The organism is Seleniivibrio woodruffii, assembly GCF_029267515.1.
GTDB classification, from domain to species: domain Bacteria; phylum Chrysiogenota; class Deferribacteres; order Deferribacterales; family Geovibrionaceae; genus Seleniivibrio; species Seleniivibrio woodruffii_A.
In genome coordinates, this window is sequence record NZ_JAJUIS010000015.1 from 1 (window position 1) to 40630 (window position 40630).

The following is a 40630-nucleotide window of genomic DNA, read 5'->3' on the forward strand; positions in this document are numbered from 1 at the left end:
AAACGAATACAGGGTTATCGTACCCAGTCCCTTAACAAAGTATCTTCTGTTCATGGTTTAGCTCCTTTAGAATTATTTTTTTACAAATCCGGGAGCTTTGGGGATGTTTTTGCCGTGGCAGTCCGCGCAGTTGTACTGGGCAGGCATAAGGGCTTTCTGCGGTCCGAACCATGTAACTTCTTCATGATAGTTGCCGTCAACCCAGTCGTTAAGGGTCATAACCAGCTTATAAGCGACGGAAGCCGAGACCCTTGCGCACCTGTCCTTGCGTTCGGGGCTGCTTGTTGCAAATTTTGACGCTTTCTCCCACCTTCCCACAGAAACATGGCAGAGGGTCGAATCGCTCACCGTATGCACAATGCTGTCCTTGTTGGCTTTGGGTTCTTTGGGAACGTAGATGGGCATATTTGCGTGACTGTACCAGTCCATAGTATTGATAGCCATAAGAACTGACGTTTCATCCTTAGTAGGAGGACCTATTATGAGACTGCATACCATAGCAGCGCCGTTGAGCGAACCGCAGAGTGTTCCCCACCCGCCGAGACCGCCTTCAAATATCACGAACGTTTCATCGGGAAAAGATTTATAAGGCTCCCCCACCTTTTCAGCAAGCTGGCTGAAAATGGACATTACGACTGTTCCGCCGCAGCCCAGTTCATACCATCCGTTGTATGCGAGTTCAGCCGTTGCAACCGGATCGAGTTTGACATAAGGCCACGGCCACTGTCTCATCAACGGTTCTTCACCGCTTTGGGTCTCCTCTTTTTTACTTCCGGGTTCTGTGGGGCAGGGTTCGGCAGTATCTGCGGATGCGATGCGTGTTCCCGCACTGCCGACGGCTATACCGACACTCAAAACGGCTGCCTTTGCCAGAATGTCTCTGCGAGTAATCTTCTCTTCCATACTAGACCTCCGAATAATACGTTATATATTTTTTTATATAACGATAGGCGCGTAAAAAAAAGTACGGCTCTGTAAGACGGATAATGCCGCACCGATACGCACCGTTATCAGATTTATATATACGTTTAAATTCTTCGTCAACTCTATCTAATGCACTCCTAACTAAACGAAAACCGATTTTTTTCATAGTTTGCCGCAACATTATGTGCCATTTCATTTTTATCTTTTGTTAATAATTTTTAAAATAACGAATGAATAACAGTTCTTACATGAAACAATAGCGGGCATATGATATTTACAGTCTTCTGCGATAATGTATAATTATTTATATGAATACTTGAATATATTATAAACAACTGTCAGCACGTAATAAGATAAAATATGTCGTTATTTATTCGAAAAGAAACAGACAAACCTGCATGGCGGGCTTTTGCCATAAAAAGAAAAGGAAGATCAGTTGAGAGGAATACGGACGGTAAACTCTGTGCCCACTCCTTCGGTGCTTTTGAACTCTATTGTGCCCTTATACCTGTTGACGGCTATGTCGTATACCAGTGCCAGACCGTGCCCCGTTCCTCTGCCTATAGCCTTTGTAGTGAATCCTGGGTCGAATACCCTTTTATAGTCCTGCTTTTTGATACCTATCCCTGTGTCAGCAACTTTCAGTTCGAAAAACTCTCTGGTGTATCTTGTTGACACGGTTATCCTGCCCTTCGTGCCGTCCGCTTCACTTTTTTTCCTCACGGCATAGGCTGCATTCACCAGCAGGTTGAGCACCATCTGTCCTATCTCATCCGCATAGCAACGCAGAACTCCGTGCTGTTTTGCGAGGTTAAGCTCCATCTCGCAGTATGGTTCCCATTTGTCGCTGGTGAGAAGTACGCAGTTTTTCACAAGAGTGTCTATGAAAACGTGCTCCTTCTCTATGTTGTCCTTCTGGGTTATGGATGCAAGCGCATTAAGAATGGCGGTGAGTTCGTTCAGATATTTCTCCGCCTCAATGACGTGAGGAAGAAGCTCGTTCGCCGCGATTGAACCGCAGCGGTTCGGGCACTCCTTCAACGCCTGAATTGCAGATTTCAGAGTTGCGGTTATGTCTGCGGAGGCGGCACCCATTCTTATCGGCAGCCCCAGCGCTATCTCGCCTATGGACTCAAGATGCTGAACGTGTCCCAGCCTTCTCTCAAGCATTTTTTCACGTGTTATATCGAACATAATGACAAATCTGTGCCGCTGACTCTGGAGCCATACCTCAATGCTGAAAACCCTTATGGGCATTGTGCCGCCGGAGGTTTCCATGAGTTTTTCCTCGTTGCTTCCGGCCTTTTCGGCAAGTTCGAACAGTCCCATGGGGTTGATACCTGTGTCATCATAAAATACAGGTTCCTGAGCACCCTCATCACCGCTGATAAACGGCAGCATCTCTCTTGCCTTCCTGTTGAACTCTTCAACGGTGCCTGTTTCCATGTTAAGTACCAGAGCGGCTCCCGCTATACCTTCCAGAAGGGTGCTGCGGAATGATTCGCTCTCAGCAAGCCTTATCCCGGCAGCCTGTCCGGCACTTTCGCCGCTGAAAGTACGGAAACCTTTCACCGCGTACTCTTTATACTCGCTCATGAATCCAAGCTCGATGTGATCGAAATAGCGCTTCATAAACGAGCGGCAAAGACGACAGTCCTCCTCGCATGAGGTATTAAGCTGGATAAGATCCTCGTATGACTGGCGGATATATTTAAAGATACCGAAAAATATCACAACGTCGAGATTTCGTCGCAGAAACAGCCTTGCCTGCGTTATGCCGAAAAGCGCATATGGGTCGCTGCTGAAATCTGCGTGGGGATGCAGCTCCGGCACACCGAAATATGCCACGGGAGTATCCGCCACAGGGCGGTTGAGCTGGCGCAGAGCATTAACCAGCCATTTATCCGTGTCAGGCAGATAAACGTCATAACCCTGTTCTTTCAGATAGGACATGACCCGCTTTACAAGCCACGATTCTCCGGTCTGCACCATCTTTTTCAGCATTTGCGCCATGTCTGGATTCAAAGGTTGTCTCATACAGAACTTATACCACGTTTAGACTTCTTTTTCATGTATATAGCAGAAAAAAAGATATCACAGGAATGTCACACTTATTGCATTTGTAAAATAAAACAGACTGATTTATAATATGCGCCGCATACGGAGAAAATATGAAAACAGAAAAATTCATTACGTCTTTTTTCATGCTCAATATTATTTTAGCCGTCATTCTGGTATATTCCATGAAATCCGACGGCATCATCTCAGTTTTTGAGGATATCTTTTATTCGAAAAAGGTCTCAGCAGGATACATGACATTTTCGCCCGAACTTCTCGGCAGTTCTTTTAAAAGGGACTCGGAAACGGACAGAAATGAAGGCTATAACCGCATTTTCACCGAAACTAACATTCAAAGACGCTATCTTACCGGAATATCCGCCGTTCCGCCTGTTGAACGCGCCGGACTGATCGTTAAGATAATGGGAAAATCAGGCGACGGCATGTGTCTCGACGGCAAGGATATAGTTGAAAAAATAGATATGACTGAGCACCGCAAGGGATGCTCCAAGGATTTTGCAGAAGTTTTTTCCGTTCTGGCAAACTACACCGGACTCGAAACCCGCATGGTTAAAAACGACAGGCACTACGGCGTTGAGATTTTCGACGGTAAAAAATGGTTTTTCATCGACCCCTATTACGCAATAATCCCGTTTGACGATAATTCCCACCCGCTGTCATTCACAAATATGGCGGACAGGATATCAAAAAAAAGGCACGTCAGGCTTGAATGTGTGGGCGGAAACGACCACTGTTTTGCCGGAAAACCGACGGAAAGCCACCCTTATTTCGCGGAAAGATCCGACTTCGCATCAGTATATGTGCTAATGGGCAACAACATCTTCGGTATTCTGAAAAAAGAGACTATCACACCTTTAAAGCCTAAATTCGTATACACCTTCGCACCCTATCGCGAGGTGAAACCCCACTGGGCACATCTCATAACCGATACGGAAAACACGACCCATCTGCGCAAGATAGTGGTCAGCTTTATGATGCTCTGGATATGCCTGTTTCTGGCAACTGACATAGTTTTTCCTGTATATTTCATCTACTCGAAACTGAACCAGAGAAAGAAGTAGAACGGGAAACACTGATGACGTAAAAATAGCGTCACTGCAAACTGATGTGAAGCAGTCTCCCAAGTCAATTAAATGATGGCACCACTGTATCTTTGCGCGGAAGTTCGCTTCGTAGTGTTACTCCTCGCGAAGACGTGGAATATGCGTAGGCTGTTACGGGATACGCTCAGGTAATAGCGCGCACCTCAAAGTTATTTCCCTGTGCACGAAGTCTATTTAAACTCCGCCCACACAGGCGCATGGTCGGAAGGTTTTTCCATGCCTCTGACATCGTAATCTATTCCGGCGGCAACACATCTTGATGCAAGCCCTTCTGTTGCAAGAATATGATCTATGCGCAGTCCGCGTTTCGGTTCCGCCTCGAAACCTTTGCTTCTGTAATCAAACCAGCTGAAAAATTCTTTGCTATCAGGGTAAAGCCCTCTGTAAACGTCTTTCAGACCGCAACCGCACATCTTTTCGAACCATTCCCGCTCCTCCGGCAGAAAGCTGGTCTTGCCCTCTTTCAGCCATCTTTTCGCGTTCTGCTCGCCTATGCCTATATCAAAATCCGTTGGAGCCACGTTCATGTCGCCCACGAGAACGACATCAGCACCTTGGGCGCAGCAGCTCTTCAGATAGTTTGACATATCAGTGTAAAACTTTGCTTTTGCAGGAAATTTTACCGCATGGTCTCGGCTCTCCCCCTGCGGGAAATAGCCGTTTACGAAGATAAGATTATCATATGCACACATGAGCATACGTTTCTGCGCGTCGTCCCCATCCGACGGAAAGTTCTTCTGTACCTTTACAGGCTTAACTTTCGACATAACGGCAACACCGTAATGGGTCTTCTGTCCGGTGAACTCGACGTGGTACCCCATGGCGTTTATCTCCGCCACGGGAAATTCATGGTCCTGAACCTTGGTTTCCTGTAAACCTATTATATCAGGGGAATGTCTGTCGATTAGTTTCTGAATTTGATGAAGTCTTGTCCGTATACTATTGACATTAAAGCTAACTATTTTCATGATTACTTTTTCAGCTCCATTATTTTTACTCTTCTTCCGTTGACTGTTTTCTCTGAAATGTCAGCAAAACCATACTTTACATAAAGTTTGTGCGCACGCTCGTTATCTGCGAAAACTTCCGAGGTCACAGTATCCACCCGCAGGCAGTCAAAGGCGTATAATAAAAGTACATCCATCAGAATTTTTCCCGCCCCTTTCACGTCAGGCGCTGCATAAATACCCATCACAGCATTTTTCTCTTTTATATCAGTGAAATATATACAGCCCAAAGGTTCTCCGTCCTGCCTGACAAGAAAATACACCCTGTCGGTTGCATTCCTAAGAGATTCAATGAAGGCAAGATGAGAGGATTCTTCTATGATATCAGTAGAATACATATTAAATCTTATCCTGTCATCGTTACGCCACGCAAGTACGGTCATCTTGTCCGCATGGGTGAGCTCCGTAAAATTTATCAGTTCTGTCATTACTTTATAACTCTGACAGTTTTAAATACCTCGGCGTATGCAAGCCCTGTGCGCATACCATGCCAACGTGCGTTAAGCTCTATACCCTCAACACTTCTGGGATGCGGAAAATCCCTTATTTCAGATCCATAAAGCGCCATTGCCTCTTTCTTTTTGGATATTGAGCCGGATATGTCAAAATATATGTCCGGCGAAAAGGTCAGCGGGTAGTTCCACTCGGTTGAGGAAAGAACCTCGAAAGAGTATATCTCTTTCACGGTCTCATTCTCCATAGGTCTGCAAGCCGTCAGTACTGCGTTGTAGGTCACTCTGTGGTCTATGTTCAGGTCGTTTGCATAGTGGGTGAACACTATATCCGGCTTAATTTCCTCTTTAACTGTCAGAACAGCTTTAACAACATCAAGAAGATCAACACTGTCGAACCTGTTGTCCGGCAGCCCTGCCGTAAAGACTTTATTAATACCTATAAGGTTGTTAGCCAGCTTCATCTCGTTATTGAGAGCTGCGATCTCATCCCCTCTGGCGGAAACGTCCCTGCTGTCGCCGCGGCTGGTCTTGCCCTCTCCGAGAATAAGCGTGTAGGCCTCGCACCCCTCTTCTATCATGCGCGCCACTGTACCGAAACAGCCCAGAACCTCGTCGTCGGGATGGGCGGCAACTATCAGTATTTTCTTTGTCATTATGCATCTCCGTACCTGTACGGTTCTTTTCTTGGAATAGACGGGCACGTTTTCACGTCTTCCGGTCGGTAAAGCGCGCCTGCACTGTCTATGAAAAAGCCTTCGTCCGTGCAGAAAGCAGTCAGCGGATTCTCTCTGATATACACGGCGGAGGTGTCCAGTCCTATCTTAGCATCATCCACATAAACATGGAAGAATCCCGTATGCCCGAATATTATCTTTTTTCCTCTTATTCTGTTCATATTGCTCAGGAAATCGTATCTGTTGTGAATGTATTTTTCCGTGGGAATATTTTCCGGTGCAGTATCGTAACAGTCCGCAGGAAGCCCGCTGTGGCTTATGAAATACTTTCCGGTCTCATAAAAGTTCATCAGGTTGTCAAAATATGCCCTGTAAGGCTGATATAATAGCTCGTTTACGGTATCCAACGTCATTTTAAGGTCAATAAACGTGCTTTTTAAACCGTATTTCAGCAGTTTATCGGCGCATGAGCCGTCTTTCAGATAGGAAAGATAGTAATATTCGTGATTCCCCATGAGAAACACTGAGTTTTTCATAGTCACGAGCATATCAAGCACAGCCTTAGAGTCTTCGCCCTTGTTTATGCAGTCTCCTATGAAAACATACTGCGGGCTTTTATCAATAACGGCAATATTTCTCAGCAGAGATTCCAGTTTTGATATCTCGCCGTGGACGTCGCCGATAACAAATATCATACTATCTCTCTGATATATTTTGAAAGTCTGTCGTAATACCTCATAAGAGGTCGGCATCCGGAATCCAGCCTGCTGCTGGTGAGATAGAACTTTGAATAACTGCCGATATGTCTTATTTCAGATTCCGATTTCAGAAACTTTTTAATGAAAACGGCAGTCGCTAAAGGGTCTGTATCCTCTCCGTAGGAAAGATTAAATATCTCAAAACGCTTTTCAAAGGTGTATGAATGAATGAAAGCTATCAGCATATGCAGAAGGTCGTCGATGTGTATCGTGCACCAATAGCCCATGTCTGTGAAATCCGGTTCAAACGTTTCACCCTTGGCTATCTTTCTGACAGCGTTATGGATATAACCGTCCATCCTTTCGCCGCCGTAAACTCCCGGTATTCGCAGAACAGCGGTCGGCAGATTATGAAAACACAGCATATGCTCCGCGTACAGCTTTGAAAGCCCGTATCCGTGCATAGGGGCTATAAGCCCGTTCTCGTCCGTTGCACCAGAATTTTCCGGAGAATATACTGTCATACTGCTGAAATATATTATTCTTACGTCACGTTTTTTAAGCTCTGAAAGGAGGATGTCAAGCCCGGCTACGTTTGTAAGGAACGGTTCCTTAGTGATATCAGCCGTTCTGTCGTAACTCTTTACCGCAGCGAGGATTATACATAAACTGACGTCTCTGCCGTTCAGATATTCAGCCACAGATATCCGGCTGAGGATATTCATATCTCCGCTTGAAAGATATATGAACTCCGGCAGCACCTTACGCATATGGCGACCGATGTATCCGCTTCCGCCCACCACAAGGGTTTCACCCATAAAAAACGTTCTCCCAGCGCCTAATCAGTTCAACGCTTTTGAATTCATCAAGATACGGAGCATTATTATCATCATAGTGCTCAATGTTGAGGTCTATCTCGTTTATTCCGGCGGCTGTGCTTAGAACCAGAGTAGTTGAATATCTGGGGTTTATCTCGAATATATGCAGTTTTCCGCCGTCCTCTTTGAGTTGTACGTTGAAAGAACCGCATGGGGTGAAGTTCTCAACGACTTTTCTGCAAAGCGTCTCTATGCCTTTATGATGTGCACAGGCGGCGTGCTTCGTTACGCCCTGTTTCAGATAAACTATTTTAGGCACGACGGAAATCAGTCTGTTAACGCTATTGGTCACCACGCTCACGGTGTATTCCTGCCCGTCGATGTAAGGCTGCACAAGCACCTCTTCTTTAGTGTAGTTTTCCAGCACGAAATAGGCATCGAACGCCTCCCGACTGCATATTCTCATGGCTCCTCGGCTGCCTCTGCCCGTTTTCGGTTTCAGAAACAGGGGGAAACCATATGAACCGTCGTATCTGTCTGCGGTTTCCGTTGGGATAACTGAAATTCCGCACTCAGCAAGTGCTTTCATCAACGCCAGCTTGTCGAGGCACAGGCTCACGAACTCAGGAGAAGGCGAAAGCACCCTTACTCCACATTCTGCGGCTACCCTGTGCGCAATAAGAATCTCCTCATCTATCAGAGGTATATAATAATCCACGCCTTCATTTTTTATAATGTCCGTCATGGTCTTCTCAAATGACGGGTCAACAACTTTCGGAACTATGCGGATATCACTTTCGGGATAGAGTTTTTTCACCAGCTCACTGCTGTCCGTCAGGATAACGTCATATTTTTCAGACAGCACGTCCGTAAGATATGGAAAAAGCGAGCCGCCCGCGCCGGAGATAAGCAGTTTTTTTCTCATACCATCTCCCACGTTATCCATTCGTCCGCTTTTATGTCCCTTTTCGCCCTTCTGCCTGTCACAATATCCTTAAACTGCGGCAGAATACCGTATCCTGGGCGCTTTATCACTATATCGTCTCCGGTGATGACACTTCCTTCGGCAATGTCCTTTGCGGCTATTATACTGCGGCGGAGGCTGAAATTTTCCTTCTCCTCGTCACGCGCGCCGTTCTTCATGCCGTCGCCGAAAGCCTGTTCAACGTCCCGTATCTTCTCCACCATGGCTTTCAGTTCGTCCGGTTCCATGGCAAACGGATGATCCGGACCCTGCATAACGCGGCTCAGGGTGAAATGCTTCTCTATTATCTTCGCGCCCATTGCAACCGCAGCGACTGGGATATGATCGCCCATGGTGTGATCGGAATAGCCCGTTACACAGCCGAAGGAACGAGCCATGGTGTCCATTGCGCGCAGGTTAGAAAGATGCGCAGGTGCCGGATACAGCGACGTGCACTGGAGCAGTGCAAAGTTACCGTTTCCAGCTTTCCGGCAGGCGTTTACAGCGTTCTCTATGTCGCCCATGGTCGCAAGTCCTGTGGAGAGTATCACTCCCAGTCCGGTCTTCGCCATATAATCGACAAGGGTAACGTCCGTCATATCGAAGGAGGCAACCTTTAAAACTCCGCAGCCCAGAGCCTTCATCTCGTCCACCGATTCCCTGTCACACGGGGAGGTGAAGAAATCGATTCCCTTGCTGTCGCAGTATCTTTTCAGCTTCGAGTGCCAGCTCCGGTCTATCTCAAGTTCCTTTATAAGCTCGTGGATATTTTTGTCATATTTCAAGTGGAGGGGGGTATACACGGAATAGTGGTCTTTCGCGCGGAAGGTCTGGAACTTCACAGCGTCGCATCCGGCCTCTTTCGCTCTGTCTATCATCTCAAGGGCGATGCTGTAGTCGCCGTTGTGGTTGCTACCTATCTCCGCGATCACATACACGGGGAAGCCTTCGCCTATCTTTCTTCCGTTTATCTCAAAAACGTTCATATTCAGCTCTCCGCAACGTTTCGGGTTATTTTTTCGTATCTGTTTCTGTGTGCTGAAAGACGCCTTACAAGGTCGGGCAGGATATCCATCTCCTCTTTTTCAACACATAAAAAATCTTTGTTCCTCAGATAATTATATATCTCATGCTGATTCTCCGCAACTTTTACGGCGATGAACGGCAGTCCCATAAAAACAGCCTCGTTCGCGGTCACACTGGCGGTTATCACGCCGAAATCAGCCGCAGCCATCAGTTTGCCTACGCTTTCCGAATCGACGTGGAGACTTATGCCTCTCTTTCCCGCAGCATATTCCAGCAGATCATTAAGCCTGCCGTTTGCAGTCGTTGTAACCACGTCGGCGGTGAGTTCCGGCACCTTCAATATCTGCTCCAGCACAGGGATATTCATATTGTACGAGTCCGCGCCGCCCATGGCGACGAAAACCCTGCCTTTTATACGCTTATAGCCCGCCGACCGCGCCTCTCTCAGCTCGCGGCGCACCAGAACATGCTTCATGCCGCATCTCAGTTCGCAGCCGTCCGGCACAAGCCCTTTATACCTTTCAGGGTCGGCGGACATGTTCGGGCTTAAAAGCACGTCGCAGAAATGTTTTTCATAGTAATCGTCCAGACAGATAAGTCTTACGTCCGTAAGTTCCTTTATCCGCTTTTCGTAATCGTAACCGATGTCGTAATTATCTATGACAAGGGTCTCTGCGCCATGTTTTTTTATGAGCTGTGCAAGCTCCTCCGCACTGCCGTCTGACAGCAGCTCGAAAGGATAACCCGATTCAGCTATCTTATGGTTTATGCTGCCTTCCAGTTCCCGCACGGCAAACAGCACGTCGCCGAACTGCTCCGCCAGCACAAGGTCGCGCATGATATGCCCGATACCCTTTTTATAAGACGAATCCGCCCTTATGACAACCTTAGCCATCGGCTCTCTTTATAGCCTCGAACATGAGTTCAGCCCGCTTCCAGTCCTCCGGCGTGTCGATGTCCTGCACCAGATAGCGGGGTATCACAACGGGAATGCTGACTTTGCTGAACATAACGGCAGCAGGATACTGTTTCTGTCTGCTTCTGCATGTCCAGTAAAACTGCCCCGCGTCCTGATACGCCTCCTCCAGATCCTGACTGCGCACGGCGTAGCACTCAGGAAAAAACATCTCTGCCCTGCCACTTCCGTCAATCTTAAAGGTTCTCTGCACTGGAAACGGCATGGTGGCGCATGAAAAGGCGTTCACAGCATCGCTGTCTTTCAGCAGTTCATAGCCTTTTCGGATGTATTCAGCGCGGACAAAGGGCGCTGTGGCGTATATCGTGCAGATGAAATCGTAATTTTCGCCCTGCTTTTCAAAATATTCAGCGGCGTGCTCAACAACGGCGGCGGTTCCGGTGAAATCGTCCGCAAGCTCTTTCGGGCGGACAAACGGCACCTCAGCACCGTACTGGCGCGCAACGGATGCAATCTCTTCATCGTCTGTGGACACAACAACGCGGGCAAAAAGTCCGCTGTCGACAGCAGCCTGAATTGAATAGGCTATCAGCGGCTTTCCGTAAAAGTCCCTGATATTTTTACGGGGTATGCGTTTGCTGCCTCCCCGTGCGGGTATCACCGCAAGCGCTCTATCCACAGATAAGCTCCTTTAAGGATTCGATAACCATATCCTGCTCTGCATCTGTCAGCGACGGGTACATGGGAAGCGAGAAACATTTTTCATAATATTCATCCATAACCGGAGTATACTCTTCACCGTATCCAAGTGCTTTGTAATACGGCTGTTTATTTATAGGTATATAGTGAAGCTGGAGTCCTATGCCCCGCTCGCGCATTTTCATAAAAAACTCCGCTCTGGTCAGTGCGCATTTTTCAAAATCTGCCATAGCGACGTAAAGGTGATAGGACGAGCTTCCGTTATATGTATACAAAGGGCGAACCGAACCGTCTGCGAAAGCTGCATCATACCGCTGTGCAAGCTCCCTGCGCCTTTTTAAGAAACCGCCGAGTCTCTTGATTTGTGATATGCCAAGAGCACATTGTATGTCTGTTATGCGGTAGTTGTATCCGAGTTCCTGCATCTCGTAATACCATGGGTTTCTGTTGCCCCTGATATCGTAAGCCATGCCGTCGTTGACGAACCCGTCGCGAACGATGCCGTGGGTGCGCAGCATGGAAACTTTATCGGATATCTCTTTCGAATTGGTGGTCACAGCCCCGCCTTCGCCAGTGGTAAAATGTTTGACAGGATGGAACGAAAGTATTGAGCAGTCGGAGCCGGCGCAGCTTCCGGCTTTGGATCCACCGTCAGAAGCGCCTATCGAGTGGGCGCAGTCTTCCAATATTTTGATATTATAAGTTTCTCTTAGATATCGCAGTTTCGACTGGCTGACTGGATTGCCTGAAAAGTGCACAGCATATAATGCTTTGATACTTCCGTCTTTCTTTATCATCTCTTCGCAAAGGTCAAGGTCTATATTTCCGTACGGTGTTATGTCGCAGAATACAGGCTCGCCGCCAGCATAAAGAATTGAATTTGCCGTTGCAGCGAATGAGTTCGGCGTGGTGATAACCCTGTCCTTTTCGGACAGAAGCGCAAGGGACGCAAGGTGCAGGGCAGCCGTGCCGCTGCTCACGACAACAGAATACGCCGCTCCGGTGAGAGAGCACAGAACCTTTTCAAATTCAGCTATCTTGGGTCCCGTTGTGAGCCAGTCCGAGCGCAGAACCTCTGCAACGGACTCTATATCGTCATTGTCAACGCTTTGCCTTCCGTATGGTATGAATGACATCTACACCTCTTTAAGAAGCTCCCTGAACTGACCGTGGGAGAGCCATTCGGTATTTTTTTCCGAGCTGTATTCAAAACCCTGCGGTACTTTGTGTCCTGTTTCGCCCAGCAGGTTTTTTGAAAAATCCACCCGAAAGGCGAACTGTATCGTTGGGGTTATGACATAATGGTCGTCAAATTCGTATGTAAGATGGGAATCGTCCGCCGGACACATTGTCTCGTGGAGTTTTTCGCCGGGGCGGATGCCTATAATCTTCTGTGGAAGCTCAGGCGCCATAGCGCTTGCCAGTTCCGTCATATACATGGACGGTATCTTGGGCACGAAAATCTCGCCTCCCTGCATCCTCTGAAAGTTTTTCAGAACGAAGCCGACACCCTGTGCAAGTGTAATCAGAAACCGCGTCATTTTGACGTCGGTGATGGGCAGTTCCTTTACCCCGTCGTTTATCATTTTCTGAAAAACGGGAACAACCGAACCGCGGCTGCCGATAACGTTGCCGTAACGCACTACGGAAAAACGGCTTCTGCGTTTGCCAACAATGTTGTTTGCAGCTATGAAAAGTTTATCGGACGCCAGCTTTGTCGCTCCGTAAAGATTAACCGGGTTTGCCGCCTTATCAGTTGAAAGGGCGATGACCTTATCCACATGGTTGTAAAGAGCCGCCTGAATGACGTTCTCCGCACCGTGGATGTTTGTCTTTATACACTCCATAGGGTTATATTCCGCAGCGGGCACCTGTTTCAGCGCCGCCGCATGGACAACGTAGTCCACGCCCTGCATCGCCTCTTTAAGCCTTTCGCCGTCCCGCACGTCGCCTATGAAATATCTCATGCACGGCTGGTTGAACACCATTGACATCTCGAACTGTTTCAGCTCGTCGCGGCTGTATATTATAACCCTGTTGGGCTGAAATTTTTTGAGCAGGATTTCAGTGAATTTCTTTCCGAAGCTGCCTGTGCCTCCGGTGATGAGGATATTTTTACCGTTAAACATCTTGTACTCCCTATTCTTTTAAAATAGTAGCCCATGGAACCCGAATATACAATTGAATTGTCTGACCCTTTAAACAACAAAGGGCGGTCACTGCCATGACCGCCCTTTCGGGTAACTCTTCCCTGTTTATTTTACAGTTTTACGGATTCCGTTTTGCGGATGATGGTTACCCTTCCCGCTTCGAATTTCACTTCAACGGAACCGTAGAAATTTGTCTGAAACATCTCTTTAAGCATATCGTTAAGCTGTTCCATCTGCGATTTATTGTTATTATTGTCTTTTTTCTGTACAGTCATTGCAGCCATAGTATTTTCCTCCAAAAACTACATTTTATAAGGCGCCCCAGCTTATTGAAGAAGCTGCATTGCCATCTGAGGTACCTGATTTGCCTGAGCAAGCATTGAAACGCCCGCCTGAGCCAGCATCTGATACCTTGTAAATGTAGACATCTCTTCAGCCATATCGAGGTCGCGAATTCTTGATTCGGCAGTTGTCATGTTCTCTTCCGCCGTGTCAAGGTTTGCGATTGTGTGTTCAAGTCTGTTGACCTGCGCACCGATTGTGGCTCTTACGCTTACTACCTGAGCGATAGCGGCGTCGATATCCGGAATCGCAGCCTGTGCGAGATCCTGAGATACCATAGTGATGTTGTCCAGACCGAGACCTGTGACATCGAGCTGAGGAATACTTACGGCAAGTGTCTGTCCTGCGTTTGCACCTATCTGAAGGTCTGTGGAGTTATCCACTATGTGCAGATAGAAGTTTTCTTTCGCAGCAGCGGCGTTTGTTGTGAAGTCAACCTGTTCCTTTGTGGTATTCCATGATTCGTCAACACCCGCTCTGGAATCGAGAACTATCTCAACACCGTCTATTATGCCGTATACTCTGTCGTTTCCTGTTTCGTCCGTACCGACAAGCTCACCTGTGTGTGCGTTATAAACTGTCACTTTGGTGGTGTTGTTGGTAGCTGCCTGTATCTGGTTGAGACCGAGACCGTTGATAAGGTCTTCGTCACCGGAGAATGCAAGCTGTCCCTGTTCGCCTGTAAGTGCTGTCTGGATGATGAAAGTACCTTCAACCGCTTTGATGCCGCCCTTCTGGTTTGCCAGAGAAACATAGTCTACAAGGTGGCTGTTAACGTTGTTGTTGTCGGAACCCATACCCAGACCGCTTACGATTGCATCTGAGAGCTTCTGCTCAAAGTCGGCGATGGTGTCGTCCGCTTCCAGATAAATTGTTGCGGATGTGCCGTTACCCCAGATTGTAAGCTCCTGTTTGTTTGAAAACAGGTTGTTTCCGTCGGAATCAGTGAACACTGAAAGATCTTTGAGCTTGGTGGTTGTGGCTGCCGCTTCACCTGCTCCGTTAACTTTCAGGCTGAGATCGCCGGTAGTGGTTTTACCTGTGGGGTCGGGAGTACCTTCGTTGCTGTCTTCCTTGAAGTTGATTGTCATGTTTCCAAGGTCGATGTTGCCTGTCTCTGTGTTTATGCTCGCATAGTAAACTGTCACGCCGTTTGTATCGACAAAGTTGTCTTCGTTGTTATGAACGGTGAGAGATTCAGGGTCAAGGAACTTCAGGGTGGGACCTGTCTGCCCCTGAGGACCGCCTGAAACTGTTATCGTACCGCCGCCTGATGTTGCAACGCTGCCTGCGGGGGCAGTGTGCTCTCCTGTGAAGCTGAGCAGAACTTTATCGCCGTCCTGTATGGAACCGCTGACGCCGAGATCCAGAGTAAGATTGAAAGCAAGCGTTCCGTTAGCAGAATCCAGAAGACCTGTAGTGTTGCTCGCAGTGATGGTTACAACTGAACCTGTGGCACTGATGTTGATTGTTTCCCACTCGCTGACAGTACCTGTCAGGGCGTTGATATATCTTATCTGCGCTTTATAGCTTGCTGTGGTTCCTGTGGCGATATCGTCTTCGAACATCACTTCGATATAGCCGGAGGATGTTGCTGTAGATGCTGCGTCGGAGCCTACGGACGATATGGAAAATCCGGAACCTGTCTGCATGTATGCACCTGTCAGAGACACTGATGCACTTGTTGTTGTTGCTGCGTCAATATCGCCGACTGAAACGGTGTAATAGCTTGTTCCTGTTGATGCAAGCTGGCTTGCATTGGTTACGGAGGCTATGTTTGTGTCGTTTGTTCCGTCAACAACCTCAGTTGCGATCGCGTCTGAGTTCAGGGTCATGATGTCTGTTTTGAAAATCTGGTTTGTCCCGGGTTTGGTCTCAAGGTTGATTTTGTAGTTGCCTTCAGCAACTTCGTCTCTGATGATAGCTTCGATATTGCTGGAGCTTGATGACCAAAGTGCCGTTCCGTCGCCGTTCAGAAGTTTTTTGGTGTTGAACTCTGTTGCTGTGGAGATTCTGTCGATCTCGTCTTTAAGCTGTTCAACCTCTTTCTGAATTTCGATACGGTCGTTTGATGTGTACACACCGTTGGACGCCTGCACCGCCAGCTCACGCATCCTTTGGAGCATGGAGCTGACTTCTTCAAGTGCGCCTTCAGCCGTCTGCAACATAGAGATACCGTCCTGTGCGTTCATAGATGCACGCTGAAGTCCGGTGATTTGACCTCTTAATTTCTCAGATATTGCAAGACCTGATGCGTCGTCTGCTGCGTGGTTGATACGAAGACCTGATGAGAGTCTTTCGATTGATGTTGCCAGAGCTGTCTGGTTTCCGCTCAAGTGTCTTTGTGAGTTCAAAGACATGATGTTTTGATAGACTGTAAGTGCCATTCTATCCTCCTTGATTGTTTCAATAGAGGTCATGCGCATCCTTGCGCATTTTTCTCATCGGCACAATTTGATGAGTTCTTTAGAGGAAAAATAAAAAAAAATTTAAATTATTTCATAACACACTGAATTTAAAGAATAAAAAATTTACAAAAAAAGCCCCTCCAAATACGGAGAGGCTTTGTTATATATGATAAAGCGGCTTATTTATTACTTAAAGAGCCGCATTATGTCGTTGTAAAACGCAAAAAACATAACGAACATCAGAAGCGCCATACCCGCAAGGTTGGCAACCTCGCGCACGCGTATACTCACCGCACGTCTGGTTATCGCCTCGATAAGCAGGAAAAATATGTGCCCGCCGTCAAGCACGGGTATCGGCAGGAGGTTAAGTATGCCAAGGTTTATGCTGATAAGAGCCATAAAGCCGAAAAATGCAACCAGCCCCGTCTCTGCCGACTCCTTAGCCATCTGCACTATCATTATGGGTCCGCCCAGTGAATCCGCAGGCACGACCTTCTGAAACAGCTTAACCACACCTGTAACCATGAGCACGCTTACATTATATGTCTGGGTCACGCCCTGAGAAACTGCCTTTGGGAATGAAAGACTCACAACCTCGCTCTTTTCCCCTCGCATAACACCTATGCGCCCCACCTTGATCTCTTCACCGAATAGATTCTTATCTGTAACAGTTTTCGGTGTTACGGAGACTTCAAAGGTGCGCCCGCCTCTCTCTATACCGAGGACAACAGGCTTTCCTCCCTTTTCCTGAACGTATCCGCTCATTTCGTCCCAGTATTTCATGCTGCGCCCGTCAACAGAGATTATCATATCACCCTTCGCAAGCCCGGCCTGCTCAGCCGCAGAACCGTCCGAAACGCCGCCGACCTCTGCAAGAAATCTTGGGGTGCCGTGCATGAAGATTGCAGAATATATGATTATCGCAAGTACGAAGTTGAAGAAAGGTCCGGCAAATACTATCAGAAAGCGCTGAAAAACGGTCTTGTTGTTAAACGCTCTGTGTGCCTTTTCTGGGTCAACCTCAGAGTCCGGCTGTTCGCCGTACATCTTGACATATCCGCCGAGGGGTATTGCAGAGAGCGCATACTCTGTTTCGCCCTTCTGCCATTTGAAAAGCACAGGACCGAAACCTATTGAAAAACGCTCAACAAGCACTCCGGTATATTTTGCCAGAATGAAGTGACCAAGCTCATGTATGAAGATTAGAACACCCAGAAGGATGATCGCTGAAATTATACCCATTATCTGTAAAACCTCTTAATAATCTTTTCCGACGCCTCCCTCGCCATCATATCGGCGGCGAGAACGTCCGCTATTTCGGCAGGTTCGGCAGGCACGCATACATCCAGCACAGCCGAAATTACTTTTGCAATGTCGCTGTACTCAATCTGTCCGCCGATGAACTCCGCCACTGCAACTTCGTTAGCAGCATTCATTACTATCATAGGAGCATTACTGTCCTTTTTCAAGACCTCCACTGCTATTCCGAGACATGGATATTTACCCATATCCGGTTCCAGAAAGGTCAGACAGCCCACCGATGCCAGATTCAGAGGTTTCACCCCCGACTCCATCCTTTCAGGATATGCCATTGCATAGGCAATGGGCGTGCGCATGTCCGGTTCCCCCATCTGGGCTATGATGCTCCCGTCGCGGAATGACACAAAAGAGTGAACAACCGACTGGGGATGTATCACAACACTGAGCATGGAAGGGTCTATATCAAAGAGGTATCTCGCCTCAATAAGTTCAAGTCCTTTATTCATCATTGTGGCACTGTCCACTGTTATCTTGCTGCCCATGGACCAGTTCGGGTGCCTGAGCGCCTGCTCTACGGTTACATATTCCAGAGCATCCGCAGGAGTATTGCGAAACGCGCCGCCGCTTGCTGTCAGCGTCACGCGCTCAAGAAATCTTTTGTCCTGCCCCTCAAGACACTGAAAAATTGCAGAGTGTTCGGAATCAACAGGCAGTATTCTTGCTCCGGTCTTTTTCGCCGTATCGAACAGTATCCTGCCGGACGCCACGATAGATTCTTTGTTTGCAAGAGCAAGGGTTATGCCCCTTTTAACCGTTTCATATGCGTAAACTGTGCCCGCAGCGCCTACGGCAGCCAGAAGCACCATGTCAAGCCCTTCGCTGTCCATGATTTTCAGTATCTCGCTTTCTCCGCACAGAACGCCTTCGCAGGAAAGCCCTGTGGAGCAGAGATACTTCGCGCCGCAAAGCTCGCCCTGCTGTTTCAGAAGCTCAAGGTTGCCGTTGCAGCTCAGAAAAACAACGTCAAATCTGCCTGGGTTGCGGCCGATAACATCTAAAGCCTGCCTTCCGATGGAACCTGTGGAGCCGATTATGCCGATTCTTTTCATGGATTACACTAGATATATAAGATAAAGATACAGGACTGGCGCGCCGAACAGAAGTGAATCAACCCTGTCCAGTATGCCGCCGTGTCCGGGGATAAGACTACCCGAATCTTTTACGTTCGCTTTCCGCTTGAACATTGACTCAGCCAGATCTCCTATGATGCCCGCAGTAACCACCAGAATGCTGACGATAACACCGTGCACCGGTTTGAAATCCAGCAGAAGCCAGCTATAAGCAACGCCGAGAGCAACACCGCCGATATACGCGGCTATGACGCCCTCGATACTCTTTTTAGGGCTTATCTTTTCATAGAGTTTGCGCCTGCCGAATCGGCATCCCACAAAATACGCGCTGGTGTCGCTCATCCAGATGAGAACTATCAGAAAGAAGATATATGCCCCGTGGGCGTCCATCTTCCTTAACAATATTATGAAAGAAAACATCAGGGGCGCATACAGAACCGTGGTCAGCGTTCCGCCGATGCTGTCGAAGGTATCCTTGAGCGCGTCCTCGGAAAACAGCTTCATGGTCATTGCAAGGAGAGCCGTAATAAGCAGCGCACCGGAAAAGAAGCGCACGTCCGCCGTATATATGCCGTAGGGCAGTGAAACAGCACCGATATACGCAGGTATACGCAGCACTTTAACGTTCCCTGCCTCAAGAATGTCGATGAACTCGCGTGTGGAAAGGAGTATTATAACAAGTACTGCGAGAAAGAAGACTATGTTGTCAAACTGATAGATAAATGCAACTATAGGCGGTATGGCAACCAGTGATGTCAGTATTCTTTTTTGTCTGTCGCTCACTCAGTTACCCACCTGTTCATCAGTCATACCGAACCGCCTCACCCTGCCGGAAAAATCGGCGATGGCGCGGTCAAGCTCTGCTTTGTCAAAGTCCGGCCACAGACATTCCGTAAAGAAAAATTCGCTGTATGCCGCGCGCCAAAGCATAAAGTTGCTTATGCGCTTTTCGCCGCTGGTGCGGATAACAAGGTCAACGTCCGGTATATCCGCGTTATAGAGACAGGAAGCCATAAGCTCCTGTGTGATGTCTTCCGGTTTTATCTTCCCTTCCGCAACCATCTGCGCCATCATCTTTGCAGCGTCCACAAGCTCGTTGCGTCCGCCGTAGCTGAGGGCGATGTTCAGCACCATCCCTGTGTTTTCACCAAGGATGGAAGCGGCGCTCTGGGTTATCTCCTTGGTTTTCGGAGGCAGAAGGTCAAGCCTGCCGGAGAATACAAGTTTGATGTTGTTCTCCTGCATCTTGTCCAGTTCCTTTTCCAGATATTTCTGCAAAAGATCCATGAGAAAGCCCACCTCCTCTTTGGGTCGGAGCCAGTTCTCCATGGAAAACGTATAGAGCGTGAGATAAGAAACGCCGATATCTGAACAATACCTTACGATATCTGTGACAACCTCCGCGCCGCGCTTATGTCCGAAAACTCTTGGCAGCCCTCTGGACTTTGCCCAGCGCCCGTTTCCGTCCATGATTATGGCAAGGTGTCTCGGTATTATTATATCAGCCACTAGATCTCCATGATCTCTTTTTCTTTCTCGCCTGTGATAACGTCTATTTTTTTTATGAAATCATCTGTAGCAACCTGAATCTGCTCGATAAATTTCTTGCCGTCGTCTTCGGATATTTCCTTATCTTTTTCCATCTTTTTGATTCTGTCGTTTGCGTCGCGTCTAAGGTTGCGAACGGCGACCTTAGTATCCTCTGCAACCTTCTTAACGTGTTTAACGAGGTCTTTTCTGCGCTCCTCAGTAAGCTGAGGAACGGGTATGCGGATTATCTTGCCGTCGTTTGAAGGGTTAAAGCCCATGTTTGCGTTCTGGATAGCCTTTTCGATGGGGCTTATCATTGAAGTGTCCCAGGGGGAAACGGTTATCATTCTGGGTTCCGGTGCGCTCAGTGTCGCAACGCCGGAAAGGGGCGTGGGAGAACCGTAATAGTCGATTTTTATGTTGTCGAACATCGAGATTGAAGCTCTGCCCGTGCGTATCGTTTTCAGTTCATCTTTATAATGCTGGATGGTCTTGTCCATCTTGTCTTTCATATCTTTTACAACTGCTGCACCCATTGAATTATCCCTCCACGATTGTTCCGATTTTCTCGCCCGTGACAACCTTTTTCATGTTGCCCTTGCCGTAGATATCGAAAACTATTATCGGTATTTTATTGTCCATACACATTGTTATAGCTGTTGAATCCATAACCTGAAGTCCTTTGTTGAGAACGTCCATATAAGGAATGGTGTCGAATTTTACGGCATTTTTATCCTTTTTTGGATCCGCGGTATAAACGCCGTCAACCTTTGTGGCTTTCAGAATAACCTGCGCGTTTATCTCCGTTCCTCTCAGAGTCGCCGCCGTGTCCGTTGTGAAATAGGGGTTTCCTGTTCCAGCAGCGAAAATCACTACTCTGCTCTTTTCAAGGTGCCGCATTGCGCGCCTTCTGATGAAGGGCTCCGCTATCTGGCGCATTTCTATAGCCGTCTGAACGCGGGTGGGAACACCCACTTTTTCCAGTCCGTCCTGAAGAGCAAGAGAGTTTATAACGGTTGCAAGCATACCCATATAGTCAGCCGTAACCCTGTCCATATTGCGGGCTGTGCCCTGTATGCCCCTGAAAATATTTCCGCCGCCGACAACAACGCCCACGCTGACGCCCATATCGACAACCTCTTTGATCTCGTTAACGATGAAATTAGCGGTTTTAAAGTCGATGCCGTACTCTCCGTCACCCATGAGAGCCTCGCCGCTAAGTTTCAAAAGAATAGTTTTGTACTTGACTTGCACGGTTTCCACCTTGTTCTGTATTCCTTAATTATTACATATTATAACGTTTTAATCAATTCCTGTATTGCCCGCCGCACTATTTGATGGGTTTGAAGAATCTGTCGAATCTATCGTATGCAGGGTTCATAAAACGGAACATACTCAGCGGGAATTTTGACCAGACTGAACTGTATTCAGGATCTTTCAGCGACCAGTAGATAAGTACCGCATGACCTTTTATGGAGCTTTCGTCAACGAAGCCCCAGAAACGGCTGTCATAGCTGTTGTCTCTGTTGTCGCCCATCATGAAGTATTTGCCCTGAGGCACCGTGAACTGAGGAAAGTTATCCTTTGCGGAAAGCTCTCCCGGCATAGACACTATGCCGTTAACCTGTTTGTAAGGTTCGGGCTGTGCAACGCCGTTCACATATATTGTTTTGTCTTTCAGTTCAATCTTATCACCGGGAGTGCCTATGACCCGTTTGATGAAATCCTTTGAAGGGTCGAGCGGGTACTCGAACACCACGACGTCGCCCCTTTCAGGCGCGGAAAAAATGTATGCCAGCCTGTTCAGAAGGATGAAATCGCCTTTCAGAAGAGTTCCCACCATCGATTCGGAAGGTATCTGATATGTCTGGAGCAGAAGTCCCTTGATGACCATGGCGATGACCACAGCCACCACAAGGGAGTCGAAGAAAGTGTCTTTTTTGGCTTGCGGTTCAGTTGATTTATCTGTCTCTGTCGCAGGATTTTTTGTATCGTTCATATCGTTTTTACTCATTTCCCGTCACCTAATTTAAGCACTGCAAGAAACGCCTCCTGCGGAATCTCCACATTTCCGACGTTCTTCATGCGCTTTTTACCCGCTTTCTGTTTTTCAAGCAGTTTTCTTTTTCTTGTTATGTCGCCGCCGTAGCATTTTGCCGTAACGTTCTTGCGGAACGCCTTAACTGTAGTCCTCGCCAGAATTTTGTTACCGACAGCCGCCTGAATGGCGATATCGAACATCTGTCTGTGGATAACGTCTTTCAGCTTGTCCGCAAGGTCTCTGCCTTTATAAAACGCCTGATCCTTATGCACTATAATTGAGAGGGCATCCACCTTGTCTTTGTTCAGAAGAATATCAAGTTTTACAAGCTCGCCTCTGGCGTAACCATCCATCTCATAGTCGAAGGACGCGTAGCCCCTTGAAACTGATTTCAGCTTGTCGTAAAAATCCATCACAACCTCAGCCAGCGGCAGGGTGTATTCAAGAATAGCTCTCGTCTTACTGATGAATTTTATGTTCCTCTGGGTGCCGCGCCGTGATATCAGAAGCTGAATCACGCCGCCGATGTACTCTTCGGGAAGAATTACTGTCGCCGCTATTACTGGTTCCTCTATGAAATCTATCTCAGTGGGGTCGGGCATACCAGCCGGATTGTCAATTTCAATGACTTCACCGTTTCTCTTGGTGATCCGGTAAACCACTGTAGGTGCAGTACTTACAAGATCAAGGTCGAACTCTCTTTCCAGACGCTCCTGAATTATCTCCATATGCAGGAGACCGAGGAAACCGATACGGAATCCAAAGCCGAGTGCCGCGGATGATTCCGCCTCGTACGTTATGGAGCTGTCGTTCAGAGAGAGTTTTTCCAGTGCGTCCCGCAGGTCTTCATAGTCGCCCGATTCAACGGGATACATACCGCAGAAAACGACAGGTTTCACCTTTTTGAAACCGGGGAACGGAATTTCCGTGGGTTTTCTGGGGTTTGTAACTGTATCGCCGATATCTATCTCGCGTATATCCTTGATTGAGGCGGTCATAAAGCCCACCTCGCCCGCACGGATAACGTCGCTTTTCGCAGGCTTAGGAGTGAAATAGCCAACAGCGTCAACAATGCGTTCCGCCTTGCTGGACATAAACTGTATCTTGTCGCCCGCTTTCAGCTCGCCGTCTATAACGCGCAGCAGAACCACAACACCGAGATACGAATCGTACCATGAATCAACTATCATCGCCTTGAGAGGCTTTGCAACGTCACCCACCGGAGCGGGTATCTTTTTAACGATTGCCTCCAGTATCTCTTTGGTGCCGATGTTCTCCTTAGCGCTGGCAAGCACTGCATCTGCGGCGTCGATACCTATGATATCCTCAATTTCGGCTTTCACCTTGTCAGGATCGGCGCTGGGGAGGTCGATTTTATTCAGAACGGGGATAAGGTCGAGTTCCTGATCCACCGCCATATATGCGTTCGCTATGGTCTGCGCCTCAACACCCTGTGCGGCATCCACAACAAGCAGCGCGCCTTCACAGGCGGCAAGGCTTCTGGACACCTCATAGGTGAAGTCAACGTGACCGGGTGTGTCGATAAGATTAAGGACATAGCTGTTTCCGTCATCCGCTTTATAGTTCAGTCGGATTGTCTGCGCCTTAACGGTGATTCCGCGCTCCCTCTCTATGTCCATGCTGTCCAGTATCTGATCGCGCATCTGGCGTTTGTCCACTGCGGCGGTAAATTCGATAAGCCTGTCCGCAATGGTGGACTTTCCGTGGTCAATGTGAGCTATGATACTGAAATTTCTGATATTTTCGTTTCCCATGTAACCTCTTGAATAAGTGCGGCGCGGATATATCCGCCGTTTGAAAACATACGGGTTAAAAATACCTTATCCCCAGTATAAAAGACAAGCAAAAAAATAAGAAAAAGGATTAATAGGTGAAACGGCTGTATTAAGCGGTCTCCCTCTATTTCACGAGTGAGTTGACGGAGAACAGGGGTTCCATGATAGAAATTACGATGAAACCGACGATCAGACCGATGAACATGATGAAGACAGGTTCTATGACTGAAACAAATTTTGTGGTGAACTGCTCAGTTTTTCTGCTGTAATAAATATTTACGCGCTCAAGGAGGTCGGGGAGATTACCGCTCTTCTCACCTGTTGCGGCGGCGGCAACAAACAGCTCTGTAAAGAGTCCGCTCTGGCTGACACTGTCTGAAAATTTCTTACCCGCGGCAACGCTCTCTGCGATATCCATGACAGCCTGACCCACATAGATGTTGGCTATACCGGGCGCAGTATTACGCAGAGCCTCCACAAGGGGCAGACCTTCGCGAAGCTGGAAACTCAGAACGTGGGACAGCCTTGAGGCTGTGACGTCCTTAACTATGTTCAGCCTGTAAAGCCTTTGGTCTATATACATGCGGAATTTTCCCTTTATAGCATAAAATCTTGTGAACACAGAAACGCATACCATAAAAAACAGGAATATCAGCAGTCCGTAATGCTGTAAAAGGTTGGACATGAACAGAAGGAACTTGGTTGACGCGGGGATGTCCGCACCTGCGCTTTCGAAGATGCTCTGGAGCTTAGGCACAACGAACGCCAGCATGAAACCAACGACGCCAAGACCCATAGTAAGAACAACTGTGGGGTATATCATTGCGCCCGTGAGTTTTTCTCCGGCCTTTTTCCTGTCCTCCTCAAACCTGGAAATGTCCATGAGGACGGAAGCCAGCCTGCCCACTTTTTCAGACGTTCTGACAAGGTGGACGTAAAGCTCGCCGAACATTTTTTTGTGCGCGTCCATTGCATCGGAAAATTTCTTTCCGCCGGACACCTTTTCGCACATATCCGTCAGCGCCGCCTTCATTTTTCTGTCGTTAACTGACTGCGCCGTTACAGACAATGCTTTTGTAAGCTGTATGCCGCTTGAAAGAAGTATGGAAAGCTGGAAAAACACGTCCGCCAGCGGTTTCTTTCTGAAAGATATGGAGAATTTTGATTGTTTGTCAGTGGCTTCCTTAATGCCTGAGATGAGAAGACCTTCGCCCATGAGCTTTGACAGAGCAGTATTTTTGCCCGAAGCCTCAAGCCTGCCTTTAACCTTTTTTCCCTGTTTGTCTATCCCTTCGTAAGAGAAAACAGGCATTACTTGGCACCTATAACGGCGATTATCTCACCCGCACAGGTGACGCCTTCTGAAACAAGATCATAACCATGGAATACGAACGGTTTATATCCGCTCTTAACCGCCTCTTTTGCTATTTCCGAAGCGTCCGCTTTGGCGTTTATAAGTCTGCGGATGCCATCGCTGATGGTTACCATCTCGAAAACACCAACCCTGCCTGCAAAACCTGTGTGCATACACTCGTCGCAGCCGACGGGTTCGTATATGTGCTTGGGCAGTTTCCCTGCCGGTTCAAAGAACTCTTTAACGTATTTTTCAGGCTCCACCTCTTTTTTGCAGTGGGGGCAGAGCTTTCTCACCAGACGCTGACCGATTACCGTAACCAGCGCGGAGGAGAGAAGGAAAGGTTCAACGTCCATGTCCAGCATACGCGCAACAGCTGTTGGCGCGTTGTTGGTGTGCAGAGTTGAAAGCACAAGGTGACCTGTCAGAGCCGCCTGAACGGCTGCGGACGCAGTTTCCTTGTCCCTGATCTCACCGATGAGGATAACGTCGGGATCCTGTCTGAGAAACGCTCTTACAGCCGATGCAAAGGTGATGTCCACAGTACGGTTCACCTGCACCTGCGTAATCTTCTCCATATGGTATTCCACCGGATCCTCTATGGTCATAATGTTTGTGTCGTCGCTTATCATCTCCGACAGTGCAGAGTAAAGGGTTGTGGTCTTACCTGAACCCGTGGGACCAGTAACCAGAATGATTCCGTTCGGTCTCTTAATGGCTTTTCTGAAATCCGGCAGCATAGATTCCGGCATACCCGTTTTTTCCAGAGTTACCATCGTTTTTGATTTTTCCAGAATCCTCAGTACGGCTTTTTCGCCCGTAACGGAGGGAACGGTTGAAACCCTTATATCCACATCTCGGTTACCGATGCGGATGTTGATACGTCCGTCCTGCGCCTTTCTGGTTTCGGCAACGTCAAGGTCGGACATAACTTTTATACGCGCGATGACAGATTCCTGAAGGTTTTTGGGAAATTCGCGGATGGTGGCAAGTTTTCCGTCGATGCGGAAACGCACTGCGAATCTGCCTGTAAGTCCCTCAAAGTGAATATCACTCGCGCCGGATTTAACGGCTTTGATAACCGTGCTGTTCACAAGTCTTATGATTGGCGCATCATCGTATGAAGCGGCAAGGATGTCGTCAGCCCCTTCAATATCCTGAATATCCCCCTGAAACTCGTCGGTGCGGGAAGATTCCAGCGCCTCAAGAACGGCAAATATCCTTTGTTTGTCTGCTTCTTCCGTTTCCAGTTTCTCGCCTGTGACAAACAGCAGATGCCTTGCCTTGGCAAGTCCCGCCGCGCCGCTGTAAAGCATTACGGCGCTGTCGCCCAGCCGCTCCGGCGCAAAATCAGTGCGGTCAGGATATTTCAGATAAAATTCAACCAGTTTTGCGTAATCCATTACTTGAACTCGTTCCTGATTTTTTCATCGATCTGCTTTTTAAAGTCCAGCGATTCCTGATGCTTGCTCTCGGTGAGTTTTTCCGCCTCTTCATGAGTGTTTATGATATGAGCGGATATGAACACCATCATATTTGTTTTTTCGTAGTTTGTGCTTCTGTTTTTAAACAGCCATCCGATAACGGGAATCTTGGACAAACCGGGTATGGCGGAGTCGCTTCTGTCGCTGTCGTCTTTCAGCAAACCAGAAATGACAACCATAGAACCGTTTCTCAGCTTGATTCTTGTTTTGGTGGAGCGCGTAAGAGTTGTGGGAGAGGTAGAGTCTGCGGAGCCTTCCGCAACCTTCTTGACTTCCTGCTCTATTTTCAGCGTAACCGAGTCGTCGGAGCTTATCTGGGGAACTATTTTCAGCTTAACGCCCACGTCGTTGTATTCATATGACTGAACGGGGTTGTTGTTCGAGTCGTATTTTGTGCTTGTAAGGAAGGGTCTGTTCTCACCAACAAAAACTTCCGCCTCTTCGTTGTCCAGAGTAAGTATCTGGGGGTTTGAAAGGATGTTGATGCCGCTTGCGGTCTTGACGAAGTTAACGAGAAGTCCGATGCTGGGGAAGTTAAGCCCTTCGTATGAAACCACGTCGCCCAGCACGCCGAGGTTGAAGCCTGTGCTCAGTGAAGAGGCGTTGCCGTTTGCGAAGTTCATAAGGTTATTGTCGCTGCCGACATAGCCGATTGTTCCGGCGGTATTGCCGTTACCAACCGTACCCTGCCATTCCACGCCGAATTTGTTTCCGTTGTCCAGAGTGGTCTCAAGGATAAGCGCTTCAACGTATACCTGACGTCTGGGCACATCCAGTTTCTTGATGAGTTCGTCTATCTTGCCGTAAAGCTCCTGATCACCGAAAACGATGATGGAGTTTGTAGCCTTGTCAAAAGATACGGATGATTTCACCTTTGCGGCGGTCTTGCCGTCCGTTCCCGCCTGCGCTATGGTGCCCGTAAGGGTGTTGAGTACTTTGTCAACGTCCTCCGCGTTGGCGTTTTTAAGATAGAAAACTCTGGGTGCATTGAAGCTGCCCGGGCTTTTGGTATCAAGCTGGGCAACGATAGTATTTATTCTTTCGAAATCGCCGTCAAGCGAGGCGACGAGTATTATATTGGCATAATCGTCCGCAACAATAACCGGATCTGTTGCGATAAGGCTCTTTTTCTCCATATCTGCAAAGAGCTTGGTCATTTTATCCGCAACGTTGCTTGCGGAAGCGTTCTCAATTTTTATGGAGCGGATGGTGAAGTTTTGCGCTCTCTGATCGAGCTTATCCACAAAGGAGCGTATTTTAACTATTCTGGAAACGCGGTCTCTTACGACGATTGCGTTGATGCTTTTAATAACTTCCGCATATCCGCCTTTGGACTTCATTTTGTTCAGTGCGTTTACAAGCACTCTCGCGTCAAAGTTTTTCGGGTGGATAACGGTTGTTATGAGCGCGTTCGCTTCGCCCGTGCCGGATGAGTCGTCGGCATCCATGAAATCAGCCTGTTTGACGATCTCATAGTAGTTGCCCCTGTCCACAAGCTCAAATCCGTTAGCGCGCAGAGTGGAGGCAAAAATGTCTATAACGTCGGATGAACGTATCTGCGTGGCGGAATCGATGCTGACCTTTCCTTTAAGAGCGTTTTTGTCATAGACAAAATTCTTCTTGGTGAATTCCGAAACGAACGTAACAAAGTCCGTAAGCTCCATATCACTGAAATTCACATTAAATCCCGCATTCGCCGTACCAACGGCAAAAAGCAGTATAATCAATACAAACTTTCTGATCAGGTTCATCCTTTTATCTCCACATATATGGTCTTTTTCTGCTGTGCTCTTTCTATATCAAGCGTAAGGGCGCTCAGATTTTCTGCATTTGCGAGGGTGTCGAAGAAAATGGTGGGGTTTTTAAGATCTTTTCCGTTAAGCCTTATGATAACGTCGCCGGAGATAAGCCCCATCTCAACCAAAGCCGAATCCGGCTTCATTCTTGAAAGGCGGTAGCCGACAAATTTTCCGTCACGGTCGTATGGGTTTATAGCCACAGACTTCATGACGGAGTTTATATTTGAAAGTTTTTCTATAACTGTTCGTCTGGGCATTGTCTTTCTGTCCACGCCTCCGGGAACAGAGGAGGCTGCGGCGGAAGGACCGTTCTGATTCTGTCCCGCCATGGGGTCTTTTATGTCGAGGGAGAGCTTGCTGCGCGCTCCGTTCTGTTCAATCTCAACCTCTGTTTCTCCGGCGGAGACCAGAAGAATACCCTCTTTTTCAAACCCCTGTCTGAGAACAAGGTTTTTGCCGTCCGGTTTTTTAAGGATGGCAAAGGATTCACCTGTGCCTTTCAGAACGCCTACAAGTTTAAGACCTCCGGCGTCCTGTGCCGGAGCAGCCTGCGGTGTTCCGTCAGGGTTAAAGGAGGGTTCGAAGCCAACAGCGTCAAGTGTACCTTTAACAGACAGGGTTTCCGCTTTAAAGATGTTCTTCTGCACTATAAACTCTGTGCTGGGTTCGCTGCTGACGTTCAGACGCGCGCCTCTGCCCTCTGCGCCGAGGGAGATGTTCGCAGTGGAGCGGTACTGTAAAAAGCCTGTTACTGCCCAGGCAATAAATACTCCTGCCGCGACAGGATAAGCAATGTAGTTATAATTAATTTTCATCATTCCGCTTTTTTCCGCATAGGTTCATGTGTCAGACAACCGCTGCATTGAGATTATATATACTATGGAGCAAGATTGCAAAGGAAACTCTTCCGGTTCTGTCATATAAAAAGCCTATTACAAGCGATGGTGCGAAAACCATAAGCCCGTGTTCAACTCCCCAGCCGGCAATGTGAACGCCCGCAAACAACGCCGAGGCAAGAACGTTAGCCCCAGACACACCAAAAACAATTGATGTTACTCGTCTTTTCAACCAATTCTGAACAAGCCCCCGAAAGAATAACTCTTCTGCAACCGGTGCAAAAATAAAAAAAACCAGCAGCATATACGGCGACGGCATGACAAATCTGCCGCCTGTTATCAGACGCAGACCGATCCAGAAAAAACCTAAAAAAATAAAAAACAAAAGCAGGGCAACGTCTGTCCTTGTTAAAGGGGGAACCGGAACAATACCGGCATCAGCCCCGCCGTCTTTAATATATGTCATGACAAATCATCTATTGAATCTGGGTGGTTTGTCAAATATAATAACACCGAAGATAAAACCGATTTGATTGAGGTGCAGAATGAAAAACAGCAAGGGCTTTACTATCATTGAGATACTGGTGGTGCTTGTCATCCTCGGTATTCTGGGGACGCTTCTGGTGCCGAAACTGCTCGACAAACCCGATGAAGCAAGAATCACAAAAGCCAAACTCGACATGAAAGCCATCGAGGCGGCGCTCAAAATATACAAGCTGGAAAACAGCATCTATCCCTCCACTGAGCAGGGGATTGAGGCTCTGGTGAAAGAGACCACAATCGATCCGGTGCCCACCAGCTTTAAAAAAGGCGGATATATCGAAGAGGTTCCGAAAGATCCGTGGGGCGGTGACTACGTTTACAGAAGCCCCGGCGACGAAGACCGCGACTATGAAATAATCTGCTACGGAGCAGACAGGAAAGAGGGCGGCGAAGGCGTTAACGCGGACATAAAGAGCTTTAATGACAAACAGGAATAACACCCGCGGCTTCACTCTGGTGGAGCTTCTGGTTGTAATGGTTATAATGGGACTCGGATTCATCTCCCTGTCGCCCTCTCTGGCGGAAAAGACCGTTAAGGGCGGCGGGGACGAATCCTTTTTCAACGAACTGATTCAGTCGCAGTTGAAGGCTGCGAAAGACCTTAACCGACAAGTGTTCATAAAAGGCACCGTAGGCACCGAAGACCTGCTGCTCTCGGACGGTAAAACGATCACAATTCCCCTCGGCAAAGTTGACAGCGTTAAAATCAACGACAAAGACGTAAATGGTGTTGAATACTACATATATTTCTATCCGGACGGAATCTTCGATGATTTTGAAATGGAAATTTCCGACGGAAAAGTTGTTCAGTCATACCCCATGCTTGCAACGGTGGTGGTTAAATGAACGGCAAAGGTTTTACCCTGATAGAGATTCTGATAGCTCTTGCCATACTTTCGCTGAGTATGCTTGGCATATACCGACTGACCTTCGTCTCTCTGAACGCTTCGGAATACTCCGTGCGCAAAGCGTATGTCAACGAAGCCGGATATCTGCGCGTTCTGGAGCAGATGAACTATCCGGGCAGAAATTTCAACGAAACCAAAAACATGCCTGACGGCACAAAAATAAAATTCACAACCGAAACAGGCGCGGCACTTTATTCCGGAGTGGATGAGATAAAACTCACCTGCGAGGCGAAGGACGCAAAATCGGTGTACTACTACTATGAAGCGCAGTAAGAGCGGTTTCACGCTGATAGAAATGCTTATCGCCCTTGTAATCTCCTCATTCGTGGTGATGGGGGTCTATTCGCTGTTCAACTCAGTTCTGGCATCTAAAGAGGCTGCGGAAAAGAGCAACAGGGCAAACACCCTTCTTATATCATCGCGAAAGCTCTTTAAACCGGACCTGCTCCAGCTTTATCAGGATTCGCTCACTATAAATAATGCCGGAAAGAATGCAGTTCTGAAATTCACCAGCCTGAACACTATAAAACTAGACCGTGCAATGCCGGTTGACATAACATATTATGTTGACGATGACGGATGGCTCATCCGCAAAGAGGAACAGACCGATATCGGGTATGAATGGGAGCTGAGACTTCTGCCGGAAGTCACTGAATTTACAGTTTATTCCCACAACGGTTACCGTTTCACCGAGGACTATGACAGCACCGACACAATAATTCAGGTGTCGTTCAAATATAAGGACATTCCCGTTGAGTTTGTTGCGGGCTGCGGCTTTACATCAAAAGGACTTACAGAAGCTGCACAGTCGGCATCAGACGGCACCTCGACAACCGATTCGTCCTCATCATCAACGGACACCCCGGCTGATATGGCGGAAAACTAATGAGAAACAATAAAGGTTCCGTACTTATCTTCGTGCTGATATTCATAGCCTTCGGAGCATCCGCAGCTATTTACGTCTATGAAAAAAGCATGGAGAACTTTACGAACGTTTCCGACGACTTTTACGAAAACCAGTCCCATATCTATGCCATGTCCGCTGTGACAGCCGTAAAACAGCTTCTTGAGGATGACGACAACTCATACGACTCACGCGAGGAGGACTGGGCAATTATACCGCTGACAGAGGTACCCTACGGAACGGTATCAATCTCTGTTACACCGGTTAACGCAAAAATTCCTCTTAACGATCTGATTGAAAGCAAGGCATACGACGCCGAAAGGTTCCGCACGGCCTGCGAAGAAGTTGTGGACGAGGAACAGATTGAAGGGCTGGACTGCGCGGAGATACTCGACTATATCGATGCGGACAGCGATACATCTGTCAGCGGAAATGAAAACGGCGGATATGAATACTCCGGTATGGAGTTCAAAACCAAAAACGGACCTCTTGAAACCATAAGCGAACTGAGGATACTTTCGAAAGATCCCGACAACTATAACAAGCTGGTAAAATATTTTACATCTCAGGACGACGGCAACGCAATTAATCTCAACTTCGCATCGGAAGGCACCATAAAAATGTTCCTTCCGGAGCTGGAAGACTACGCAGAGCAGATCGCAGACTATACAAAGACCGACGAACTGAAAGACGTTTCGAACATACAGAAAGAATTCGGCGTTCCCTCGGACGTATATATGAAGGTGCTGCCCTACATCACCGTAAAAAGCACTTTATTTTATGTCAGGGTTGAGATAACCTTAAACGACGTTCCCCGTTTCTATCACGCTCTGGTGAGCAAAGAGGGCACCAACACAGCGGTGATAAGATTTATGGCAGGTTTAGATGGAGACTACTACTAACACAATCCTTCTGACGGGCGGTTCCGATTTTTTTATTCTGACAGACGCCGCGAAAACTCCTGTGGATCAGGCGGCTGTACTCTCTATGAAATCAGGGTACAACCTGATAATTGACGACACCTCCTTTTTTTATACGGGAATGGAGTTTCCTCAGGCGCCAAAGAGAAAAACGGATATGTTTATCCGCAACTATCTGGCGTCACAGTTTCCCGCAGAGCTGACGTCCGTCTTCGCATACATGAAAAAGGGGGACAACTTCCTTATATGTATGCTGAAACCCGACCTTACGGAGAACAGGAACATGATGTCCGTTCTGAACAAAGCGGGCAGGGTCACAAGCCCTATGGCAATACGCTACGGCACAACCGACACATTCGTGCACACCTATGCCGACACATCCATCCAGTCCGAGGACGGCATAATAACCCATATCGAAAAACAGGGGCAGAATTCACCGAAACCCACTCAGGTTCCGGCATCCTCCGCCCTTACGATACCGTTCGTTAAAGCGCCGAAAGCGGCTCTCGGCGAATATAAATTCCACATAATAGCTCTGGCGGCAATCTACGCCCTGTTTGTTCTGGGTCTCTGGTTCAGATACGCGTATCAGGACAACAAGGTACAGCGTGCGGAAGGGATGCTTAACCGCATCTATCAGCAGGCGCATGTTGCCGACACTTCCGCCCCATACGGTCAGCTTAAATTCAAAGCTGAAAAAGCGGGCGGCGGAGCATCTTTTGAAACGCTCGCCATACTGGAACAGATAAGCCGTGCACAATCCGAAAGGATAACGGCAAACTCCATAGACATTAAAAACAGAAGCGTGGTGTATGAAGGCGTCACATCTGACTACGCCTTTATTGAAGACTTCCGTAAACAGCTTAAAAAAGAGACAGGCAAGGAGATTAACCTCCTCGACACCAAAAAGCAGGACGGAAACATTACCTTCACATTGAGGTTTCAGCAGTGAACAGAGATAAATTAACCATCACGGCACTGGTATGCGGGGTGCTTTTCCTCGTATTCTACTGGACATATTCGGGGTTCAGCTCCGCTACGGCAAAGGCTGAAACCGCATACTCAGACACAATCGAAAAAACCGGAAAGGCTCTGGACTACTACATGCAGACGCTTAAAGCGCCTGTTCAGAGTCCGAAAGTTGAGGAAGGACTGCTGAGTTTTATTGAAACCAGCGCAGAGGCTCTGGGACTTTCAAACCGTCTGGGCGATATGAAGCCCATAAACGTTCAGGGGGGCGAATCGGTCTCTTTCCGCGTTGACAGCGTCACTGGTGACGAGGCTGTCAGCTTCATACGCATACTTGAAGGAAGATCCAACATAAAACTGAACAGCGTTAAGATAAGTAAAAGATTTGATAACGAAAAACGCCTTAATCTTGTGATACAGGCCGAGAAATCATGAACAAAATCCTGATATCGTTCGGCATTTTTATTCTGGCATTTACAGCGGCACTCTGGGCTTTTTTTCCTTTCGGGTCATATATCGAAAATACGGCGTCTAAGTCCGCTAAAAACATGGGATTTCGTCTAAAATATGCCGGTGTTGAATCGGGCATGTTCTCCACCGAGCTGACAGGTGTGACAATCAACGAGAACGAGATAGGCGATTTCACTTTTCACCATACCCCTCTGACACTTTTCACCGGCAATATGAGCATTGACGTTAAGGGTATCTATACGGCACAGGCTAAGATTTCCGACTCGGATATGGAATTTGACGTTACAACCAGCGGCAGTGCTCTGGACTTCATCAAAGAACCGGTCAGCCTGCACGGCAACGTAAATGTTAAAGGCAATATAGACATCAAATCCGACACTTCGAAAATAAGCGTAAATGCCGACAAAATGCTTATGAAAACACCGCTGGGGGAGATGCCTTTCGAAAACATCTCTACAGACGTTGAAACAAAAGGCAAGATTATCACCATCAATCATCTGCGATCGTCCGACAAAAACGAACTGGATATGAAAGGCAGCATAAGGCTGAACAGACTGAATATCGTCAACTCGGACGTTGACCTCAGCGGAACAATAAAATTCGCCGGACAAAAACAGAACATCAGTATCAGAGGGGAAGTTCGCAATCTTCATCCTGTCATGGGCGACAACGGCTCACAAACCAATGAGGATGAAGAGTAAAGAGCATTACACTTGATAGCTCATGGCATTGTCAGTTGTTTTTCTGTGCTATTCTCTTCTGGATGGTTTCAAGCTCCCGTATATCTTTTGCATCTTCTTCCAGAGCTTCAGCTATCCTCCGCTTTTTATCAAAGTCATCAAAGCAACCATGAGCTATGGTTTTCATTTGTTCATTTCCGATGGAGCCGGAGCCTTTCAAGACAGGTTTATCATTGAACTCCAGCATCTTATCAACATTGTTCCGCCAATAGTCGAGAGTCAGCTTTTGTCTGTCCTTAACTCTGAGCTCAGCCTGTTCCAGAAAAATCACCACAAGTCTGTTGAGTGAGTCTATTTCATCAGAAGAAAGGTAGTTTTTTGCTATTATCACATCACTTTTGTGAACTCTGCTCCCTTTCCATGAAGTAAGATTCATATCCGGTTTATCAGAATCGGCTCTTTTAATAATTATCTCCGCAGCTGTGTACCCCGTGACAGCATAAAGCAGCTTATTCTGAACTTCTGCAAAGAAAATATTTGTTGCCACCTTGTTGTCCTTATAATCAATACTCAAGGCAAAAAGATCACGAACTTTTTGATAAAATCTTTTTTCAGAAGCACGGATATCTCTGATGCGGTCAAGCAGCTCATCAAAGTAATCCCAACCGCCCGGATTTTTAAGCCTTGCGTCATCCATAACAAAGCCTTTGACGATAAATTCTTTAAGCTGCCTTGTTGCCCACATACGGAAACGCGTGGCGATAATACTTTTAACCCTATAACCGACAGATATAATTACATCAAGATTGTAATGGGGTACAGTTCTTTTCACCTGTCTGTCGCCTTCAATACGAACTACCGAGAAATACTCGGTAGTTGCCGGAGCTTCCAGTTCGCCCTCTTCGTATATATTTTTTAAATGAAGAGAGATATTATCTTTCGAGCACCCGAAAAGATTTGCCATATCTATCTGAGTGAGCCATATGGTTTCGTCTTTAAGAAGAACATCCAGTTTGATATTACCGTCATCTGTCTCGTAAATAATTATTTCGCCTCTATTGTTCATTCCGTATCCTTTTCAACTGCCGCAATAATAACGTATTCTACACAATATTATTTACAGACGCAATTTGTGAATGGTTCGATCAGTATTTACATCCTTCTTATTTAAACAGTTTCAGATATTCGCCGTAACCTTCCTTTTCAAGATTTTCTTTCGGGATGAAACGGAGTGACGCGGAGTTTATGCAATAGCGCATACCGCCTTTGTCTTGGGGTCCGTCGTCAAAAACGTGTCCAAGATGCGAATCGCCGTATTTGCTTCGCACTTCGGTACGTTTGGAGAACAGTCTGAAATCCTCTTTCTCCGTTACCATGGACTTATCTATTGGTTTTGTGAAGCTGGGCCAGCCTGTACCGGAATCAAACTTATCCTTTGAGCTGAACAGCGGCTCACCTGTGGCGATATCAACGTATATGCCCTCTTTGTGATTGTCCCAGTATTCGTTGCTGAAAGGACGCTCAGTGGCTTCTTTCTGTGTCACGTTGTACTGAAGCTGCGACAGCTTCTTTTTAAGCTCGTCTTCCGACGGTTTTTTATATTTCTGATTCACTTTCTTCTCCTGTTTTCCCCATGTGCGTTCGATGTACCCCGCCCTTCCGGAACCGACCTTATACCTGTCATAGTGGTCTTTATTGGTCTGGAAATAGTTCTGGTGGTAGTTCTCTGCCGCGTAGAACTTCTTTGCCGGCAGGATGGCTGTTGCTATAGGCATTTTGAATTTTCCGGATTTACCCAGCGCCTCTTTTGATTTTTCAGCAACCGCCTTCTGCTGAGGAGTTGTATAGAACACTGCTGTGAGATACTGAGTGCCCCGGTCTGCAAACTGCCCGCCGTCGTCCGTTGGGTCGATGTTCTTCCAGAATATGTCAAGAAGCCTTTCATATTTGACTTTTGCAGGGTCGTAAATTACACGCACAGCTTCATAATGCCCTGTCCTGCCTGTGGAAACCTGTTCATATGTGGGGTTTTCTGTTTTGCCTCCGGTATATCCGGCGGAAACGTCCTTAACGCCGTCCAGAAACGAAAACGGAGGCTCCATACACCAGAAACAGCCGCCTGCGAATATGGCAGTCTCATACTTCGCCGCCTGTGCCGCAGGGGCAATGCTGAACATCAGAAGCATCGGGATTATGTATTTTGAGTATCTCATACGCACCTCATATTAAATAAGATGGTTTTGAAATGAAAAAGTCCAATATTTTTTTAAGCCGATGATTTTACGAATAATCCGGTCTGATAAAAAAAGGGGCGCTCAGTTGCGCCCCCCGGAAAATTACCGTTATCCGCCGCGAACGCACCTGGCATAATAAAGATAAGTTTTAGGATACATATTCGTACTTCCGTAACTGAAGTCAGAAATCAACGCATAAGTGGTCAAAAACTTATAAGTGGTGGATGACCAGTAATGGTTAACCGCAGTCAGGGTAAATGCCGGATTTATCGAAGGGTTACGGGTGCTTCTGTCAACGATGGACGAGAGCTCCCGCTGGTTCGGCAGTCTCCAGTCGGTATACCCGCCCAGAGATTTATCCTCGCAATAGGTTATAGCGTCTTCCCATGTGATCGCCGAACTCACCTCATCATCCTGCCACATAAGCCCGGTACGGTTATCGGTAACAATATTATTCGTGTCATCCCTCGCAAAGTCTGCGGCAGGATAGGCGTTTCCGCGAACACATCTGACATAGGAGTCCACATTATCCGCAGAGACAGCTCCGGAATCAAAAGAGATATACCACTCGTTACCGGCAAAAAACGCATGTGCCGTTGACGACCAGTAGCCGGCATAAGGAGAAACAGAAGTGAATACCGAATTTATTGCAGGAGCGAATCGCCCGAAGTCAACTATTGATTCAAGCTCTTCTATAGTCGGCAAACGCCAATCCGTATAACCGCCCAGCGACAGGTTGTCGCATGTCGTACCGGCAGTGGTCCAATCCATAGCTGTCCCCACCTCATTATCCTGCCACATGAGACCGTTCAGACCATCCGTAACTGTGCCTGTTGCGGAATCTCTTGAAAAGGAAGGAGCAACACCCATCCCGTACGCACCGTCGTCATTCGCCGAATAGCTTATAGTCTGCCCTGTTTTGGCAAGTATCCACGGATAATGCACGGTCAGGTCAAACGCGAGTGTGCTTACTCCGCCATCTCTTCCATCCCGAACTGTTATTGTAATATCTTCATATGTGCCAAGCACAGCCGTACCGGAAACAGTTCCTGTGGATGAATTTATACTCATCCATACCGGATTGCCCGATATACTGTATTCCAGAGTGTCGCCATCGGCATCACTGGCTGTGGGGGTGAAGCTGAGTTCCTCACCGTTCTTAACCGTTGCCGGTGTTCCGCTTATATCAGGCGCATGGTTCTGCACAGCTATGTCAAACGGCGCAAGGGATACGTTTGCGGTACCGTCGGAAACACTGATAACTATATTGCTCCACGTACCCGTCTGTGTGGGCGTACCCGTAAGCGCACCTGTAGTTTCGCTGAACGTTGCCCAGTCCGGTTTGTTCTCGATGCTGAAAGTAAGCGTATCGCCGTTCGCATCATCTGCATCAGGTTCAAAACTGTATGCCGTATTGACATAAAGGGACACTGTCGGCGTACCCAGTATGGTCGGAGCAAAGTTGGGGTCTTCAACAGCTATACTGAACTCAGTAAGGGATGTTGTCGCTACTCCGTCTGAAACGCTTATGACAATATTTGTAAACGTTCCTGCTGTGGTCGTTCCGCTGAGCGCACCGGTGGATGTATTGAAACTTGCCCAGCTTGGTTTGTTGGCTATGCTGTAGGTCAGCGTGTCGCCGTCAGCATCGCTTCCTGACGGTGTAAAGCTGTAGTTTGCGCCCGTCTGTGCCGATGCTGTCGGTGTTCCGCTTATGGAGGGCGCCCGGTTTGTAACCGTTATAGTAAATGCCGGAAGGCTCGCTGTATCCATACCGTCTGAAACCGTTATCACGATATTTTCGAACGTTCCGACCTCAGCTGTTCCTGTCAGCGCACCCGTTGACTGGTTGAACGTAGCCCAGTCAGGCTTTCCTGCTATGCTGAAAGTTAACGTGTCATTGTCCGCATCCGCACCCGTCGGCGTAAAACTGTATAGAGCGTTGCGATAAACTGCCGTTATCGGTGTCCCGTCTACGGTTGGCGGAGTGTTCGGAGGAACAACCTCTGCCACCGTTATAGTGAACGGTGCGAGGCTAACCGTATCCGTGCCGTCACTGACACTTATGGTTATGCCTGTGTATATGCCTGTTACTGCAGTGCCCGTCAGTGCGCCTGTCGCCGTGTCAAAACTTGCCCAGTCAGGTTTTCCTGTTATGCTGAACGTAAGCGCATCGTCGTCCGCATCATCGGCCGTGGGGATAAAGCTGTAGCCTGCACCTTCAGCTATGGTATATGTCGGAACACCTGCAATTGTCGGTGCAGTGTTGGTCGGTGTCTCTTCGCCGCCGCCCGGCGTTGTCTGGCATACGTCGTTGCTCTTCACAATCTCGCATACCGCGCCGAGACCGTTCATCTCATCAGAAGGCGTATAACACGTCATCTGATAGCTGGCAAGCGCGGCGTTCGCATAGCTCATGCCGTATACCTCAGCCAGCTTCTGCGTCATTGCAGCCGTGAGAGCCTCACCGGTCCACGAACCGCCTATCTCCATATAAATGTTATCATTCGCTGTCAGACCGCCGAAAATAAACACCTTCAGCCCCTGTACCCCCGAAATGAAATCGGATATTCCGTCGGCAGCGTAGCAGTCGGTCGTCCATCCATCTCCGGTGCGCTCGGACGTGCCCATATAAACGCTGTTCAGATTTTGCGCGTCGGTGCCGAAGCCGGTCGGATGTCCTTTGCCCTGTTTCAGAACCACGCCAAGGTTGTATGAGGTCGCTCTCTCGGAGCGGTATTCAGCAGTCCTGCTTCTGGGATATCTCGCCGCCAGTTCCGAAGGCGTACCCACAAGAACAATATCCGCATATCTGCCGCTGTTGTCTGATACATATACAACGGACTTGCCGCCGCTCTCCGTGTATGACAGCTTAACACCGCTGACCGGCTGACCGTCATCGCTGAGAGCGACTATCTCATATACAATTCCAAGCAGGACACTTGTAATAGCGGTTTTTCCCGCACTGTCCGTTACTGCGGAAACTTCAATTCCTTTGTATACTATCTCAGAGTTGGGAGTCTCGCTTGATGATGAACTTATGTTCTGATTGAAACAACCGAAAAGCATAAATACCAATGCTATAATAACCATATAAATCAATCGCATGTTCTGTCCTCCGGCAAAATAATTTAAATCCAAACTAATTATTATTTAATCATCTATATTCAAATATGTCAATCTAACCAATATGTGATTTTTCACGTAAAAAACCACTAACTGTTTCATACAGAGGTTCCATGCGCATCCATGTCGTATATCAAATGATGGAACTGCTTCACTCCTTTTGAGGTTGCAGAGACCGGAATAGAGAAAAATCTTCGCAATAGGCGGCTTTATGCCGGGCGAGCGTTGGAAAAAAATGACACGGACGTCATTTTTTTCGTAACTTATAAGGACACGCGGATGTGTCCCACGGAGCTGGAATTATCCGGTTTACTGAATAATTTCGGCGGAGTGTGAGCGAGATACGGCTTTATGCCGGGCGAGCGTTGGAAAAAAATGACAC

At 47.7% G+C, this 40630-nt stretch carries 40 protein-coding genes; 9 read left to right on the plus strand and 31 right to left on the minus strand.

All coding sequences use genetic code 11. From position 1 onward, the window contains the following. Positions 1-72: 72 nt before the first annotated feature. The gene (locus Q7P67_RS11840) at positions 73-903 is read right to left on the minus strand and encodes a C-GCAxxG-C-C family protein (RefSeq protein WP_303852382.1); all 831 of its coding nucleotides are present in this window, start codon (positions 901-903) and stop codon (positions 73-75) included. Between the two features lie 453 nt (positions 904-1356). Then, complete coding sequence (locus Q7P67_RS11845; RefSeq protein ID WP_303852383.1) at positions 1357-2961, minus strand: sensor histidine kinase; 1605 nt, start codon at positions 2959-2961, stop codon at positions 1357-1359. Positions 2962-3095: 134 nt separating this feature from the next. Between Q7P67_RS11845 and Q7P67_RS11850 the strand changes: the two genes are divergently transcribed. Further along, the gene (locus tag Q7P67_RS11850) at positions 3096-4064 is read left to right on the plus strand and encodes a hypothetical protein (protein WP_303852384.1); all 969 of its coding nucleotides are present in this window, start codon (positions 3096-3098) and stop codon (positions 4062-4064) included. Positions 4065-4276: 212 nt separating this feature from the next. On the opposite strand, the gene xthA is transcribed toward Q7P67_RS11850, so the two are convergent. From xthA to mrtJ, 26 genes are all read right to left on the minus strand, one after another. After that, the gene (gene xthA, locus Q7P67_RS11855) at positions 4277-5074 is read right to left on the minus strand and encodes an exodeoxyribonuclease III (RefSeq protein ID WP_303852385.1); all 798 of its coding nucleotides are present in this window, start codon (positions 5072-5074) and stop codon (positions 4277-4279) included. A gap of 2 nt (positions 5075-5076) precedes the next feature. Then, positions 5077-5541 carry a UDP-4-amino-4,6-dideoxy-N-acetyl-beta-L-altrosamine N-acetyltransferase gene (gene pseH, locus Q7P67_RS11860; protein ID WP_303852387.1) on the minus strand — a complete coding sequence of 155 codons (465 nt, stop codon included), beginning with the start codon at positions 5539-5541 and terminating at the stop codon, positions 5077-5079. After that, the gene (locus Q7P67_RS11865) at positions 5541-6221 is read right to left on the minus strand and encodes a PIG-L deacetylase family protein (RefSeq protein ID WP_303852388.1); all 681 of its coding nucleotides are present in this window, start codon (positions 6219-6221) and stop codon (positions 5541-5543) included. The genes pseH and Q7P67_RS11865 overlap by 1 nt, the downstream gene beginning before the upstream one ends. Then, a complete protein-coding gene (locus Q7P67_RS11870) occupies positions 6221-6937 on the minus strand; it encodes a metallophosphoesterase (RefSeq protein WP_303852390.1) in 717 nt (238 codons plus the stop codon). Before Q7P67_RS11870 ends, Q7P67_RS11865 begins: the two co-directional genes overlap by 1 nt. Beyond that, complete coding sequence (locus Q7P67_RS11875; RefSeq protein WP_303852392.1) at positions 6934-7758, minus strand: NAD(P)-dependent oxidoreductase; 825 nt, start codon at positions 7756-7758, stop codon at positions 6934-6936. Before Q7P67_RS11875 ends, Q7P67_RS11870 begins: the two co-directional genes overlap by 4 nt. Beyond that, positions 7751-8683: an ATP-grasp domain-containing protein gene (locus Q7P67_RS11880; RefSeq protein WP_303852394.1), complete on the minus strand. Its 933-nt coding sequence runs from the start codon at positions 8681-8683 to the stop codon at positions 7751-7753. Before Q7P67_RS11880 ends, Q7P67_RS11875 begins: the two co-directional genes overlap by 8 nt. Further along, positions 8680-9708: an N-acetylneuraminate synthase family protein gene (locus Q7P67_RS11885; RefSeq protein ID WP_303852397.1), complete on the minus strand. Its 1029-nt coding sequence runs from the start codon at positions 9706-9708 to the stop codon at positions 8680-8682. Before Q7P67_RS11885 ends, Q7P67_RS11880 begins: the two co-directional genes overlap by 4 nt. A 2-nt stretch (positions 9709-9710) precedes the next feature. Continuing rightward, positions 9711-10643: a UDP-2,4-diacetamido-2,4,6-trideoxy-beta-L-altropyranose hydrolase gene (gene pseG / locus Q7P67_RS11890; protein ID WP_303852399.1), complete on the minus strand. Its 933-nt coding sequence runs from the start codon at positions 10641-10643 to the stop codon at positions 9711-9713. After that, the gene (pseF, locus tag Q7P67_RS11895) at positions 10636-11343 is read right to left on the minus strand and encodes a pseudaminic acid cytidylyltransferase (RefSeq protein WP_303852400.1); all 708 of its coding nucleotides are present in this window, start codon (positions 11341-11343) and stop codon (positions 10636-10638) included. Before pseF ends, pseG begins: the two co-directional genes overlap by 8 nt. Continuing rightward, the gene (gene pseC, locus Q7P67_RS11900) at positions 11336-12499 is read right to left on the minus strand and encodes a UDP-4-amino-4,6-dideoxy-N-acetyl-beta-L-altrosamine transaminase (RefSeq protein ID WP_303852402.1); all 1164 of its coding nucleotides are present in this window, start codon (positions 12497-12499) and stop codon (positions 11336-11338) included. Before pseC ends, pseF begins: the two co-directional genes overlap by 8 nt. Beyond that, positions 12500-13492, minus strand: coding sequence for a UDP-N-acetylglucosamine 4,6-dehydratase (inverting) (gene pseB, locus Q7P67_RS11905; protein WP_303852404.1), 993 nt, complete (start codon positions 13490-13492; stop codon positions 12500-12502). A 131-nt stretch (positions 13493-13623) separates the two neighbouring features. Continuing rightward, complete coding sequence (locus tag Q7P67_RS11910) at positions 13624-13797, minus strand: hypothetical protein (protein WP_295222939.1); 174 nt, start codon at positions 13795-13797, stop codon at positions 13624-13626. Positions 13798-13839: 42 nt separating this feature from the next. Beyond that, positions 13840-16242 carry a flagellin gene (locus Q7P67_RS11915; protein WP_303852407.1) on the minus strand — a complete coding sequence of 801 codons (2403 nt, stop codon included), beginning with the start codon at positions 16240-16242 and terminating at the stop codon, positions 13840-13842. Between the two features lie 207 nt (positions 16243-16449). Further along, positions 16450-17505 carry an RIP metalloprotease RseP gene (rseP, locus tag Q7P67_RS11920; RefSeq protein ID WP_303852409.1) on the minus strand — a complete coding sequence of 352 codons (1056 nt, stop codon included), beginning with the start codon at positions 17503-17505 and terminating at the stop codon, positions 16450-16452. Beyond that, positions 17505-18632 (minus strand): 1-deoxy-D-xylulose-5-phosphate reductoisomerase, encoded by a 1128-nt coding sequence (gene dxr / locus Q7P67_RS11925; RefSeq protein WP_303852411.1) that lies wholly within the window; start codon positions 18630-18632, stop codon positions 17505-17507. Before dxr ends, rseP begins: the two co-directional genes overlap by 1 nt. A gap of 3 nt (positions 18633-18635) precedes the next feature. Then, complete coding sequence (locus Q7P67_RS11930) at positions 18636-19436, minus strand: phosphatidate cytidylyltransferase (protein WP_303852412.1); 801 nt, start codon at positions 19434-19436, stop codon at positions 18636-18638. Then, complete coding sequence (locus Q7P67_RS11935; RefSeq protein WP_303852414.1) at positions 19437-20162, minus strand: isoprenyl transferase; 726 nt, start codon at positions 20160-20162, stop codon at positions 19437-19439. Further along, complete coding sequence (gene frr, locus Q7P67_RS11940) at positions 20162-20719, minus strand: ribosome recycling factor (protein ID WP_303852416.1); 558 nt, start codon at positions 20717-20719, stop codon at positions 20162-20164. Before frr ends, Q7P67_RS11935 begins: the two co-directional genes overlap by 1 nt. A gap of 4 nt (positions 20720-20723) precedes the next feature. Then, the gene (pyrH, locus tag Q7P67_RS11945) at positions 20724-21437 is read right to left on the minus strand and encodes a UMP kinase (RefSeq protein ID WP_303852418.1); all 714 of its coding nucleotides are present in this window, start codon (positions 21435-21437) and stop codon (positions 20724-20726) included. Positions 21438-21513: 76 nt separating this feature from the next. After that, entirely contained in the window at positions 21514-22197 is a 684-nt protein-coding gene (gene lepB, locus Q7P67_RS11950; protein ID WP_303852420.1) for a signal peptidase I, read from the minus strand. Further along, a complete protein-coding gene (gene lepA / locus Q7P67_RS11955; RefSeq protein WP_303852422.1) occupies positions 22194-23999 on the minus strand; it encodes a translation elongation factor 4 in 1806 nt (601 codons plus the stop codon). Before lepA ends, lepB begins: the two co-directional genes overlap by 4 nt. A gap of 145 nt (positions 24000-24144) precedes the next feature. Continuing rightward, positions 24145-25332, minus strand: a complete 1188-nt coding sequence (locus tag Q7P67_RS11960) for a type II secretion system F family protein (protein WP_303852424.1) — start codon at positions 25330-25332, stop codon at positions 24145-24147. Continuing rightward, on the minus strand, positions 25332-26777 hold the full coding sequence (locus Q7P67_RS11965) for a GspE/PulE family protein (protein ID WP_303852425.1): 1446 nt from the start codon (positions 26775-26777) through the stop codon (positions 25332-25334). Before Q7P67_RS11965 ends, Q7P67_RS11960 begins: the two co-directional genes overlap by 1 nt. Further along, positions 26777-28609 (minus strand): type II secretion system secretin GspD, encoded by a 1833-nt coding sequence (gene gspD / locus Q7P67_RS11970; protein ID WP_303852426.1) that lies wholly within the window; start codon positions 28607-28609, stop codon positions 26777-26779. Before gspD ends, Q7P67_RS11965 begins: the two co-directional genes overlap by 1 nt. After that, the gene (locus Q7P67_RS11975; RefSeq protein WP_303852428.1) at positions 28606-29475 is read right to left on the minus strand and encodes a hypothetical protein; all 870 of its coding nucleotides are present in this window, start codon (positions 29473-29475) and stop codon (positions 28606-28608) included. Before Q7P67_RS11975 ends, gspD begins: the two co-directional genes overlap by 4 nt. Positions 29476-29503: 28 nt before the next feature. Next, positions 29504-29959 carry a JDVT-CTERM system glutamic-type intramembrane protease gene (gene mrtJ, locus Q7P67_RS11980; RefSeq protein ID WP_303852429.1) on the minus strand — a complete coding sequence of 152 codons (456 nt, stop codon included), beginning with the start codon at positions 29957-29959 and terminating at the stop codon, positions 29504-29506. 79 nt (positions 29960-30038) lie between these two features. On the opposite strand from mrtJ, the gene gspG reads away from it, so the two are divergent. Genes gspG through Q7P67_RS12020 form a run of 8 tightly spaced genes read left to right on the plus strand, consistent with a single transcriptional unit; the run spans position 30039 to position 34909 of the window. After that, positions 30039-30473 carry a type II secretion system major pseudopilin GspG gene (gene gspG / locus Q7P67_RS11985; protein WP_303852431.1) on the plus strand — a complete coding sequence of 145 codons (435 nt, stop codon included), beginning with the start codon at positions 30039-30041 and terminating at the stop codon, positions 30471-30473. Beyond that, complete coding sequence (locus Q7P67_RS11990; protein ID WP_303852434.1) at positions 30457-30882, plus strand: type II secretion system protein; 426 nt, start codon at positions 30457-30459, stop codon at positions 30880-30882. The genes gspG and Q7P67_RS11990 overlap by 17 nt, the downstream gene beginning before the upstream one ends. Beyond that, entirely contained in the window at positions 30879-31217 is a 339-nt protein-coding gene (locus Q7P67_RS11995) for a type II secretion system protein J (protein ID WP_303852436.1), read from the plus strand. The genes Q7P67_RS11990 and Q7P67_RS11995 overlap by 4 nt, the downstream gene beginning before the upstream one ends. Then, a complete protein-coding gene (locus Q7P67_RS12000; protein ID WP_303852437.1) occupies positions 31204-31830 on the plus strand; it encodes a type II secretion system protein J in 627 nt (208 codons plus the stop codon). Before Q7P67_RS11995 ends, Q7P67_RS12000 begins: the two co-directional genes overlap by 14 nt. Beyond that, positions 31830-32750, plus strand: coding sequence for a general secretion pathway protein GspK (locus Q7P67_RS12005; protein ID WP_303852439.1), 921 nt, complete (start codon positions 31830-31832; stop codon positions 32748-32750). Before Q7P67_RS12000 ends, Q7P67_RS12005 begins: the two co-directional genes overlap by 1 nt. Beyond that, on the plus strand, positions 32734-33720 hold the full coding sequence (locus Q7P67_RS12010; RefSeq protein ID WP_303852441.1) for a hypothetical protein: 987 nt from the start codon (positions 32734-32736) through the stop codon (positions 33718-33720). Before Q7P67_RS12005 ends, Q7P67_RS12010 begins: the two co-directional genes overlap by 17 nt. Then, entirely contained in the window at positions 33717-34172 is a 456-nt protein-coding gene (locus Q7P67_RS12015; protein WP_303852443.1) for a hypothetical protein, read from the plus strand. Before Q7P67_RS12010 ends, Q7P67_RS12015 begins: the two co-directional genes overlap by 4 nt. Then, on the plus strand, positions 34169-34909 hold the full coding sequence (locus Q7P67_RS12020) for a hypothetical protein (RefSeq protein ID WP_303852444.1): 741 nt from the start codon (positions 34169-34171) through the stop codon (positions 34907-34909). Before Q7P67_RS12015 ends, Q7P67_RS12020 begins: the two co-directional genes overlap by 4 nt. A gap of 31 nt (positions 34910-34940) precedes the next feature. Here the strand turns inward: Q7P67_RS12020 and Q7P67_RS12025 are convergent, their stop codons facing one another. The 3 genes from Q7P67_RS12025 to Q7P67_RS12035 all read right to left on the minus strand — a co-directional run bounded on the left by Q7P67_RS12025 (position 34941) and on the right by Q7P67_RS12035 (position 40230). Continuing rightward, positions 34941-35954 (minus strand): virulence RhuM family protein, encoded by a 1014-nt coding sequence (locus Q7P67_RS12025; protein WP_303852445.1) that lies wholly within the window; start codon positions 35952-35954, stop codon positions 34941-34943. A 97-nt stretch (positions 35955-36051) separates the two neighbouring features. Continuing rightward, positions 36052-37101 (minus strand): peptide-methionine (R)-S-oxide reductase MsrB, encoded by a 1050-nt coding sequence (gene msrB, locus Q7P67_RS12030; protein WP_303852447.1) that lies wholly within the window; start codon positions 37099-37101, stop codon positions 36052-36054. A 129-nt stretch (positions 37102-37230) separates the two neighbouring features. Further along, positions 37231-40230 (minus strand): DUF1566 domain-containing protein, encoded by a 3000-nt coding sequence (locus Q7P67_RS12035; RefSeq protein WP_303852448.1) that lies wholly within the window; start codon positions 40228-40230, stop codon positions 37231-37233. Positions 40231-40630: the final 400 nt, after the last annotated feature.

Coding starts and splice junctions, on each gene's coding strand:
- Q7P67_RS12035 (WP_303852448.1), bottom strand. CDS start 40,230: ATGCGATTGATTTATATGGTTATTATAGCATTGGTATTTATGCTTTTC.
- rseP (WP_303852409.1), bottom strand. CDS start 17,505: ATGGGTATAATTTCAGCGATCATCCTTCTGGGTGTTCTAATCTTCATA.
- Q7P67_RS11870 (WP_303852390.1), bottom strand. CDS start 6,937: ATGATATTTGTTATCGGCGACGTCCACGGCGAGATATCAAAACTGGAA.
- dxr (WP_303852411.1), bottom strand. CDS start 18,632: ATGAAAAGAATCGGCATAATCGGCTCCACAGGTTCCATCGGAAGGCAG.
- gspG (WP_303852431.1), top strand. CDS start 30,039: ATGAAAAACAGCAAGGGCTTTACTATCATTGAGATACTGGTGGTGCTT.
- Q7P67_RS12000 (WP_303852437.1), top strand. CDS start 31,204: ATGAAGCGCAGTAAGAGCGGTTTCACGCTGATAGAAATGCTTATCGCC.
- Q7P67_RS11865 (WP_303852388.1), bottom strand. CDS start 6,221: ATGACAAAGAAAATACTGATAGTTGCCGCCCATCCCGACGACGAGGTT.
- Q7P67_RS12025 (WP_303852445.1), bottom strand. CDS start 35,954: ATGAACAATAGAGGCGAAATAATTATTTACGAGACAGATGACGGTAAT.
- Q7P67_RS11850 (WP_303852384.1), top strand. CDS start 3,096: ATGAAAACAGAAAAATTCATTACGTCTTTTTTCATGCTCAATATTATT.
- Q7P67_RS11990 (WP_303852434.1), top strand. CDS start 30,457: ATGACAAACAGGAATAACACCCGCGGCTTCACTCTGGTGGAGCTTCTG.
- Q7P67_RS11875 (WP_303852392.1), bottom strand. CDS start 7,758: ATGGGTGAAACCCTTGTGGTGGGCGGAAGCGGATACATCGGTCGCCAT.
- pseB (WP_303852404.1), bottom strand. CDS start 13,492: ATGTTTAACGGTAAAAATATCCTCATCACCGGAGGCACAGGCAGCTTC.
- gspD (WP_303852426.1), bottom strand. CDS start 28,609: ATGAACCTGATCAGAAAGTTTGTATTGATTATACTGCTTTTTGCCGTT.
- mrtJ (WP_303852429.1), bottom strand. CDS start 29,959: ATGACATATATTAAAGACGGCGGGGCTGATGCCGGTATTGTTCCGGTT.
- Q7P67_RS11995 (WP_303852436.1), top strand. CDS start 30,879: ATGAACGGCAAAGGTTTTACCCTGATAGAGATTCTGATAGCTCTTGCC.
- Q7P67_RS11885 (WP_303852397.1), bottom strand. CDS start 9,708: ATGAACGTTTTTGAGATAAACGGAAGAAAGATAGGCGAAGGCTTCCCC.
- msrB (WP_303852447.1), bottom strand. CDS start 37,101: ATGAGATACTCAAAATACATAATCCCGATGCTTCTGATGTTCAGCATT.
- Q7P67_RS11975 (WP_303852428.1), bottom strand. CDS start 29,475: ATGATGAAAATTAATTATAACTACATTGCTTATCCTGTCGCGGCAGGA.
- Q7P67_RS11910 (WP_295222939.1), bottom strand. CDS start 13,797: ATGGCTGCAATGACTGTACAGAAAAAAGACAATAATAACAATAAATCG.
- Q7P67_RS11845 (WP_303852383.1), bottom strand. CDS start 2,961: ATGAGACAACCTTTGAATCCAGACATGGCGCAAATGCTGAAAAAGATG.
- Q7P67_RS12005 (WP_303852439.1), top strand. CDS start 31,830: ATGAGAAACAATAAAGGTTCCGTACTTATCTTCGTGCTGATATTCATA.
- pseH (WP_303852387.1), bottom strand. CDS start 5,541: ATGACAGAACTGATAAATTTTACGGAGCTCACCCATGCGGACAAGATG.
- pseG (WP_303852399.1), bottom strand. CDS start 10,643: ATGGCTAAGGTTGTCATAAGGGCGGATTCGTCTTATAAAAAGGGTATC.
- frr (WP_303852416.1), bottom strand. CDS start 20,719: ATGGGTGCAGCAGTTGTAAAAGATATGAAAGACAAGATGGACAAGACC.
- lepA (WP_303852422.1), bottom strand. CDS start 23,999: ATGGGAAACGAAAATATCAGAAATTTCAGTATCATAGCTCACATTGAC.
- Q7P67_RS12020 (WP_303852444.1), top strand. CDS start 34,169: ATGAACAAAATCCTGATATCGTTCGGCATTTTTATTCTGGCATTTACA.
- xthA (WP_303852385.1), bottom strand. CDS start 5,074: ATGAAAATAGTTAGCTTTAATGTCAATAGTATACGGACAAGACTTCAT.
- Q7P67_RS11840 (WP_303852382.1), bottom strand. CDS start 903: ATGGAAGAGAAGATTACTCGCAGAGACATTCTGGCAAAGGCAGCCGTT.
- Q7P67_RS11915 (WP_303852407.1), bottom strand. CDS start 16,242: ATGGCACTTACAGTCTATCAAAACATCATGTCTTTGAACTCACAAAGA.
- lepB (WP_303852420.1), bottom strand. CDS start 22,197: ATGAGTAAAAACGATATGAACGATACAAAAAATCCTGCGACAGAGACA.
- Q7P67_RS12010 (WP_303852441.1), top strand. CDS start 32,734: ATGGAGACTACTACTAACACAATCCTTCTGACGGGCGGTTCCGATTTT.
- pseC (WP_303852402.1), bottom strand. CDS start 12,499: ATGTCATTCATACCATACGGAAGGCAAAGCGTTGACAATGACGATATA.
- Q7P67_RS11965 (WP_303852425.1), bottom strand. CDS start 26,777: ATGGATTACGCAAAACTGGTTGAATTTTATCTGAAATATCCTGACCGC.
- Q7P67_RS11880 (WP_303852394.1), bottom strand. CDS start 8,683: ATGAGAAAAAAACTGCTTATCTCCGGCGCGGGCGGCTCGCTTTTTCCA.
- Q7P67_RS11960 (WP_303852424.1), bottom strand. CDS start 25,332: ATGCCTGTTTTCTCTTACGAAGGGATAGACAAACAGGGAAAAAAGGTT.